The sequence below is a fragment of the Streptomyces sp. NPDC002851 genome, from assembly GCF_053591935.1.
In genome coordinates this window covers 1-55,847 of sequence record NZ_JBSFUT010000039.1, presented here as the reverse complement: position 1 = coordinate 55,847, position 55,847 = coordinate 1, and the positions used below count along the sequence as shown (strand labels likewise).

Genomic DNA, 55,847 nt, shown 5'->3' with positions numbered 1-55,847 from the left:
TTCTCCCACGGCTTCGGGAAGCTGGAGGGCAACAGAGACTTGGTTGCCTGGATGCGCGCCTATAACGAGGGCCGCCCCGCCGAAGAGCGGCTCGCCTTTCACGGCTTCGACGGTGCGATGGAGAACATGAGCGCGCCCAGCCCGCGGCGCTATCTCGCATACGCCCGCGACTATCTGGAAGCCGAGCTCGACCTCGGACTCGACCTCGACCTCGACCTCGCCTTCGACCCCAACTTCGATCGCGTCGACCTCGTCGACCGCGTCGACCTCGTCGGTGAGGACGAACAGTGGAGCCGCACCGAGGCGATCCTGGACCCGGCCATGTCCATCGGCGCCACGGCCGAGGCCGAGAAGCTGCGCGCACTCGCCGACGACATGCTCACCGCGCTCTACGCGCGCGCCCCGGAGCTGATCGCGGCGACGTCGCGCGCCGAGTGGCACAAGGCCGAGACCCACCTCACCACCGGTCTTGGCCTGCTGCGCTATCACAGGCAGTCCGCACAGCCTCGCCTCGAGGAGAGCGCACGGATATCCCGTCTGCTTGCCACCCGGGACGCACTCATGGCCCAGAACCTCCTCGCCATCCGGGGCATCGAGGCCCGACGGGGCCCGACCCTGGTGTTCGCCAACAACCTCCACCTCCAGCGGAATCCGAGCACCATGCGGATGCGGGAGATGGACCTCAACTGGTTCGGTGCCGGCGCCATCGTGGGGTCCCTGTGGGACGAGGACGAGCAATGCGTCGAGCGGTACGGCGAGCAGTACGGCCAGTGGTGCGACGGGCGGTACGACGGGCGGTGCGACGGGCGGTACGTCTTCGTCGCCGGGAGCCTGGGGCGTAGTGAAGCCATCGGGCTGCGCGAGGCCGCGCCGGGTACGTTCGAGGGCCTCCTCCAGCGACGTATCGCCACCTGGGGTCTGACCACGCCCGCCGCCGCAGCGGCGGCCGACCCGGGCGCGCCCGCCCGCACGCGCGCCGACACCACCCCGGAGCAGGGCTACTTCCCTCTCGATGAGGCGACCCTCGACGGGGCCGACGCCGTCCTGCACATCAGCACCGGTACGACCATGACCGACAGTCCGTCAGTTCCCTGACCAACCCCAACCAGCCCTGACACCAGCACCGACCAGCACCGACCAGCCCTGACCAGCCCCGGCGAGGCCGCCGCGAACTTTTCGGCCCGTGTGTTCGTCCTTCACGGGTGGGAGGTTCGTCCTGCACGGGTGGGAGAATGGCTCGGGGTCCAGGGCGGATGGCCGACGGCGGATGGCGGATGACAGTGCGGGAGTGGATGTGACGGCGACACCATCGCGGCAGACGGACCGCCCACTGCCGCGGCAGACGGACCGCCCACTGCGCGATGTTCTCAGCGTTCGCGACGTTCTCGGTCTGGTACTGCTCCCGCTGCCGTTGCTCGCCGCCGTGCTGCCCGCGGCCTTCGCCGGGGGCGGCACCCGGCGCTGGTTCGGGCGCGGTGAGGGGCAACGGGCCGACGCGCAGGCCGCGAAGGACGAGGCGGCCGCCGCGTTCTACGAACTCGACACCGCCCAGCGCGATCTGCGGATCTCGATCGAGACCATCACCGCCGTGGACAGCGCGCCGCCCGCCCGCCGGGCCGCCGCCGACTTCGAGGCGCTCGGGCAGCGCATCGACGAGGTCAGCCACCGGTACATCACCGCGGTCGACGCCCAGGATCTCGACCGCGAGGACCTGGACGCCGCCACGGCCGCCCGCGCCAAGGCCGAGCTGACCCGGGCCCGGGACGAGTTGACCCGGGTCAAGCAGGACCTCGACCGGTTCGCCCAGTCCCTCGGGCCGCTGCTCGACAAGGCCGAGACCCAGCTCGCCCGGCTCGCCCCGGCCGTGGAGCGGGCCCGCCAGGCCCTGCGGGCCGCGAGCGGCGCCCTGGACGCGGTACGCGCCTCCGGGCTGCGGGCCGACGAGCTCGCGGCCCGGTTCGCCGCCCTCGGCCCCGAGCTGACCCGGCTCAACGAAGGGGCGGGACGGCACGGCGTACAAGAAACGCTGCACCGCGCCGACCGGGTCCTCAGGGACGCCGAAGCCGTACGCGCCGAGGCCGAGCGGCTGCCGGAGCGGGCCGCCGAGACCGACCGGCGCCTGGTCTCGCTGCGCACCCGCGCACAGGCCCTGACCACGCGAGCCGCGCAGGTCGAGCCGGTCCTCAGCGAGCTGCGCCGCCGGTTCACGGTGGCCTGCTGGCAGGACCTGCAACGGGTGCCCGAGCAGGCCGCGGACGCGGTACGGCAGGCCGAGGAGAAGCTCGCCGAGGCCCGTACGGCGCGCGCGGAGCAGCGCTGGGCGGACACCACGGCGCTCCTCGGCACCGTACGGGCGCTCCTGAACACCACGGACGAGGCGGTCTCCGCGGCCAGTGACCGGCTGCAGCGGCTGAACGCCGTGGCCAAGGACCCGAGCCAGGAGGTGGAGCGGACCCGGTTCGCGATCCGGGACGCCCAGCGGCTCGCCATGGCCGGGCGGCACACCCCCGACCCGCGGCACGCCCGCCCGCTCGACGACGCCGTGGCCCGCCTGGACCGGGCCGTCGCCACGCTGGAGGGGCGGCACCCCGACTACTGGCACTTCCTCACCGAGACGGCGGCGGTACGGGAGACCGCGCAGCGGGTCGTGGCGGAAATTCGGGCGGAGCGAGGGGCCGGGGGCTGAGCCGGGGCCTAGGGGGCGTCTCCCCTAGGCCCTGTCTTCTAGGTCCTGTCTTCACACTCGCGTCGGGGCCTGGCCTCGTTTCCGCTGGTCACGGCCACCAGGTGACAGAAGGACCCTCCTGGGCCGATCCTGGAAGAACGCAGTCAGTACGCCCGCGTCAGCCAGTGCGCCCGCGTCAGCCGGTACGCACCCCGCGTACCCCCTCCGCGAGCGTTGAGGGAGGCGGACATGGCCACGCCAGTGCTCCACACCGTAACCAAGCGGCGGCACATCAGGCTCGACGAGCACCTGCCCGTCGACCACCACCTGAGCCAGGTCTACCGGGTCGGTGCCGGGCTGACCGGACTCGTACTCCTGGCCTTCGGCATCCTCGGCCTGATCGACCAGATCGGGTTCTTCGACACCCGCGGGGACACCGTCGCCGGGCTCAACACCAACGGCGCGCTCAGCGTCCTGTCGATCTGTGTCGGCCTGCTGCTCTTCGTCGGCATGGTGATCGGCGGGAACTTCGCGTCCACGCTCAACATGGTCCTGGGCCTCGCCTTCATCCTCAGCGGCTTCGTGAATCTCGCGCTGCTCGAGACGGGCCTCAACTTCCTCGCCTTCCGCATCCAGAACGTGCTGTTCAGCTTTGTTGTGGGCGTGATGCTGATGTGGTTCGGGATGTACGGCAGGGTGGGCAGCGCCCTACCGCACGACAACCCGTACTGGAAGGCCCGCCACCCCGAGCAGGCGGCGCGGGAGCAGCGGGCCCGCGAACGGCGGGAACGGCGGGGGCGGACCGCCTGAAACACTGACCCGCACCCTCTGAACGACGGTTCCGCCGACTCCAGCGGAACCGTCGTTCAGGCTGCACCCCGAAAAGCCCCCAGCAGCCCCGCACCCCCGGAAGGACCGGCCCTCATGATGAAGATCACCCGCATCGAGACCTTCCTCGCCCCGCCGCGCTGGATGTTCGTGCGCGTGGAGACCGACGAGGGCCTCGTCGGCTGGGGTGAGCCCGTGGTCGAGGGGCGGGCCGAGCCGGTGCGGGCCGCGGTCGAGGTGCTCGCGGAGTATCTGCTCGGGCAGGACCCGCTGCGGATCGAGGACCACTGGCAGGTGATGACCAAGGGCGGCTTCTACCGCGGCGGACCGGTCCTGTCCTCCGCGATCGCCGGGCTCGACCAGGCGCTGTGGGACATCAAGGGCAAGGCGTACGAGCAGCCGGTGCACCAGCTGCTCGGCGGCCCGGTCCGGTCGAAGATCCGGGCGTACGCCTGGGTGGGCGGGGACGAGCCGAGCGAGATCCGCGACGCGGTGACCGAGCAGATCGAGGCCGGATTCACCGCCGTCAAGATGAACGGCTCCGGCCGGATGACCCCGCTCGCCACCCGCGCCGAGATCCGCGACTGTCTGCGCCGCGCCGAGACCGCCCGTGAAGTCCTCGGTGACGAGCGGGACTTCGGGCTCGACTTCCACGGCCGGGTCTCCCCCGCCAACGCCCGCCGACTCCTTCCGCAGCTCGCCGAGTACGCCCCGATGTTCGTCGAGGAGCCGGTGCTCTCCGACTACATGCACGCCGTGCCGGACCTGGTGAACGCCTCCACCATCCCGATCGCACTCGGTGAACGGCTGTACTCCCGGCGGGAGTTCCTCGCTCCGCTACAGGCCGGGGTGGCGATTGTGCAGCCGGACATCTCGCACGCGGGCGGCATCTCGGAGCTGCGCCGGATCGCCTCGCTCGCCGAGGTGTACGGGGCCCAGGTCGCCCCGCACTGCCCGCTCGGCCCGGTCGCGCTCGCCGCGAGCCTCCAAGTGGCGTTCACCACGCCGAACTTCCTGATCCAGGAGCAGTCCATCGGCATCCACTACAACCAGGGCGCCGAGCTCCTCGACTACGTCGTCGATCCCGAGCCGTTCCGCTTCCACTCCGGCGAGCTGATCCGGTCCCAGCGGCCCGGCCTCGGCATCGAGGTGGACGAGCAGGCGGTACGCGCGGCCGACCGGACGGGGCACGCCTGGCGCAACCCGGTCTGGCGGTACGAGGACTGCTCGTTCGCGGAGTGGTGAACACGGAGACCAGAACTGCCTTGAGTACTGCGACGAGCTGCTGCGTACTGCAATGAAGCCGCTGGAGCCGCTGGAGCTGTGGAGCTGTGGAGCTGCTGGACTGCTGAGTACTGCGATGAGAGGGAACGGCACGAACATGGACTTCAGTACCGCCCTGCGCACCGAGCGACTGGTCGCCATCGTCCGCGGCCACGACCAGGAGGCGGCCTTCCGCAGCGTGATGGCCCTGGTCGAATCCGGCATCCCGCTGGTCGAGGTGTCCCTGAGCAGCGTGGACGCCCTGACCGTGATCGAGCGCGCCCGCGCGGAACTCGGCGACTCCGCCTGGCTCGGCGCCGGCACCGTGGTCACGGCGGAGGACGCCCAGCGCGCCGCCGCGGCCGGGGCCAACCTCGTCGTCACGCCGGGTCTCGGCCCCGGCTTCCGCGCCGCGGTGCGGCAGGGGCTTCCGGTGCTCGCGGGGGTTCTGACCCCGACCGAGGTGTGCGAGGCCGCGGCCGCCGTGGACCTCGGCTCGGCCGCGCTGAAGCTCTTCCCGGCGGGCGCCGTCGGCGGGCCCGGCTATCTCAAGGCGCTGCGCGCGCCCTTCCCCGACCTGCCGTTCGTGCCGGTCGGCGGTGTGGGCGTGACGGAGGCCGCCGCGTATCTCGAACTCGGCGCGGTCGCGGTCGGCGTGGGCTCGCCGCTGGTCGGGGACGCGGCGGACGGCGGGGATCTGGCGGGGTTGCGGGCCCGGGCCAAGGAGTTCAAGGCGGTGTGCGGGTGAGCGGGGACGCTACGGGCGGGACCGAGGTCCTCACCTTCGGCGAGACGATGGTGGCGCTGCGCGGCAGTGGGCCGCTGCGCCTTGGCGGCTCGATGGACGTGTCCGTCGCGGGCGCCGAGTCGAATGTGGCGATCGGGCTCGCGCGGCTCGGCCATGCGGTCCGCTGGGCCGGGGCGGTCGGGGACGACGAGGCCGGGGAGCTGGTGCTCCGTACCCTGCGCGCCGAGGGCGTGGACGTGTCGGGGGCCTGTCGGGAGGGCGAGGCGCCGACCGGGCTTGTGCTCTTCGAGCCGCGGCTGCCCGAGGTGACGCGGGTGCACTACTACCGTGCCGGGTCCGCCGGTTCGCGGCTCCGCGCCCGCGCGGTCGAGGAGGCGTTCACGGCCGCGCCGCCGCGGATCCTTCACCTGACCGGGATCACCCCGGCGCTCGGCCCGGCCGCGCTGTGCGCCGCCCGGCGCGCGCTGCGGCTGGCCCGTGAGCACGCGACGCTCGTCTGCCTGGACGTCAACTTCCGCTCGCGGCTGTGGAGTTACGAGGACGCGTCGACGGTGCTGCGGGACTGGACACCGTACGTCGATGTCCTCATCGCCTCCGATGACGAGCTGCCGCTCTGCCTGCCGTACGACGGGCCGGGCGCGGCCCCTTCCGCTTCGGCGGAGCAGGCGGGGGTGCTGCTCGCGGCCGGCGTCGGCGAGGTCGTCGTGAAGCTCGGCGCGGACGGGGCCGAGGTGCACACGGCGGAGGGCTCACTGCGGACCCCGGCCCGGCAGGTGCGGGCGGTGGACGCGGTCGGGGCCGGGGACGCGTTCGTGGCCGGGTACCTGTCCGCGCTACTCGACGGGGAGGAGGCGGCCGGGCGCCTTGATCGTGCGGTCACCACGGGGGCGTTCGCGGTGGCTTCGCGGGGGGATTGGGAGGGGGCGCCGACTCGGGCGGAGTTGGGCCTTCTGGGTGCGGATTCGGGGACGGTGGTCCGCTGAGCCGGTGGCGGGGGCGCGGTTACCCTGGGGCCATGCCCCGTTATGAGTTCCGCTGCCGCAGCTGCGGCGAGACGTTCGAGGTCAGTCGGCCGATGTCCGAGTCCGGTGCGCCCGCGGTGTGCCCTGACGGGCACGAGGACACGGTGAAGTTGCTGTCGACCGTGGCGGTGGGCGGGTCCGCCTCCGCCTCCGGTGGTCCTGCCCCGGCGGCCGGTGCTGGTGGTGGGGGGTGCTGCGGGGGCGGATGCTGCGGGTGATCGTCTTCTTTCCCCGGTCCCGCCCCGCCCCGGATTCAAGCCCCTGAGGGGCTTGAAACGCGCCGCGCCAGCGTCAGCCCGTCCGCCACCGGCAGCATCACGCTGTCCACGCGGTCGTCCTCCTGGACCCGGTCGTTGAAGTCGCGCATCGCGCCCGCCGCGCCACCCGCCTCCGGGTCCGTCACACCGCCGCCCATGAAGACGTTGTCCACGACGAGCAGGCCGCCCGGGCGCATGCGGGGGACCAATTCCTCCCAGTAGCCGAGGTAGTTCTCCTTGTCGGCGTCGACGAACGCCATGTCGATGTGGGGCGTCTTCGGCAGCGCGGCGAGCGTTTCCAGGGCCGGGGCGATGCGGAGGTCGATGCGTTCGGCGACCCCCGCCTCCGCCCACGCCTCCCGCGCCCGCGCCGTCCACTCCTCCGAGATGTCGCAGGTCAGCAGCGTGCCGTCGGCGGAGAGTGCCTCCGCCATGGAGAGCGTGGAGAGCCCCGTGAAGGTGCCGACCTCCACGATGTGCCGGGCCCCGGTCAGCCGTACCAGAAAGGCGAGCAGCGGCCCCTGCTCCGGGGCCACCTGCATGCGGGCGAACTGCGGGAACTCGGTGTGCGTGATCTCGACGAGCATCCGCTGCACCGGGTCGAGCGGCGGGTTGTGCCCGAGCATGTACGCGTACAGCTCTTCCGTCAGCGGCGTCTTTCCCTTGTCCATGCCGTCACTGTGCCACCCCGCCCCGTGACCGTGGCGTTATTCGGCCGCCGCCGTGGCCAGGAATCCGCGCAGGATTTCCTCCCCCGCGAGCACCCCCCGGCCCGCCGTCACCGTCAGGCCGGGCGTCGCAAAGCCCGTGTCGGCCAGCTCGCCGTGGTCCGGGCGCCAGGCGCGGTCCGCCGCGAGGAGCAGGTCGGCGTCGAGGAGCGAGTCACCGGCGGCGAGGGTCAGCGGGGCGTCGGTGCGGCGGGCGACCTCGCGCATGGCCGCGCTCTTGGTCAGCGGCTTCGGCACGGCGTAGATCTTCCGGCCCTGCAACGACACCGTCCAGCCACGGCCCTCCGCCCACTCGCCGAGCTCCTTCACCCAGCCGTCGGGCAGCAGCGTCCGCTCCACCACCAGATACGCGAACAGATCCTCCGCCACCCGCTCCTTGAGCAGCCAGGACGCGTCGGCCGTACGCAGCAGATGCGCGCGCACCTCGTCGAGCGGGGCGCACTCGGCGGCCAGGCGGGCGGCCACCTGCCGCTGCCAGTCGCGGTCCGACTCCCCGTCGACCAGGAGATGGCCGCCGTTGGCACAGATCGCGAACCGGGAGGCGGGGCCCGGGAGATGGATGCGACCGTACTGTTCCCGGGTGCGGGTCGTCGTCGGCACGAACACGGCCGCGCCCGCGAGTTCCGTGAGCAGCCCCGCCGCCGTCTCCGTCAGATACGACAGCGGCTTGCCCTCGTACACCTCGACGCAGAGCAGCCGGGGCGCCTCCGCGTCGGGCATCGGCAGCTGGAGCGCGGCCGCCGAGTAGATGAGGGTTCGGTCCAGGTCGCTGGCGACCAGGACGCGAGGTGCGCGCGAGGTGGTCACTTGGCCGCCACCGCCTTGCCGTCCGCGCCCGTCGCGCCGCGCGTGTACTGCGGGTGGATCAACCCCACGCAGCTGTACGGCAGTTCCGCGACCTCCTCGACCGGGACGCCGCGCTGCTCCGCGAGCAGCCGTACGTGATCGAGGTCGGCCCCGGCGCCGCGGCGGGCGAGGATCTTCCAGGGGACCCGGCGGAGCAGCACCCGGGTGGTCTCGCCGACGCCCGGCTTGACCAGGTTCACATTGTGGATGCCGTACTCCTCGCTGATCCGCTCGACCGCGGCCCAGCCCTCCCAGCTCGGCTCCCGGCCCTCGGGCCCGGCCGCGAGGACCTCCTTGACCTGCCTGTCCACCGCATCCGTCACCTCGTCGAAGCGGTCCGCGACCGTGTCGAGGAAGTGCCCGGACAGGTCGCCGTCGGCGAGCTCGCGGTAGAACTTCGCGCCGTGGAAGTCGTCCGGTCCGACCAGGTCGGCGCGGAGCACCGTACGCGATATCAGGCCGGAGACCGTGGAGTTGAGGCAGGCGGACGGGATCAGGAAGTCCTCGCGGGTGCCGTAGGTGCGCACACAGGAGCCGGGGTCCGCGAGCACCGCGATCTCCGGGTCGAAGCCCTTCGCCCTACCGGCGGCCTGCTGGTCCTCGAATTCCCGGATCGCCTGGGCGAGTTCGCGGGTGATGGCGCCCTTGCCGGTCCAGCCGTCGACGAAGACCACATCGGTCGGGTCGTGGTGGGCGGCGAGCCAGCGCAGCGCGTTCGCGTCGATGCCACGGCCACGCACGATCGACACGGCGTAGTGCGGCAGCTCAAGACCGTGCCGGTACTGCGCCCAGCGCCGCATCAGGACGCCGACCGGGGTGCCCGCGCGGGCCAGGGAGACGAGCACCGGCCGCGGTGAACGCTCGGCGAGCACGGTCTCGGTGACCGTGCCGACGGCCTGCGCGATCCGCGCGGCGGAGGCGTCGAGCGCGGCGTGGAACAGGGCCTGGTACTGCTCGCTCGGCTGGTACTCGACCGGCAGCGACTCCGCGTAGTGCGCGCCGCCGCTCTGCACGGCCTCCTCGCGCTCCTCGGTGGGCGCTTCGAGGCGTACGTCCGAGAGGTCCTGAAGCAGCCAGCCGACCTCGTCCGGTGCGTACGAGGAGAAGGCGGGGCCGCGGAGGGGCTCGGGGAGCATGGTGCGCTCTTCCTGTGGTTCGGGGACGTACGAGGGGACGTACGAAGGCACGACGACGAGCAGGACGTGCCCGCACTGTTCCGCCAGACGGGCCAGCAGCCCGTCGGGGGCGTGCAGTTCGGGGGTGTCGGCGGCCGAGTCGACGACCGCCACGACGGTGTCGAAGCCGCCGCCCGCCACGTTGTACGCATAGCGCGGACCGGGTCCGTCGGACGGGTCGTCGTGCGCGGGGAAGGAAAGCCGACTGCGGATGGCGTAGCCGGGGTCGTCCACGGCGAGGACCGGTGAACGGGTCGTCGTCGAGTACCGCACCTCGGCCCCGGGCACCCGCTTCTCCAGGGCGACGGCGAGCCGCAGCGGCGCGTACATCAGCTCTTCGCAGCCGAGCACGAGCACCCGGCCGCCGCGCCGGGCCGCTTCGGGCAGGGCGGCCGCAAGGCGGTCCCCCATCGCGGGCAGGGCCGCGTCGAGCAGCCTCCGGTGCTGGGGCGTGAAGCCGTGCCGCCCGCCGTCCGGCAGACCTGCGGGCCAGCCGAGGTCGATCCGCGTGACGGAGTCTGAGCCGCCGCTTTCCCGGCGCGGCGCGGGCACCGGGGCGCCCTGCGTCGCGTACTCCTCATACTCCTCGACCAGCGCCTGTCCGCTCTCCAGAACGCCCTCCGGCAGCCGGACCGTGCCGCGCGCGGTCGCCACGAGGTCGACGCGGGCGCCGATCTCGCGGGCGAACTCCTCGATACGGGCACGGTCCTCGGCGGAGCGCATATCGACCAGGGCGACGATGACGTAGTGCTCGCGCGGAAAGCGCTCGTGCAGGGCGCGGATGGTGTTGAGGACCGTGTTGCCGGTGGAGAACTCGTCGTCGACCAGGACCAACGGGCCGTCCCCGGCGAGCAGTTCCGGGTCCTCGGGCAGCAGCAGATGCGAGGTCGCGTGCGAGTGGGACTCCTCGAAGCCGCCCGCCTGAGCGACGCCCGGGACCTTCCGGCGCGTGGAGTGCAGATACGGCGCCGCGCCGAGGCCGTCCGCGACCGAGTGGCCGAGGCCCGTGGCGGTCTCCGCGTAGCCGAGGACGACGGCGCGTGCGGCGTCAGCGTCGTTGTCCGAACCCAGCAGTTCGTACACCCGCCGTCCGAGGTCGTGCCCGCTCGCGTACACGGTCGAGGGGAGCTGCGGCACATGCTTGCCGAGGACGTTCGACACGAGCAGATGTGCTCGCTTGGGGTTGCGCCGCAGCGCGAGCCCGAGCAGTTCGCTCAGCTTGTCGTCGCCGGTGAGCTCGACCCCAAGGCGTTCACGGACCCAATTCCCGGACCACACCACGTCGTTCACAGTTCCTTACGTTCAGCCGGACAGACCGGCGGTGAGCAGCTCCACGAAGCCCGCGTCCTCGTTGGCCACGCCGAAGACACGGGCCCGCTGCAGGGTGCGCTCGGCCCAGGCGCGGTGCGGCTTCACCTCGTTCATCTTGTTCGTGTACGCGGACCGCAGCACTCCGCCGCCGTCCCGCTCGGGCCGCAGAATGTCCCGGGCGTCGCAGTACTCCTCGAGGCTGACCACCGACAGGGCGTGCACGGGCAGGACGTGCGAGGGGTGGATGCAGGTCTTGCCGAGCAGGCCGTTGGCCCGGTCCAGCTCGATCTCGCGGAGCAGCCCGTCCATGTCGTGCTCGATCAGCGCGGTGCGCAGCTCCTCGGCCCGGCCGAGGAAGGGGCTGGACCGCAGCTGCGGCTTGAACATCCGCTCGTGGACGCGGAAGTACTCCCACACCGGACCGGTCACGGTGAAGCCGGTGCCGTCGGCGCGGCCGAGCAGATTGACCACGTCCGCGATCACGGAGGCCACGATCTGTACGTCGTACGCCGTCATCGCGGGCCCGCGGCGCAGCCCGTACGCGGAGCAGAAGTCGGTGACGCCGAGGCGGAGCGCGAGCACCCGGTCGCGGTACTTGTCGACGGTGCGGGCGATACCGGCGAGGGTCTCGGCCCGGGTCTCCAGGTGGAGCAGCTCGGGGGACTCCAGGACCGGCATGGCGAAGAGCCGCCGCCCGCTCGCGGACTCGGCGGTGGTGACCGCCTCCAGGAACGCCACGCCCCGCTCCTCGGTGAACTTCGGCAGGACGAAGCCGGAGAGCAGCGCGGCGGCGGGGCCGAGGCGGCGCACCAGGTCGGGGATCTGCTCGGGGCGGCGCACGCGGACGAAGAGCAGCGGCAGGTCGGCGGGGGCGGCCCGCTCGGCGAGGGCGGTGAACTGGGCGACGAGGTTGGCCTCGGCGCCGCCCACGTCCGCGTCGTCGATGGAGTCCTCCAGGCAGACCACCATGGACACCACGCCGCGCCCGGCCTGCTTCACGATGTCCTCGGCGAGCCGGGGCCGGGTCGCCGGGCTGTAGAGGGTCGCTCCGAGGGCGACCGAGAGCAGGTCGGTCTCGGAGTCGGGGGTGAACTCCACAGGCTCGGTGTGGAACAAGCGGTTCCGTATCTCAGGCGCTAGGTGCCCGAAATGACGCATGAAACTCCCCCGAACAACAACTAAGACAACAAGGCGACCGGTTTCGAGGCATCTTGGGGCCTCTTGGGACCTCTCGAGACCTCTGGCTTGAGACCTACCGGAGACCGACTGGACGTGGCCGGTAATAGTACGCGCGGAACCCTGTCAAGAGTTCCCTGTGCCCATGAAATCCAGGTAACCCGGCGATGACCTCCACTCCCGCTCCTCGCTCGCTCCGCACCCGGTCCACGCTTGCGCGCCGGACCCGCGTTGTCCGGTAAGCGGCCGGGAAGGCAGGATGAGCCGCATGACGCACGCGATGCTGAAGGGGTCGAACGTCCCGCTGGAAGCGACGGCCGTACGGGCCGTACTGCACTGGACCCCGGGGCCGGCCGGCTCGGGGACCCCGGACATCGACGCGTCGGCACTGCTGCTCTCCGCCGAGGGCCGGGTCCGCTCGGACGCGGACTTCGTCTTCTACAACCAGCCCCGGCACCCCTCGGGAACGGTCTGGCGGCTCGGCAAGAAGCAGCTCGCGGACGGCCTGACCGACAGCGTCCAGACGGATCTCGCGGGCATGGACCGTGCGGTGCACCGGATCCTGATCGTCGCCTCGGCGGACGAGGTGCCGTTCGAGCGCGTACCCGCCCTCCGCATCTCGCTGTACGACGCGGCCGCGCCGGACGGCGATCCGTACGCGTACTTCGACGTGAAGCCGGAGACGGGCGCGGAGACCGCGCTCATCTGTGGCGAGCTGTACCGGCGCGGGGACACCTGGAAGTTCCGGGCCCTGGGTGAGGGGTACGTCAACGGGCTCGTGGGGCTTGCCACGGACTTCGGGATCTCCGTGGAGGAGGGCGCGGGCGAGGACGGGGCCGACGAGCAGCCCGCGGAGGACGTGGGCGCGCCCTCCGCCGTGTCCTCCGCCGTGCCGCCCGCCAGTTCCACGGCGGAGACCGTGCCGCATCAGCCTTTGGTCGCTCCGCCTCCGCCGTCGGCTCCGCCCGCGTACGGCTATCCGCAGCAGCCTCCGGCGGCACAGCCCGCGTACGGGTATCCGCAGCCGGTGTCTCCGGCGCCCGCGCCCTCGCCCGATCCGAACTTTCGACTGCCGCCGCAGGGGCCTCAGTTCATCGGGCGCTGACCCCGCACGGGCTCAATCGTTCGGTCACCGGCCGACGTTCGTCTTGTACCCCCTGCCCCACTGGAGCCCCCACCCGTACAACCGGTCCAGCTCTGCCTGGAAGCCGTAGACGAACTTCACCTCGCGGCGGACCGTGAGTTCGCCCTTGATGTTCTCGATGGAGATCACCGCGCACGAGCGGGCCTGTGGCGCCCGTTCGTCCAGGTCGATCTCGATCCTCGGGCCGCTGCTCGGATAGAGCGTCACCTTGGCGTGCGTGCGGTCGAAGGCCGGGGTCTGGTCGTAGATGTAGACGAAGACCAGGAGCCGTTTGATGGACTCGCGCTGGTCCAGGTTGATGTAGATCGTCTCGCCGGAGCCCGAGCCGAACCGGTCGTCGCCGCTGAGCTTCACATACGGCGGTGCGTTGAGGTCACCGAAGAAGCTGCCGAGCGGCTGGACGACCCCCTTCGCCCCGTCCGTCAGCTCATACAGGCAGCCCAGGTCCAGGTCGACGTTGACCACGCCCTGGGTGTGCGCCTGCACCACATCGGGCTGGAGCATCTTGAAGGGGTTGCGCAGCAGGCCGCCGCCCGGCTTGGAGCGGCCCTCGATGTCGGAGGTCCGCATCCGCCAGGAGAGGTTGACGCGCAGATTCCCGGTCACCGCCCCTTGCTTGGTGAGCGACACCGAAGGGTGCCGCTTGGTCAGCTCGATCGCGTTGCTCGCCGCGCTCCCCGAGTCGAACTGCGCGGCCCGCCCGCCCCCGAGCAGCGTGCCCTCGAACAGCCTGCCCCAGAAGGACATCCCGCCCCCCACTCTCGTCAGAACACCGTTCTCGTATCTCGTCTTCTGAAGGAAACAACCAGCGGGGCGGCCCGAGGCTTCCGCCTCCTGGCCGCCCCGCTCAGAGCGTTCCCGCAACCGACGCCGGGTCACACCCCGGACGTGACCTCAGTCTTCTCGCCGGGGCTCGGGCCGTTTCCGTTTCCCTCTTCCTCCGCCGCGAGCTTCTTGTTGCGGAGGACCGAGGAGAAGAAGGATCCGGCGATCAGGAGGACGCCGACGCCACCGGTGATGAGCTCGCTGATCTCGTACTGGATGGTGACGAGCAGGATCACGGCGAGGGCGCCGATCGCGTAGTGCGCGCCGTGCTCCAGGTAGACGTACTCGTCGAGGGTGCCCTGGCGGACCAGGTAGACGGTGAGCGACCGGACGTACATCGCGCCGACGCCGAGGCCCAGGGCCATCAGGACGATGTCGTTGGTGATGGCGAAGGCACCGATGACACCGTCGAAGGAGAAGGACGCGTCCAGGACCTCCAGGTAGAGGAACATGAAGAACGCGGCCTTACCCGCGAGGGCCACGGCCGAGACCGGCTTGCCCTTCTTCTTGGCCTCTTCCTCCAACTCGTGCTCGCGCTCCTCCTCTTCCTCCAGCTTGTCCTCGAAGTAGCCGGAGAGTCCGCCGACGATCAGATACGTGATGAGACCGGCGACGCCGGAGATCAGGACCGTTTCCGCCTTGTCGACGTGCAGGCCGCCGTGCTGGTGGGCGTTGGCGGCGAAGGTCATCGCGCTGACGAGCAGAACGATGAGCGCGATGCAGACCGACAGCATGTCGATCTTGCCGAGCTTGGCCAGGGGGCGCTCCAGCCAGCCGAGCCACTTGATGTCCCGGTCCTCGAAAATGAAGTCGAGGAAGATCATCAGCAGGAACATGCCACCGAAGGCGGCGATCGACGGGTGGGCGTCGGTCACCAGCTCCTGGTAGCGGTCCTTGTCGGACACGGCCAGGTCGACGGCCTCGATCGGGCCGAGACCGGCGCTGACGGCGACGATGACGACGGGGAAGACCAGCCGCATACCGAAGACGGCGATGAGCACACCGATCGTGAGGAAGATCTTCTGCCAGAAGGCATTCATCTTCTTCAGGATTCCGGCGTTGACGACCGCGTTGTCGAAGGACAGCGAGATCTCGAGGATGGACAGGATCGCTACGATCCCGAACGCCTTCCACCCCCCGATGAATACGGCTGCGACCAGTCCGAGCGCGGTGACCGCGAACGACCAGCCGAAGGTTTTCAGTACCACTGGCTACCCAATCGTTATGTACGGGGCTCCCCCGCGCCGCCGAGTACGGGTCTCCCCCGAGCCGCGCGCGGCTTTACGAAACATTGACTCCGAAGTCTAGAGCGATGCCTCGGAGACCCGACGCGTACCCCTGTCCTACGGCCCGGAACTTCCATTCGTCGTTATAGCGGTAGACCTCGCCGAAGATCATCGCCGTCTCGGTCGAGGCGTCCTCGGAGAGGTCGTACCGCGCCAGCTCCTGGCCGTCGGCCTGGTTGACCACGCGGATGAACGCGTTGCTGACCTGGCCGAAGGTCTGGCCGCGGTTGTCGGCCTCGTGGATGGAGACCGGGAAGACGATCTTGTCGACGTTGGCCGGGACCTTGGACAGGTCGACCAGAATCGACTCGTCGTCACCCTCGCCCTCACCGGTGAGGTTGTCACCGGTGTGCTCCACCGAACCGTCCGGGCTCGTGAGCTGGTTGTAGAAGATGAACCACTCGTCCCCGAGCACCCGCCCGGAGTTGCAGAGCAGGGCGCTGGCGTCCAGGTCGAAGGGGGCTCCGGTGGTGGAGCGGGCATCCCAGCCGAGCCCGACCATCACCTGTGCGAGGTTGGGTGCGGCTTTGGAGAGGGAGACATTGCCTCCCTTGGCGAGCGTGACGCCCATGTTCGTGGTCCTCCCCGAGGCGTGCGTGAACGTAAGAGGTGCTGCAAGGCGTCCGGCGCCGCACCAGTCAGTGCGGCGCCGGACGGTACGGTCCTGCGGCAGGAACTGCGGCAGGGCCTGCGGCCGGGTTCAGCGTCAGACGTTGACGCCGAAGTCCTGGGCGATGCCGCGCAGGCCGGAGGCGTACCCCTGGCCGATGGCGCGGAACTTCCACTCCTCGCCGTGCCGGTAGAGCTCGCCGAAGACCATCGCGGTCTCGGTCGAGGCGTCCTCGGAGAGGTCGTACCGGGCGATCTCCTGGCCGCCCGCCTGGTTCACGACGCGGATGAACGCGTTGCGCACCTGGCCGAACGACTGCTGGCGGTTCTCGGCGTCGTAGATCGACACCGGGAACACGATCTTGGCGACCTCGGCCGGGACGCCGGCGAGGTTCACCTTGATCTGCTCGTCGTCGCCCTCGCCCTCACCGGTGAGGTTGTCACCGGTGTGCTCCACCGAGCCGTCGGCGCTCTTCAGGTTGTTGAAGAAGACGAAGTTGGCGTCCGAGCTGACCTTGCCGTCCTCCTTCGTCAGGATGGCGCTGGCGTCGAGGTCGAAGTCCGTACCGGTGGTGGTACGGATGTCCCAGCCGAGCCCGACCGTTACCGCGGTCAGGCCGGGGGCCTCCTTCGTCAGCGAGACGTTGCCGCCCTTGCTGAGGCTGACTCCCACGAGTCCTCCAATGGTCTCCAGGGGCAGCGCCCCCGTCGTGCGTTGGTATCGGATCAACGACTGGATCCTAGTGACGGGTTCCCGGGTCAAACAGGCTTTTCGCCGCTGGCTCCCGGGTGTTTCCGTCCCGTCCGTTCAGCGCGCCCGAAGCGTCAGAGCGACTCGAGCGCCCTGACGTACTCGTTCAGGTCGCGCGCGTCCGGCAGCGCGTTGACGACGGTCCAGCGGACCACGCCGTCCTTGTCGATGATGAAGGTGCCGCGCACCGCGCAGCCCTTCTCCTCGTCGAAGACGCCGTACGCGCGCGACGCCTCGCCGTGCGGCCAGAAGTCCGAGAGCAGCGGGTACTCCAGGCCCTCCTGCTCGGCGAACACCCGCAGCGTGAACGGCGAGTCATTCGATACGGCGAGCAGCTGCACGTCGTCGTTGACGAACTTCGGCAGCTCGTCGCGGAGCGCGCAGAGCTCGCCGGTGCAGACCCCGGTGAAGGCGAACGGGTAGAAGAGCAGCACGACGTTCTTCTTGCCGCGGAAGTCCGAGAGCCGCACGGTCTCGCCGTGCTGGTTCTTCAGCTCGAAGTCCGGGGCCTTGGTGCCGGTCACGATGCCGTCGAGCGCCATGAGTGCGCATCCCTCCGTAGGGCTGTTCAGGTGCGGCACAGCCTACGAGAAGCAGTTGAGCCCCCGCCGACCAGTGTCGGAAGGGGCTCAAAAGGCTGCATGAAGGGGCTCAGCGCAAGGGGCTCAGCGCTTGGCGGACTTCGCCGCCTTCGGCGTGGCCAGGCGGCTGGCCGACCAGTCCTTGCCCGCGCTGACGCTCTTGCTCGCGGTCAGGCCGGCGGTAGAGGCGGCGTCGCTGATCTCGCTCGGCTCGACGTAGCCGTCACGCCCGGTCTTCGGGGTCAGCAGCAGGATCGGGCCGCCTTCCTCGATGTACGCGATGGCATCCACCAGCGCATCCGTCAGGTCCCCGTCGTCCTCGCGGAACCAGAGCACCACAGCATCGGCCACATCGTCGTAATCCTCGTCGACGAGCTCGCCATCGGTGCCGATGACCTCCTCGATGGCCTCGCGGAGCTCCATGTCGACGTCATCGTCGTAGCCGATCTCCTGGACCACCTGCCCGGGCTGGAAGCCCAGCCTTTCGGCCAGGCTCTTCTCCGCGTGGTCCGCGGTCGCGCTCACGGATTGCCTCCTGATCATGTCTTGGACGTTGTCTTCGGCCACGCGCGTACGCGAGGCACTGGCCGTAGTCCACACGTGCGGGGCGGATCGCGCAAGTACCCGGCCGTCGAGACCGCCGAAACGGTGACGTTCCTGGGTGTTTCCCGACCGGTCCAGCGGTACGCGGCTCGCCCCCGGGACGGAGACGGCGCCCGTTTTGCCGTCGATCGGTGATTCATCCCACACCCGGCGCGCGGCGTTCTGCCGCTTATGCCGGGGCGGCTCCGGGGGGCGCACGCAAGGATCCAGCCGCACGTCGGGGGCGTATCGTTGGTTTTTGCCCGAACTTCACGCCAGGCGCCCGCTGGAGGACTTGTCGTAGCGCCTCGGTTACCCCCCGGTACGGATGACGTTTCCCTGCGCGCGGTGGACCATTGGGACGACGGCGCAGGACTCCCGACAGCGAAGGAACAGCGTGGCTCCCGGATCCGATCGCAACCCGATCATCATTGGCGGCCTTCCCAGTCAGGTCCCGGACTTCGATCCCGATGAGACTCAGGAGTGGCTCGACTCCCTGGACGCGGCGGTCGACGAGCGCGGCCGCGAGCGCGCCCGCTACCTGATGCTCCGGCTGATCGAGCGAGCCCGCGAGAAGCGCGTCGCCGTGCCCGAGATGCGCAGCACGGACTACGTGAACACCATCGCGACCAGGGACGAGCCGTTCTTCCCGGGCAACGAGGAGATCGAGCGCAAGATCCTCAACGCGACCCGGTGGAACGCGGCGGTCATGGTCTCCCGGGCGCAGCGCCCCGGCATCGGCGTGGGCGGCCACATCGCGACCTTCGCCTCCTCGGCGTCCCTGTACGACGTGGGCTTCAACCACTTCTTCCGGGGCAAGGACGAGGGCGACGGCGGCGACCAGATCTTCTTCCAGGGGCACGCCTCGCCGGGCATCTACGCCCGCGCGTACCTTCTGGACCGCCTGAACGAGACGCAGTTGGACGGCTTCCGGCAGGAGAAGTCCAAGGCGCCCAACGGGCTTTCGTCCTATCCGCACCCACGGCTCATGCCGGACTTCTGGGAGTTCCCGACCGTCTCCATGGGCCTCGGCCCGCTCGGCGCGATCTACCAGGCCCGGATGAACCGGTACATGGAGGCGCGCGGCATCGCCGACACCTCCAAGTCGCACGTGTGGGCCTACCTCGGCGACGGCGAGATGGACGAGCCCGAGTCGCTCGGCCAGCTGTCCATCGCCGCCCGCGAGAGCCTGGACAACCTGACCTTCGTGGTCAACTGCAACCTCCAACGGCTCGACGGCCCGGTGCGCGGCAACGGCAAGATCATCCAGGAGCTGGAGTCGCAGTTCCGCGGCGCCGGCTGGAACGTCATCAAGCTGGTCTGGGACCGCTCCTGGGACCCGCTGCTCGCCCAGGACCGGGACGGCATCCTGGTCAACAAGCTGAACACCACGCCCGACGGCCAGTTCCAGACGTACGCCACCGAGACCGGCGCGTACATCCGCGACCACTTCTTCGGCGACGACCACCGGCTGCGCGCCATGGTCGAGAACATGACCGACGACCAGCTCCTGCACCTGGGGCGCGGCGGTCACGACCACAAGAAGATCTACGCGGCGTACGCGGCGGCCAAGGCGCACAAGGGCCAGCCGACGGTGATCCTCGCGCAGACCGTCAAGGGCTGGACGCTCGGCCCCAACTTCGAGGGCCGTAACGCGACCCACCAGATGAAGAAGCTGACGGTCGACGACCTCAAGCGCTTCCGCGACCGGCTGCACCTGCCGATCCCGGACAAGGAGCTGGAGGACGGGCTTCCGCCGTACTACCACCCCGGGCGGAACTCCGAGGAGATCCAGTACATGCACGACCGGCGCAAGGGCCTGGGCGGCTACACGCCGACCCGGGTGGTGCGCGCCAAGCCGCTACAGCTGCCGGACGACAAGGCGTACGCGGCCGTGCGCAAGGGTTCGGGGCAGCAGTCGATCGCCACGACGATGGCGTTCGTCCGGCTCCTGAAGGAGCTGATGCGGGACAAGGAGATCGGCAAGCGCTTCGTCCTGATCGCGCCGGACGAGTACCGCACCTTCGGTATGGACTCGTTCTTCCCGAGCGCCAAGATCTACAACCCGCTGGGCCAGCAGTACGAGTCGGTGGACCGTGAACTCCTGCTCGCCTACAAGGAGTCGCCGACCGGTCAGCTGCTGCACGACGGCATCACCGAGGCGGGCTGCACGGCCTCACTGATCGCCGCGGGTTCGGCATACGCCACGCACGGCGAGCCGCTCATCCCGGTCTACGTCTTCTACTCGATGTTCGGCTTCCAGCGCACCGGCGACCAGTTCTGGCAGATGGCCGACCAGTTGGCGCGCGGCTTCGTACTGGGTGCGACCGCCGGGCGTACGACCCTGACGGGTGAGGGTCTGCAGCACGCGGACGGCCACTCGCAGCTGCTCGCCTCGACCAACCCGGCCTGCATCGCGTACGACCCGGCCTTCGGCTTCGAGATCTCGCACATCGTCAAGGACGGCCTGCGCCGGATGTACGGCCCGACCGCCGACGGCAAGCCCGGCGAGGACGTCTTCTACTACCTCACGGTCTACAACGAGCCGGTCCAGCACCCGGCCGAGCCCGCCGATGTGGACGTGGAGGGCATCCTCAAGGGCATCCACCGGTTCAAGGCCGGCGAGGCGGGCACGATCCCGGCGCAGATCATGGCGTCCGGCGTGGCGGTGCCGTGGGCCCTGGAGGCGCAGAAGATCCTCGCCGACGAGTGGAACGTCAAGGCGGACGTCTGGTCGGCAACCTCCTGGAACGAACTGCGCCGCGAGGCGGTCGAGGTCGAGCGGCACAATCTGCTGCACCCCGAGGAGGAGCAGCAGGTCCCGTACGTCACACAGAAGTTGAGCGGCGCCGAGGGCCCGTTCGTGGCCGTCTCCGACTGGATGCGCTCGGTCCCGGACCAGATCTCGCGCTGGGTGCCGGGGCGGTACCAGTCGCTCGGCGCGGACGGCTTCGGCTTCGCAGACACGCGAGGCGCGGCCCGCCGCTTCTTCCACATCGACGCCCAGTCGATCGTGCTGGCCGTCCTGACGGAACTGGCTCAGGAGGGCAGGGTGGACCGGTCGGTGCTGAAGCAGGCGGTGGATCGGTATCAGCTGCTTGATGTGAGCGCGGCTGATCCGGGGGCTGCGGGGGGCGACGCGTAGGGCGGGGCCCGTGGAGGGGGCGCCCCCGCCCCCTCCCTCCCCGTCCCCCTCCCCGTTATTCGCGCCGCACGCCGCCCTTGGCTTTACCGGATGCATACGATCTTTATGCGATGCATACGATGCTGGCCATGTCCCACAAGCCCGAACAGCCTGAGTCCGCGCTCGCCCACTGGGAGCGCCGGACGCAGTCCTCCCTTCTGTCTCTGGCGATCGTCTTCGCCGTCGCGTATGCCGTGCCGATCGTGCAGCCGAAGGCGTCGGACCTCGTGACGTCCGTGTGCCATGTCATCAACTGGGTCGTGTGGGGCTGCTTCGCGCTGGACTATCTGATCCGCCTGGGCCTCGCGGAGCGGCGGATCAAGTTCGTGCGCGAGAACCCGCTGGCGCTGCTCGCGGTGGCGCTGCCGCTGGTGCAGCCGCTGCGGCTGCTCAAGCTGGTCTCGATGCTGCTGCTCGCGGGGCAGCGGGCCCGGATGGCGACGCAGGTACGGATCACGACGTATGTCGCCGGTTCGTGCCTCGGGTTGCTGATCTTCGGTGCCCTTGCGGTCCTCGAGGTGGAGCGCGACCACCCGGAGGCCACGATCCGCTCGCTCGAGGACGCGATCTGGTGGGCATTCACGACGATGACGACGGTCGGGTATGGGGACATGGCCCCGACCACGGGCTTGGGGCGGGTCCTCGCCATCGGTCTGATGCTGTCGGGTATCGCCCTCCTCGGTGTGGTGACGGCGAATATCGCGGCCTGGTTCATCGCGCGGTTCGAGAAGGACGACGCGGAGGAACGGCGGCAGACAGCGGCGATCGAGGCCCTGACGGAGGAAGTGCGATCCCTCAGGGCCCAGGTCGCCGCGCTGACCAGCGGGCCCGGGGCTTCCGAAGCTGCGGCTACGGAGGCTGCGGCTTCCGTGCCTGCGGCTTCGGCGGAGCCCGCTGGTTCTCCCAGGGATCCCGCTACCGCTCCCAGATCTTGAAGGCTCGAACGCGGTACGGCGAGCGCGGCAGCCACGTTCCGGAGCCGGGGTATGTGTCGAACTCGGCGGTCTCGGCGCACTCCGCGGACTGGTAGGTCGTGACGGGGCGGCCGGTGCGGTTGGCGAGGGCCTGCGCGCTGCTCCCCGCCGGCAGCGCGTGACAGCTCTCGATGTCGACGGACGTCAGGTCGTACGTGGTCCGGTCGCCTTTGTGGTCGGCGCGCTCCCAGAGGCAGAGTTCGCCGGGGTCACATCCGGCCCGGCCCGGTGGTGCCGCCGCGGCGGGTGTGGGCGTCAGGAATGCCGCGGTCAGGGCGGCGAGTGCGGCCAGGGTGGTCGCGGTGACGGGTGCGGGCACGGCGTTGAGCGTGTTCATAGCAACCTCCTTGTGGTGGCGGCCAGTTGGTGGCCTGTCGTGGAACAACTCTCACCTGCCGTTCGGGCGTATCGGAAGGGGATTCGGTCCGGGCCACCCTGATAGGGGAAATCTCCCGGAGATTGCCCAGGGGAATCCCCCAGGGGAATCCCCAGCGGAATGCCCAGGGAGCCCTAAGGGTTGCGTTGCCGCCGCGTCCTCCACACCCACCCAACCCACGCAAAAGGCGCCGATCCCAATGAGACCGGCACCTTTCGGAGTTACCGCGGGCTTCAGATGTGGGCTGCTCCCGCGCCCGCTTCCGCGTTGTCGCCGCGTTTGGTGAGCACCGCGACCAGCGAGGCGACCACCGCGACGGCACCGGCGGTGAGGAAGGCGACGTGCATGCCCGACATGAAGGTGTCGTGCACGACGCCGCCGATCCGCTCGATCACGGCGGGCTCGACCTGCTGCGCGGCGAGTTCCTTGGCCGGTACGGTGCCGACCTCCGCGGCCTGTTCGAGGCCCGGGGGCGGCGCACCGGGCAGCCCGGAGTCCTTCCAGTTGCCCGCGAGGTCGGAGTTGACCGTGCTGGACATGACGGCGCCGAGGACCGCGGTGCCGAGCGCGCCGCCGACCTGCATGCCCGCCTGCTGGAGGCCACCGGCGACGCCGGAGAGCTCCATCGGGGCGTTGCCGACGATGACTTCGGTGGCGCCGACCATGACCGGGGCGAGGCCGAGGCCGAGCAGCGCGAACCACAGGGACATCGGCAGCGTCGCGGTGTCCGTGGTGAGCGTGGTCATCCCGAACATCGCGGCGGCCGTGCACACCATGCCGCCGACCAGCGGGATCCGCGGCCCGAACTTGGTGATCAGGGCGCCCGCGAGCGGCGAGGAGACGATCATCATGGCCGTCAGCGGCAGCAGGTGCAGTCCGCTCTCGATCGGGCTCATGCGGTGCACGCCCTGCAGATAGAACGTCACGAAGAACAGCCCGCCCATGAAGGCGAAGGCCATCAGGACCATCAGGACGACGCCTGCGGAGAGCGGCACGGAGCGGAACATCCTGAGCGGTATCAGGGGCTCCTTGACCCGGGTCTCCCAGAAGGCGAAGACGGCGAAGGAGAGCAGCGCGGCGCCGAGGAAGATCCAGGTGTTCCGGCCGCCCCAGCCCCAGGAGTCACCGGCCTTGATGATCGCCCATATCAGGAAGAACATCGCGCCGGAGAGCAGCACGATGCCGGGGATGTCGAAGGACCGCGGCGCGTTCTCGGCGCGGTGGTCGCGCAGGATCGTGAGGCCCAGGACGAGCGCGAGGACACCCACCGGCACGTTGATGAAGAACACCGACTGCCAGCTGACGTGTTCGACGAGCACACCGCCGAGGATCGGGCCGCCCGCGGTGGAGGCGCCGATGACCATGCCCCAGATGCCGATCGCCATGTTGAGCTTCTCGGCCGGGAAGGTGGCGCGCAGCAGGCCGAGCGCGGCCGGCATGAGCAGGGCGCCGCAGAGGCCCTGAAGGACCCGGAAGACGATCAGGAACTCGACGGAGTCGGAGAGTCCGATGGCGCCGGAGGCGGCGCCGAAGCCGACGACGCCTATGAGGAACGTCTGGCGGTGGCCGAAGCGGTCACCGAGCTTGCCCGCGGTGATCAGCGCGACGGCGAGGGCGAGCAGATACGCGTTGGTTATCCACTGCACCTGCGCGAGCGTGGCGTTGAGATCGGTGCGGATGACCGGGTTGGCGACGGCCACGATGGTGCCGTCGAGGGCCACCATCATGACGCCGATCGCGACGGTGAAGAGCGTCAGCCAGGGGTGGCCGCGGAGCCCCCTGGCCGGTGCCGCTGCGGACGGGGCCGAGGGCCGGTCCGGGGCCTGGTCCGCCTGGTCGACGGTGGTCTGGGTAGTCATACGAAGGAGGCTAATGACAGCCGCTGACACTTGACAAACAGATTCACTAGTCGGTAACTGTCACGTCGCTCACAGGTAGGGTGAGCCGCTCGAACGGCAGCAAGACGACAGAGGAGGCCGCGGTGTCGCTGCGCGAGCGCAAGAAGCGGCGCACCCGTGACGCCCTGCTGCGCGCGGCGCTCGAGCTCTTCACCACGCAGGGGTACGAGCAGACGACCGTGGACGAGATCGTCGATGCCGTCGACGTCTCGCAGCGCACCTTCTTCCGCTACTTCGCGGGCAAGGAGGAGACCGCTTTCGCGGTCCAGGACATGGTGGAGGCGCGGTTCGTCGAAACCCTCCGCGCGCGCCCCCGCGAGGAGGGTCCCTTCGAGGCGCTGCGCCGCGGCGTCCTGGAGTCCTGGGACACCATCGGGGAGGCCATCCAGGAGGTCATCCCGCTCGAACTGCACATGCGGGCCTACCAGATGATCGAGTCCACGCCCGCGCTGGTCGCCGTCCATCTGCGCCGCACCATCGAGAGGGAGGAGGAGGTCGCGCGGATCATCGCGGAGCGCGAGGGGCTCGATATCGACGCCGACCCGCGGCCCCGGATCGCCGTCGCCGCCTTCGGTGGGGTGATGCGCCTGACCGGACGGCTCTGGGGTGCGGGCGACGACTTCTCCGTGGACGCGATGCGCCGCCTGACCGAGACGTATCTGGACCACCTGGGGCCCTCGCTCGTGGCGGACTGGCGCGCGACCGGACGGCCCGAGATCGACCGGTCAGGCACGGAGAGCGACAACTCCGCACCATAGGTGAGGGTTTTGTACTGGTTTCTTCCCGGGGAACGTGATCTCCCCCACCCTCCGCACTGAGGCGACGGCCGGTCTCCTAGGGTGGTCGGCAGTGAATTCCTTCGACTCCACCCCCACACTCAACGTCTGGCGCGCGCTCCTCGCCCTCGCCGTCGTGTTCGTGATGCTGACAGCAACCGGATGGACCGCGCTGCGCCACCACAAGGGCGAGTCGTCCCCGATCGAGGCGGCCGTTACGGCCTGGAAGCACGCGAGCCTGGACGGCCACGCGCTTCCGGACCCGGAGGCGTCGTCATCCGGGCGCATCGCCCGGTTCTTCGCCGCCCTGAAGCCGCACCAGCAGGAAGACCTTGCCCGCCGCCATCCGCTCGTCGTCGGCAACCTGGCCGGGGCGCCGCTCGCGCTGCGCTACACCGCCAACAAGTACGCCCTCGCCGAGGCCCGCAAGGTGGAGGAGCAGCGGGTACGCGACAAGGGGCTCACCGACGAGGGGCACCGCGAGGCCGTCCGGCGCATGCACCGCTTCGGCGTCCTGATGGATCCCGAGCGGCAGGTGCTCGCCTTCGATCCGACCGGCCACGGCCGGGTGGCCGAGGTCTTCGGTGATCTTCAGCGCGCCCAGCGGGTCTCGATCGTGGTCCCCGGAGTCGACACCAACCTGCTGACGTACCAGAAGACTTTCGGCAAGTACACGGCCCCGCGCGGCATGGCCCTGGCGCTCTACAACGAGCAGCGCAAGCAGCAGCCGGGCGCCCATGACGCCGTGATCGCGTGGGCCGACTACACCACGCCCTCCGGAGTCGGCATGGACGCGGCCACCGCCAAGCGCGCCATCGACGGCGCCGAGCGGCTCAACACCCTGGTCCGCTCGCTGCCCGGCCGCTCCGAGGTGGCGCTCAACTGCCACAGCTACGGCTCGGTGGTGTGCGGCGTCGCCGCCCGCGAACTCCCGTCCCGCGTCACGGACATCGCGGTCGCGGGCAGCCCCGGCATGCGCGCCGAGACGGTGCAGGGCCTCGGCACCCACGCCCGGGTCTGGGCCATGCGGGACGCCGATGACTGGATCGGGGACATCCCGCACCTGGAGGTCGGCGGGCTCGGACACGGCGCCGACCCGGTGTCGCCGTCCTTCGGGGCCCGCGTGATGTCGGCCAAGCGCGCCGACGGCCACGGCGGGTACTTCCACCCCGGCACCGAGAGCCTGCGCAACTTCGCGCGCATCGGCGTCGGCGCGTACACCGAGGTGAGCTGCGCGGACGGGGCCACGAGCTGCCGGACCTGACCGGAATCCAGCGACCGCGGCAGCACCGCGGACCCGGCCCGGAGCCACGGCTTCCGGTGGCCGAAACCATACGGCGACCAGGACGCGCGTAGAAGTCCGGCCTGTCCGGGAAACCACAGGGATTGCATCGAGGGGGGACTTACGCGCGCGTGCCGCATACGATGAGCCGCATGGGTGACGTACTGGCCGGATTTCATGCCGCCTGGGAGTTCGACTCGGACTCCGTGCTCATCCGCTTCGAACGGGGGATCAGGACACCGAAGCTCTTCCAGGCGCTCGGTGAACGCCGCATCCCCCACGAGGCGTTGGCGGCTTTGACTCTGACTCCCGGAAAACGCGGGACGGTGGTGCTGCATGCCGTCCCGAGACCCGGCGCCGACCCGCTGATGGAGGCGGCGGCCGGACAACTGAAGGACGGCGCCGACCCGTACCGCCTGGTGCTGCCCGCCGAGCGCGAGACCCTCGCCGAGTACTACGCGGACGAGCTCACGGCACGCCTCGGCCCCGCCTCCCAGGCGGACGACTTCCTGGTGGCGGCGCCCGAGGGTCCGCTCCAGTTCAAGGCGTACGACGCGAAGGCGACGTTCGACGGCACATCGGTGTCGTACCGCTGGTTCTGGACCGGCGCGTCCTCCGCCAAGTGGAAGGCCGGTGACCAGACTTTCCCGGTCGCGGACCTGGAAGGCATCGAGTGGCGCTCCCCCGAGGTGTTCGACGGCTATCTGCGCCTGCTTCGCCGCGGTACGGGGTGCGGGGAGCCGCAGCCCGCGCAGGCCGACCAGGACCCGGCTGCCGTCGTGTTCGGGCTCGGGTACGGGCCGGTGCACGAGTCGCTGCCGTTCGCGGCGGCGGTGCTTGCGGCGGTGCGGCGGGCCGGTCCCGCGCGGGAGCTTGTGGTCCGGTCAGGGGGGCGGCGGGACCCGGCCGACATCGCGGATCGGATCCGGCACTTGGGGGAACTGCATCAGGCGGGGTTGCTGACGGACGAGGAGTTCACGTCCAAGAAGTCGGAGCTGCTGGCGGAGTTGTGAGCGCCGGGGGTCTATCTCCCCGGTCCCGCACCTTCCGGTAACCGGGGGCCTGCGGCCCCCAGGCCCGCCCCGCCTTTACCGCGCTGAAGGCGCTCGTCCTCGAACGCCGGAGGGGCTTGAGACAAGCACCGGACGGGCTTCGGCAGTCATACCCAGGTATCAGCCCACACTGCCCACCCCGGTATGACGGCGACCACCGGATGCTCTGCCTACGCTGGCCAGGTCATGAAATCCACGCCCGCGCCGCCCGACGGCGACACCCCCCGGGAGCACCCCGCCCGCAGGCTGCTGCGCCGTGCGGGCGCCGTGCGCCTGCCCCCGCTCCCGCGTGAAGAGCTGCGGGAGCTCGGGCTTGCGCTCACCACGCCCGCCGGACCCCGCGAAGTGCCGCTCGCCCATGCCCGGAGGGCGTGGGTGCGGTATCTGCCGTACGTCGTCGTGTTCGGGTGCGTCGCCTCGCTGCTGCCCGTCACCGTGACCGTGCTCGCGCAGGACTACCGCGTCGGCGGCGCCATCGCCGGAGCGCTCGCCACCGCGCAGACCGCGCCGCTGCTGCTCGCCCTGACCCGGCCGCTGTACGCCTGGTGGATCATCTTCGCCGCGGACGTGCTCGGCGGTTTCGCGCTGCTCGGCGCGGACACGGCGGGGCGACCATGGCCGTGGCCGCCCATGGTCGTCGTCGGGTACCTGATCCTCATGGTGCTGCTCGCGGTGCGTGAGTCACGGCGCACGCTCATCGCCGTGTGGCTCACCACCGGGTTCGCGGGTGCCGTCTTCGGGATGATGCCGGGGGGCCGCAGCGACGGCGTGCAGGTGCTGCTCTTCGTGCTGAGCGGCATCGTGCTCGTTCTCACGTACGCGCTGCGGGCCCGCGGCGATGCGCAGCGGCGGCTGATCGAGCAGGAGACCATCAGTGAGGCCGAGCGCGCCCACCGTACGCTCCTGGAGGAACGCACCCGGATCGCCCGTGAGTTGCACGATGTCGTCGCGCACCACATGTCCGTGATCACGGTGCAGGCGGACTCCGCCCCGTACCGCATCGAGGGCCTGCCCGAGCAGGCGCGCGAGGAGTTCGGGAGCATCGCGGCCAGTGCCCGCGAGTCGCTCACCGAGATGCGCCGCCTCCTTTCGGTGCTGCGCAGCGAGGACGCACAGGGCGAACGGGCACCGCAGCCCGGCCTTGACAAGATCCAGCAGCTCGTGGAGGCGACCATACGGGCCGGGGTTCCTGCCCAACTCGCCCTCGACCCCGTGCTCGTCGACGAGGACGACAGTTCGGGCTACGGCATCCGCGTGCCACAGGCCGTAAGCCTGTCCGCGTACCGGATCGTGCAGGAGGCCCTGGCCAATGTCGTGCGGCACGCGCCCGGGGCGCCCACCGAGGTGTCCGTAAGCGCCATGGACGAGGGCACCGACCTGACGGTGCTCGTCATCAACGGCCCACCCGCCGAGCCTCCGGCGCCTCTGGAGACCGGGGGCACCGGGCACGGCCTCGTCGGCATGCGCGAGCGCGTACGGTTGACCGGCGGCTACCTCGATGTCGGGCCGCTGCCCGATGGCGGCTTCCGGGTCGTGGCGCGACTGCCGCTGCGCCCCGAGGACATCCCGTGACCCGTACGAACCGTACGGCCCGTGCACGCCGTACGACCTGCCCGAAAGGCGCCTCGTGACCATCCGTGTGCTCATCGTCGACGACCAGGCCATGGTGCGGGCGGGCTTCGCGGCGCTGCTCTCCGCGCAGAGCGATATCGACGTGGTCGGCGAGGCCCCCGACGGCAAGCAGGGCGTCGAAGTCAGCCGGAACACCCACCCCGACGTGGTCCTCATGGACGTCCGCATGCCCGAGATGGACGGGCTCGCCGCGGCCCGCGCGCTGCTCGACCCGCCGGTCGGCGTGGTGCACCGGCCGAAGGTCCTGATGCTGACCACGTTCGACGTCGACGACTATGTGTACGAGGCGCTGCGGGCCGGGGCCTCCGGGTTTCTGCTCAAGGACGCGCCGCCCGCGGACCTCATCGCGGCCGTGCGCGTGGTCGCCTCCGGAGAGGCACTGCTCGCGCCGTCGGTGACCCGGCGCCTGATCGCGGACTTCGCGAAGCAGCGGCCCGCGCCACGGCGCAAGGACCGCTCGGTGCGGCTCAACGGGCTGACGCCGCGCGAGACCGAGGTCCTCGAGCTGATCGCCCGCGGCCTGTCCAACCAGGAGATCGCCGAGCGGCTCGTGCTCGCCGAGCAGACCGTGAAGACCCATATCGGGCGGGTGCTCGCCAAGTTGAACCTGCGGGACCGGGCACAGGCGGTGGTCTTCGCATACGAGTCGGGACTCGTATCGCCCGGGGACGCGGGCTGACAGGCGAGGTAGGGACAGCCCTACCCCGGACCGGTGGGTGGCCGGTCGTCCACCCCCTACCCCGGTATCACTCCGTACTTGGCTCCTCGGTGTGACGTTCGGTCACCCACCGTCTTCCTACCTTCTCGCCGTCAACGCAACTGGCGGAGAGAAGGAGTCGGGCCATGGGCATGCGCCTTAAGGCTTGGAGGACGCGCGGCCGGAGGTCGCTCGTCGCGGCGGTGCTCACCGGGACCGTGGTCGCCGGTACGGCGGGCTGGGCCGTGGGCAACGAGCAGCAGCCGGTCACCGGACCCGTGCCGGGCGTGAGTTCGTGGCGGGCCGACCGAGGCCTGGACCGCGAGCTGCCCGACCCGGCGTCCGCCTCGCCCACCCAAGTGACCTCGTTCTTCGGCTCGTTGGACCCCACTGAGCAGCGGGAACTGGCCGAGCGGCACCCGCTGGTCGTCGGCAACCTGGACGGCGCGCCGGTCGCACTGCGGTACACCGCCAACCGGCAGGCCCTCACCGAGGAGCGGGCCAAGCAGCGGACCAGGGCCGCGGATCCGACGCTGCCCGCACCGGACCGCAAGGCCGCCGAGGAACGCGCCCACCGATACGACACATTGCTGGCGGGCGGCAGGCAGATACTCGCCTTCGACCCGCGCGAGCGCGGCCAAGTGGCCGAGGTGTACGGCGACTTGGCGAAGGCCCGGCACGTGTCCGTGATCGTTCCCGGCTCGGACATCGACCTCGGCAACTTCGACCGTACGAAGAACCGGTACGGCACCCCGACCGGCATGGCCCGCTCCCTGTACGACGCCACGGACCACCGCACCGCGGTGATCGCCTGGGTCGGCTACACCACGCCGGTCGGGCTCGGCCCGGACGCCGCCACCGGGCGGCTCGCGGAGGCGGGTGCCCCGCGTCTGGCCCGCTTCGTACAGGGCCTTCGGGCGGCGGGCGGCCCGGCCCCGGCGCTCTTCTGCCACAGCTACGGCTCGGTGGTCTGCGGCCTGGCCGCGCCCGAACTGCCCGCGAGCGACCTGGTGGTGTCCGGGTCGCCCGGGATGCACGCGGACGACGTCACGGAGCTGCACACCTCGGCGCGGGTGTGGGCGGCACGCGACGCCGGGGACTGGATCGACTCCATACCGAACGTGGAGCTGTTCGGCCTCGGCCACGGCACCGACCCCACGGACCCGTCCTTCGGCGCCCGGCGCGTCCCGGCCACGCGGGCGGACGGCCACACCGGGTACTTCGTACCGGGAACGGATTCGCTGCACGTGTTCGCCCGGATCGCTACGGGGGAGGCGGCATGAGCACCAACACCGCCTCGGCTGCGGGTCGTTCGCGGCCTGCCGTCGGGTCGGACACGGGAGGCGCGCTGCGTGCGGCCGCCACCACCGCCTCGGGTACGGCAGGTGCGCTCCGTAAGACCGCCGCCGCCATCGACGCCCGCACCCCCGCCCATCGGGACCGCGCCATCGACGGGCTGCGGGCCCTGGCCCTGCTCGCCGTGCCGCTCGGGCACTGGATGCTCGGCGGGTTCACGCTCGACGGGCAGGGCGGGCTGCACAATGCCAGCCCGCTGTCCGCGTTCGGGTTCCTCGCCCCGCTGAGCTGGGTGCTTCAGATGCTCGGGATCTTCTTCCTGGTAGGCGGGTACGCGTCGGTCCTCTCCTACCGCCGCGCGCTCGGTCGGGGCGAGTCGGCGGGGGCGTGGCTGCGCGGGCGTGTGGTGCGGCTCGGGCGGCCGGTGCTCGGAGTGACGGCCGTGTGGGCCGCGCTGATACCGGTGCTTTCCGCGCTCGGGGTGCCGGAGGCGACGCTGCGGACCGGGGCCACCCTGGTCATCCAGCCATTGTGGTTCGTGGGGGTCTACACCCTGATCACCGCCCTCACGCCGTACTGCGTGCGCGCGGCGGAGCGGCTCGGGGCGTGGGCCGCGGCACCGCTGCTCGGCACGGTCACCGTCGTCGACTTCCTGCGCTACGGGCCGTACGCGGACGCCATACCGTCCTGGATCAGCGTGCTCGCCATCCTGCCGGGCTGGATGTTCGCGTACCAACTGGGCGTCTGCTGGGGCGAGAAGAGGCTGGGGCGGCGCGCCGCATGGCTGCTTCTGACCGGCGGGGCCGTCCTCTTCGCCGTGCTCCTGGTTGTCTTCCACTACCCGGCGTCGATGGTCGGGGTGCCCGGTCAGGCCCGTACCAACTCGCATCCGCCGTCGCTGCTGGTGCTCGCCCTCGCGGCGGCGCAGAGCGGCGCGGCGATGCTGTTGCGGGAGCGGCTGGGGCGGCTGCTTCGCCGCCCGGTCCTGTGGGCGCCGGTCGTGGTGGTCAACCTGTGCGCGATGACGATTCTGTGCTGGCACCAGACGGCGATGTTCGCCACGGCGACGGTGGGTGCGGTGGCGGGTGGGGCGGGTACGGTGCCGGGGCTCACCGCGGCGCCGGACACGCTGGGGTGGATCGGGGTGCGGGTGCTGTGGCTGCCGGTGTTCGCGGTGCTGTTGGTGGGGATCGGGCGGTATGCGCGGGGGTTCGACGGTCCGTGGCGGCTCGGCGGGCGGGCGTCGGGGGTGTGGCGGGCCGCCGCCGGGGTGCTCGCGGCGGCCTTCGCCGTGTTCGCGCTCAGGCTTGCTTGAGGGCGGGGCGCGGGGCCGAGGAGTTCCCTCCCCAGCCCCGGCCTTGGGCTACTCCCGCCCCGCCGAAGCGAACCTCATGTCGGCATACCGGTCTCCGGCCACCTGCCCGGCGATCGGCTCCAGGAGGGCCAACTCCTGCTCGGTCAGGGTCAGTCGGGTCGCCGCCGTGTTCTCCTCCACGCGGGTGCGCTTGCGCGTACCGGGGATCGGGACCACGGGGAGGTCGTGCACCTCGGCCTGCTGGTGCACCCAGGCGAGCGCGATCTGGCCGAGGCTCACGCCGCGGTCCGTGGCCACCTTGCGCATCGGCTCCAGGAGCGCGGCGTTCGCGGCGGCGTTGTCGCCGTTGAAGCGCGGCATGGTGCGGCGGTTGTCGCTCTCGCTCAGTTCGCTGGTGGCGTTGGTGAATGCGCCGGTCAGGAAGCCGCGGCCGAGCGGCGAGTACGGCACGAACGTGACGCCGAGCTCCTTGACCGCGGGCACCACACCCGCCTCCACGTCCCGGCTGAAGACCGACCATTCCGACTGCACGGCGGCGATCGGGTGCACGGCGTGCGCGGCGCGCAGCTCGGGCCCGGTGACCTCGCTCAGGCCCAGCTGCTTGACCTTGCCCTCGGCGACGAGCTCGGCCATGACGCCGACGGTCTCCTCGATGGGGACGTTCACGTCGCGCCGGTGCATGTAGTAGAGGTCGATCACGTCGACGCCGAGGCGGCTCAGGCTGCCCTCGATGCACTGACGGATGTACGCGGGGTCGTTGCTGATGCCGCGCTTGGCCGGGTCGTCGGGGTCGAGGACGATGCCGAACTTGGTGGCGAGGACGATCTCGTCGCGGTGCGCCCGCACGAAGGGCGCGATGAACTTCTCGTTCTCGCCCATCCCGTACATGTCCGCGGTGTCATAGAGCGTGACGCCCAGTTCGAGCGCCCGCTCCAGGGTGGCGCGCGCCTCGTCGCCGTCCGTGGGCCCGTACGCGAAGCTCATCCCCATGCAGCCGAGGCCCTGCACACCGACCTCGGGCCCGCCGGTTCCCAGGGAGGTCTTCGCGATCTGTTGCGTGTTCGTGGTCGTGCTCATCAGGCTCAAGCCCTCTCCGACGCCCGCTGGGCGCCCCCATAAATATCGATCTTGTAGTCGAGTACGGCGAGGGTGCCCTGGAGTTCCGCGATCCGCGCGAGGACGTCGCCGCGCGTCCGCTCCAGAAGCTCCCGCCGCTGCTCGAAGGTGTGCGCGCCCTGCCGTACGAGCTCGGCGTAGCGGACCATGTCCGCGACCGGCATGCCGGTCAGGCGCAGCTTGCCGACGAGGGAGAGCCAGTCCAGGTCCCGGTTGCTGAACCGCCGTTGGCCCGTGTGCGACCGGTCCACGTGCGGCATCAGGCCGATCCGCTCGTACCAGCGCAGGGTGTGCGCCGAGAGCCCGGTGAACTCCGCGACTTCGCTGATGGTGTACCGGTCCTGCCCGTCGGGCCGCGGGTGCGGCCGCGGCTCGTCGCCGCACGCCTCGGGCTTCTCGGTCCCCGCCATGCGCGGTTCCACCTGCACAGGAGTGCTCTCCGTCACCGTCATGCCCCCCACGCTAGGACCTTGGAGCGCACTCCAAGCAAGCGAATACCCGAACCTTCTCCGGCACCCCGGGGCGACACAGGCCGAGGCCGTGCCCGGCGGATCTCGTCGCCTGCGGGACCCTTTTCGCCTGCCCGCTCCTTCCCACAACTGGGGCTCCGCCCCAGACCCTTGGGATCCAGGGGCGAAACCCTCGTGGGGGGCTGGGGCCGCAGGCTCCCGACGGCCGGATCCCGCGATGCGGCTCACGTTCCAGGACAGAAGCAGGGTCCTTTAGGGTCGTACGCATGCAGAGCCTCGCGTTGATCGAGAACTGGCCCGTGGGCACCGCGGCCGCCGCCGTCGTCCGTGCGGACGGCAGTATCGCCGGGACGTACGGCCCCACCGGGCACCGTTTCCCGCTCGCCTCCGTGACGAAGCCGCTCGCGGCGTACGCCGCCCTGGTCGCGTACGAGGAAGGTGCGGTCGATCTGGACGAGCCGGCCGGGCCCGAGGGCGCCACGGTGCGGCATCTGCTCGCCCACACCAGCGGGCTCGCCTTCGACGAGCACAAGGTGATGGCCCCGCCCGGCACCCGCCGCCTCTACTCGAACGCGGGCTTCGAGGTGCTTGGCGACCACATCGCGAAGGCCACGGACATTCCGTTCCCGGAGTATCTGCGCCAGGCCGTCTTCGAGCCGCTCGGGATGACGGATTCGGTCCTTGACGGGTCGCCCGCGAAGGACGGCGTCTCGACCGTCGCCGATCTCGCGAAGTTCGCGGCCGAGGTGCAGGCGCCGCGGCTGCTCGACGCGCGCACCGTGCTCGCCGCGATGACGGTCACGTACCGCGGCGCCTCCGGGATCCTGCCGGGCTACGGGCACCAGAAGAACAACGACTGGGGGCTCGGATTCGAGATCCGGGACCACAAGGCGCCGCACTGGACCGGCAGTTCGTCCTCGCCCCGGACCTTTGGGCATTTCGGGCAGAGTGGGACGTTTCTCTGGGTCGACCCGGATGCGGGTGCGGCCTGCGTCGCGCTCGCCGATCGGGCCTTCGGGCCGTGGGCGATCGACGCCTGGCCGGTCTTCACGGATGCGGTGCTGGCCGAGCTCAAGGGCTAGACCGGGCCAGATCGGGCCGGACAGAGCTGGACGGGGCTAGAGCGGCGGGGTCCAGGGCTCCGGCAGCTCCCAGATCAGGGCCTCCGTGTCCGTGCGCGCCGCCAGCTCGAGGCCCTGCTCGCGGGTGATGCGGGCCGCGTCTCCGGCGCCCAACTCCTCGCCGTCCAGGCCCACTTCACCGCGTACGACATGGACGTACGCGAACGCCGCGTCCGGCACCGCCGTCCGCTCCCCCGCCGCCAGGCGGCGCACGTGCAGCATCGCACCGGCCTCCGCGACCTCGTACGGCGTGGAGTCGGCGATGCCGTGCACCACCTCGTAGGCCGGGTCGCCGCCCGGGGTGAGCGGGGCCAGCCACATCTGCACGAAGATCAGCGGGGCCGTGCCGTCGTTGCGTTCCACGTGCCGGACCCCGCCGCCCGCGCTCAGGCGCTGGACGTCGCCGGGGCGGACCAGGGTCTCGCGGCCGGTGGAGTCGCGGTGGGTGAGCTCGCCCTCGACGACCCACGTGACGATCTCGGTGTGGCTGTGCGGGTGCTCGTCGAAGCCCGCGCCGGGGCCGAGCCGCTCCTCGTTGACCGCGAGCACCGGGCCGAAGCGGAGGTTGTCGGGGTCGTAGTGCGGGCCGAAGGAGAAGGAGTGCAGGGACTCGATGCCGGCCGCGGGCTCTCCGCCGCGGAATCGCTCCGCGGAACGCCGTACGTCAATCACGTCCCTACGGTAGGGCCTTCCTCCGCATCACGTGTCCGTACCGTCGGCTCGGCGGCCGCACCTGGGGGCCGCCCCCACACCCCCTCTTTTCGCACTGAACGCGCTCGTCCCCAATCGCCGGACAGGCTCACATGGTGACCCGCCGCCCCGCCGCACCGTCCCGATAAGGCAGTCTTGTCCACGTGCCCGAACCCGAATCCACGCAGCCGTCACGTCCCGAACCCCACCACCCCGCCCGTCCCGCGCACCCGCACTCGGCGACCCTGAAGCGCCTGGAGCAGTCGTCCGGCAGTCTGGCCGCGCAGGCCATCGCGCGGATGGACGAGACGCTGCCCTGGTACCGGGCGATGCCCCCGGAGAACCGCTCCTGGATCGGCCTGGTCGCGCAGGCCGGTATCGCCGCGTTCACCGAATGGTTCCGGCACCCCGAGACCCCGCAGGCCATCTCCACGGACGTCTTCGGCACCGCGCCGCGCGAGCTGACCCGGGCGATCACGCTGCGGCAGACCGTCGAAATGGTGCGTACCACGATCGAGGTCATGGAGTCCGCGATCGAGGAGGTCGCGGCGCCGGGCGACGAGTCCGTGCTGCGCGAGGCGCTCCTCGTCTACGCGCGGGAGATCGCCTTCGCCACCGCCCAGGTGTACGCGCAGGCCGCCGAGGCCCGGGGCGCCTGGGACGCCCGGCTCGAGTCGCTGGTCGTGAACGCCGTGCTCTCCGGTGAGGCCGACGAAGGGGCCGTGTCGCGGGCTGCCGCGCTCGGCTGGAACTCGCCCGAACATGTCTGCGTCGTCCTCGGCACCGCCCCGGACGGCGACAGCGAGTTGACCGTCGAGGCCATCCGGCGGGCGTCACGGCACGCCAAACTCCAGGTGCTGACCGGGGTCCTCGGCAGTCGGCTCGTCGTCATCGCGGGCGGCAGCGACAATCCGCTGGCCGTCGCCAAGGCGCTGATCGGGCCGTTCGCGCCCGGTCCTGTGGTCGCCGGGCCCGTGGTGCCCGATCTGCTCGCCGCCACCCGGTCCGCGCAGGCCGCGGCCGCCGGGCTCAAGGCGTGCGCGGCCTGGCAGGACGCCCCGCGCCCGGTACTCGCGGACGATCTTCTTCCGGAACGCGCCATCGCCGCCGACCCGGCGGCCCGCGAGCAGCTGGTGGAGGAGATCTACAGACCACTGGAAGAGGCCGGGTCCGCACTCCTGGAGACGTTGAGCGTCTATCTGGAACAGGCGAGCAGCCTCGAAGGGGCGGCACGGATGCTGTTCGTTCACCCCAACACCGTGCGCTACCGGCTCCGACGTGTGACGGACGTCACCGGATGGTCGCCTTCCGATGTACGCTCCGCGTTCACACTGCGCATCGCTTTGATTCTGGGGCGTCTGGCCGACGGAGAAACGCAGACCTAGACTTTTGTCCGGGGTCCACAATTCCCCTGACTGTTCTTCGTCCCTGTCCCCACGGGCGGTGCGTACCGCCCACAAGAGAGAGTGTGAGAGTGCTCGTACTCGTCGCTCCCGGCCAGGGCGCCCAGACGCCCGGCTTCCTGACCCCCTGGCTCGAACTGCCTGGTGCCGCCGACCGCCTCGCGGCCTGGTCGGACGCCATCGCGCTCGACCTCGCCCACTTCGGCACCCAGGCCGACGCGGACGCGATCCGTGACACGGCCGTGGCGCAGCCGCTGCTCGTCGCCGCCGGGCTGCTTTCGGCGTCCGCGCTCGAAGCCGACGCCGGCGCCAACTCCGGCGCGGGCAAGGGCACTCGGCCCGGCGCGGTCGCCGGGCACAGCGTCGGTGAGTTCACCGCCGCGGCGCTCGCGGGCGTGCTCGACGACACCTCGGCGCTCCGCCTGGTCCGCAAGCGCGGACTGGCCATGGCCGACGCCGCCAACATCACCAAGACCGGGATGTCGGCGCTGCTCGGCGGCGAGCCCGAGGTCGTCATTCCGCACCTGGAGAAGCTCGGCCTGACCCCGGCGAACGTCAACGGCGCCGGGCAGATCGTGGCCGCGGGCACCCTGCCGCAACTGGCCGCCCTGGCCGAGGACAAGCCCGAGGGCACCCGGCGCGTGGTGCCGCTGCAGGTCGCGGGCGCGTTCCACACGGAGCACATGGTCACGGCGGTCGCCGCCCTCCAGGAGGCCGCGCAGCAGTTCACGCCCGCCGAGCCCACCGTGACGTACGTGTCGAACAAGGACGGCAAGACCGTGGCCTCCGGCACCGAGGTGATCTCCCGCCTGGTCGGCCAGGTGGCCAACCCGGTGCGCTGGGACCTGTGCATGGAGACCTTCAAGGAGCTCGGCGTCACCGCGCTCATCGAGGTGTGCCCCGGCGGTACCCTCACCGGCCTCGCCAAGCGCGCCCTGCCCGGCGTCAAGACCCTGGCCCTGAAGACACCCGACGACCTCGACGCGGCCCGCACGCTCGTCGCCGAGCACGCAGCCTGAGAAGGAGCTCACGAGCGCATGTCGAAGATCAAGGCCAGTAAGGGTGCGCCGTACGCCCGCATCCTGGGTGTGGGCGGCTACCGGCCGACCCGGGTGGTGCCGAACGAGGTCATCCTGGAGACGATCGACTCCTCCGACGAATGGATTCGCTCCCGCTCCGGCATCGCCACCCGGCACTGGGCGTCCGAGGACGAGACCGTCGCCGCGATGTCGGTCGAGGCGTCCGGCAAGGCGATCGCCGACGCGGGGATCACCGCGGACCGGATCGGCGCCGTGGTCGTCTCCACCGTCTCGCACTTCAAGCAGACCCCGGCGGTCGCCACGGAGATCGCCGACAAGCTGGGCACCGACAAGGCCGCGGCCTTCGACATCTCCGCGGGCTGCGCCGGTTTCGGCTACGGCCTGACGCTCGCCAAGGGCATGGTGACCGAGGGCTCCGCGGAGTACGTCCTGGTCATCGGCGTGGAGCGGCTGAGCGACCTGACCGACCTGGAGGACCGGGCGACGGCCTTCCTGTTCGGTGACGGCGCCGGAGCGGTCGTCATCGGCCCGGCCACGGAACCGGCCATCGGCCCGACCATCTGGGGCTCGGAGGGCGACAAGTCCGAGACCATCAAGCAGACCGTGCCGTGGACCGACTACCGGTCCGGCGAGGTCGAGAAGTTCCCTGCGATCACGCAGGAGGGCCAAGCGGTGTTCCGCTGGGCCGTGTTCGAGATGGCGAAGGTCGCTCAGCAGGCGCTGGACGCGGCCGGGATCACCGCGGACGACCTGGACGTCTTCATTCCGCACCAGGCCAATATGCGGATCATCGATTCGATGGTGAAGACTTTGAAGCTGCCGGAGCACGTCACGGTCGCCCGTGACGTGGAGACCACCGGCAACACCTCGGCCGCCTCGATTCCGCTCGCGATGGAGCGGCTCCTGGCGACGGGCGAGGCAAAGAGCGGCGACACCGCGCTGGTCATCGGCTTCGGGGCGGGTCTCGTGTACGCCGCGACGGTCGTTACCCTCCCTTAGGCACCGTCCGGTTTTTCCGGCCGAAGCCGTCAAAACCCTGTAAACACATGAAGGAGCGCCACATGGCCGCCACTCAGGAAGAGATCGTTGCCGGTCTCGCCGAGATCGTGAACGAGATCGCCGGGATCCCCACCGAGGACGTCCAGCTGGACAAGTCCTTCACCGACGACCTGGACGTCGACTCGCTGTCCATGGTCGAGGTCGTCGTCGCCGCCGAAGAGCGCTTCGACGTGAAGATCCCGGACGACGACGTCAAGAACCTCAAGACCGTCGGCGACGCCGTCAAGTACATCCTGGAGCACCAGGGCTGAGCCACTCGGCTCCCGCCCTCGCGTAACGCCACCCGGCGGTGGCCGTACCGGACGCTCGTGGTCCGGACCCACCGTCCCATCTCGACACGTGGAGAAAGAATTCCAGTGAGCTCGACCAATCGCACCGTGGTCGTCACCGGTATCGGCGCAACCACACCGCTGGGTGGCGACGCGGGTTCCTTCTGGGAGGGCCTCGCCGCGGGCCGCTCCGGCGTCCGCCCGCTCGAGGGCGAGCGCTTCGCCGACCTGCCCGTCCGGATCGCCGCCACCGCGGCGGTCGAGCCGACCGAGGTGCTGCCCCGGCCGCTGGCCCGCAAGCTGGACCGCTCGGCGCAGTTCGCGCTGATCGCGGCACAGGAGGCGTGGCGCGACGCGGGTTACACCGGCAAGGCGGGCGAGGACGGCAACGACATCGCCCCGGACCGGCTCGGCTCCGTCATCGCCTCCGGCATCGGCGGCGTCACCACCCTGCTCGACCAGTACGACGTGCTGAAGGAGAAGGGCTCCCGCCGGGTCTCCCCGCACACCGTGCCGATGCTGATGCCCAACAGCCCCTCCGCCAACGTGGGTCTGGAGGTGAACGCCCAGGCCGGCGTGCACACCCCGGTCTCCGCGTGCGCGTCGGGCGCCGAGGCCATCGGCTACGCGTACGAAATGATCCGCTCGGGCCGTGCCGACATCGTCGTCGCCGGTGGCACCGAGGCGGCCGTGCACCCGCTGCCGGTCGCGGCGTTCGCCAACATGATGGCGATGTCCAAGAACAACGACGAGCCCGAGAAGGCCTCGCGCCCCTATGACACCGCCCGGGACGGCTTCGTCCTCGGCGAGGGTGCGGGCGTGGTCATCCTCGAGTCGGCCGAGCACGCCGCCAAGCGCGGTGCCCGGGTCTACTGCGAGGTGCTCGGGCAGGGCCTGTCCGCGGACAGCCACCACATCGCGCAGCCCGAGCCGACCGGCCGCGGCATCGCCGCCGCGCTGCAGAACCTCCTCGACACCACCGACCTGAAGCCCGCCGAGGTCGTGCACGTCAACGCGCACGCCACCTCGACGCCGCAGGGCGACGTGGCCGAGATCAAGGCGCTGCGCAAGACCTTCGGCGACGAGCTCGACCATGTCGCGATCTCCAGCACCAAGTCGATGACCGGTCACCTCCTGGGTGGCGCGGGCGGCATCGAGACCGTCGCGACGGTCCTCGCGCTGCACCACCGCACGGCCCCGCCGACCATCAACATCGACGAGCTCGACCCCGAGGTGGACGCGGATGTCGTCCGCGGCGAGCCCCGGGAGTTGCCGTCCGGCACGATCGCGGCGATCAACAACTCGTTCGGCTTCGGTGGCCATAACGTGGTTCTGGCGTTCCGTACGGTCTGACGCTGAGCGCTTTTCCCGTACCTGCGCATGACGAAGGCTCACCCGGTTTCGGGTGAGCCTTCGTCATGCATGGGTACGGATCAGACGACTTGGTGCAGCCAGCGCACCGGCGCGCCCTCCCCCGCGTACCGGAACGGCTCCAACTCGTCGTCCCAGGGCTTACCGAGGAGTCTGGACACCTCGGCCTCCAGGTCGCTCTCGCCGCCCTTGGAACGGGCGAGGGCGGCGCGCAGCCGGTCCTCGGGGATCAGGATGTCGCCGTGCATTCCGGTGACGGCGTGGAAGATGCCCAGGTCGGGCGTGGCGCTGTAGCGCTCGCCCTCCGCGTTGGGGCAGGGCTCGGAGGTCACCTCGAAGCGCAGCATCTGCCAGCCGCGCAGTGCGGAGGCGAGTTGGGAGGCGGTGCCGGGTTCGCCCTGCCAGGAGAACTCGGCTCTCCAGGTGCCGGGCGCGGCGGGCTGCCGGATCCAGTCGAGGTTGACGCGTACGCCGAGCACGCCCGCGACGGCCCATTCGATGTGCGGGCACAGCGCGCGCGGAGCTGAGTGCACGTACAGGACTCCACGTGTCGTCACCGGGACCTCCAGGGTGGGTCGAGGATCGCCTTCCCCAGCGCCTCGCCCGTGTGCCGTGCAATACCGACGTAAATGCTGACCAATACCGACGCAAGGCCGACTAACGCCAACTAACTCGGACAGATCTGACGTGATGTAATTTACCGGAACCGAGACAGCGACGTGTCTCTGGGTCGACTGGGGCCAAAGCTATCGTGCGGCGGCGACCCGAGGGTGACGTACCGTCGGTCCCAAGGCCCGGAAACAGTAAGCATTCACCCGGCAGGACGCCAGACTCGTCGCAGAGGGGACGCCACCATGCGGGACACCGGTCGAGGCCGCGCACGTGCCGCCGCCACGGTCGCCGTCGCAGCGCTGCTCGCGGGCGCGCTGGTCGCGTGTGACGCCACCGGCGGGGCGGCGCCCGCGCCACCGGGCACGGCGGCGGCCAAGAAGTCGCCGTCGCCGAAGCCGGAACCGGTCTGGAACACCCGCCCCGCATCGGTCGCGGCGGTCGGCGACTCCATCACGCGCGGCTTCGACGCCTGTACGGTGCTCTCCGACTGCCCGGAGGCGTCCTGGTCGACGGGGTCGGACCGGGCGGTGCGCAGCCTCGCGGTGCGGCTGCTCGGCGCGTCGGCGGCGGCCACGCGCAGCTGGAACTTCGCGCAGACCGGTGCCCGGATGGCTGACCTGCCGGAGCAGATGGAGCAGGCGGCCGAGAAGTCACCGGAGTTGGTGACGGTTCTGATGGGCGCCAATGACGCGTGCCGGGGCGGGCTGTCGGCGATGACACCGGTCGACTCGTTCCGCCGGGACTTCGAGGAGGCGCTGCGGACGCTGCGCCGCGAGGCGCCGAAGGCGCAGGTGTACGTCGCCAGCGTGCCGGATCTGAAGCGGCTCTGGTCCACGGGGCGGGGCGACACGGTGGCCAAGCAGGTGTGGAAGCTGGGCATCTGCCCGACGGCGCTGAGCGATCCGGACGCGGTGGACGCGAAGGCGTCGCGGCGCCGGGACTCGGTGCGGGGCCGGGTGGAGGCGTACAACGAGGTCCTCGGAGCGGTCTGCCGCAAGGACCGCTTCTGCCGCTACGACGGCGGGGCGGTGTACAACTACCGCTTCGACCCGGGCCAGTTGAGCCACTGGGACTGGTTCCACCCGAGCAAGGACGGCCAGTCCCGCCTCGCGAAGCTGGCGTTCGAGACGGTGACGGCGGAGCGGTTGCCGTCTTAAGGCGGGGGTCTGGGCGGGGCCTTGGCCGGGGGTCTGGGGCGAGGGTCTGGGCCGAGGGTCTGGGCCGGGGGTCTGGAGCGCCCAGGGTGTGTCCGGTGGACCGTGGCGCCTGCGGCGAGTTTGCTCCCCTGCCCCGCCCCTTCCCGAAACTGGGGGCCTACGGCCCCCAGCCCCCCACCGGGGGCTTCACCCCCAGACCTTCAACCTACCGGGGGCTTCGCCCCCAGACCCCGCCCGGGCTTCGCCCCCTAACCCCACCCGGGGCTTCGCCCCCTGACCCCCAGGGGTCTGGGGCGGAGCCCCAGTTGTGGGAAGGGGCGGGTAGGGGAAAAAGCCCGCCGCAGGCGTCGTCAAGATGCGCTGGTCACGCCCTGGCGGCTTCGCCACGGGCCCCGGGTGACGGCACCCGGGCCTACGGCACGGCGGGTCAGGATCCGGCGCGGCGGATGTGGGGGACGGCGTGGGCGATGTCCTCGTGGGTCAGGGCCGGGTCGGCGGCCGCCGCCTCGAAGTGGGCCAACACGGCCTCCATGGCGGGTAGTCGGGCGGTGCGTGTGGCCAGGGCGATGTCCTTGACAGCGAGGTCGTTGCCGAAGTGCACGGTGGTCGCGAAGGCGCGGGTGGCGGCGCCGGACAGGGGGCTCCGGTCGAGCGCGTCCCTCGCGGTGGTCTCGTCGAGGCCGAGCGCGTCGGCGAGCCGCATCGCCTCCGCGACCAGGACGACGCCGCCCATCACCGCGGTGTTGACGACGAGTTTGAGCGCGGCGCCGGAACCCAGGGGCCCGATGCGGGTGACGGTGCCGAGCCGGGACAGGACGCCCTCGACCGCCGTCACGTCCGCTTCCGTACCCCCCGCGAGAATGCCGAGCCCACCGGCCGCGGCCTTGTCCGTGGAGCCCATGACCGGGGCATCGACCAGGCCGATGCCGTGCGGCAGCCGCTCCGCGAGGTCTCGTACGGCGTCCGGGCCGACGGTGGACATCTCCGCCCAGTGCGTGCCGGGCCGCAGCACGTCCGGGCCGGTGAGCTGTTCGGCCACGGCGTTCAGGGCCTCGGGACCGGCCAGCATGGTGAGGACGACATCGGCTCCGCGTACCGCCTCGGCCGGGGTCGCGGCCTGCCGCGCGCCCGCGGCGACGAGCGGCGCGGCCTTGTCGGGGGTGCGGTTCCAGACGGTCAGCGGATAGCCGGCGCGGAGCAGCCGACCGGCCATGGGGGCGCCCATGTGCCCGAGCCCGAGAAAGGCGATCTGTTCCATGGCGTCGACGCTAGGCCGGGGCGCGTGATGCGACAAGCGAATGTCTAGCATGACACCCATGCGTAAGCGGAATGGCTCATCTGCATCCGGCCCGGCCCGCCCCGACCTGTCCACGGCCTGGCTGCGGGTCTTTCTGACGGTCGCCGAGCAGGGCTCGTTCACGGGTGCCGCGGCGTCCCTCGGCTACACCCAGTCCGCGATCTCCCGTCAGATCTCCGCCCTGGAGTCCGCCCTCGGCGGCGCGCTCCTCTTCGACCGGCTGCCCCGCGGCGTACACCTCACCGAGCACGGCCACGCCCTGCGCCCGCACGCCGAGGCGATGACGGCCCAACTCGCCCGCGCGCGCACCGACTTGACGGATCTGCACCGGCTGAACAGCGGACGGCTGAGAGTCGGGGCGTTCCCCACGGCGGACGCGGCGCTGCTGCCGCACGCGATCGCGGCGTTCCGGTCCCGGCACCCCGCGGTGACCCTCACCCGCCAAGAGGGCCTGACGGCCGCGCACTTGGCGGGCCTGGACGCCGGGGAGCTGGACCTGGCGGTGGTCGCCACGACGGCGGGCGGCGCCGCCCTGGAACCGTACGAGCTGCGTCATCTGCTCGACGAGCGCATGTACATCGCCGTACCGGCGGGCCACCGGCTCGCGGCCCGGCGCCGCGTCCGCCTCGCCGAACTGGCCGATGAGGACTGGATCTCCGGCAGCCCGCGGATCGAGCACAGCCTGCTCGGCCCGGCCGCGGCGACCGGCTTCCGCCCCCGAATCACGGTCGTGGCGGCGGAGTGGATCGCGAAGCAGGGCTACGTGGCCGCGGGTCTCGGAGTGACCCTGATCCCGGCCCTGGCCGCGGACTCGGTACGCCCGGACATCGCGCTGGTGGCCCTGCACAAGACGGACGCCCCGGCGCGGGCGGTGTACGCGGCGACGGCGCGGGGGCGGTCGCTGTCACCGGCGGCAGCAGCGTTCCTCGAGGAACTGGCCGACGCGGCGGCGCGATTCGCTCCCGACTGACGGGCGTACGACGGACGAACGAGGCGTGGAGAGGGCAGGTGTGCCGGTAGGCCGGTACGGGCGGGCGGGGGCTGACAGCGGCTCAGCGGCGGAGGCCGATGGTCTTGTCGGCCGGAGGGGCCTTGACCTTAACCGACTTGTCGAAGTCGGAGAACTCCGCGGCGATGGTGGCGTTCTCGGCCTTGGACCTGCCGGTGATCCTGAGCGGATACGGCTTGCCCTCGGTCGCGATGAACGCCTCGGCCTCGACGGTGTCGGTGCGGGCCGAGATCTGGATGACAGGCTTGCCCTCGACCTTGGTCGTCGACCCCTTGGTGAGGCGCGCCTCGGCGGCCTTCTCGGACTGCTGGCTCAGCCGACGCTCGATCCCGTCCAGATCGCAGAGCGGGGCGATCTCGGCCCCCTGCGGGCTCTTCACGGTCGTCGCGATGTACGCGCCGTCGCGCAGCCTCGACTTGGCCCGGTCCGTCAGGCCGGGCAGCCGGGCATCGATCCACCGCTCGTCCGGCTGGATCCACAGCTTGTCGCCCTGCCGGATCAACTCGAAGCTCCCGGCGTACTGTTCGACGGTGCCGGTGCAGTTGGCGTCGCGGTCCATGGACAGGTCGAGCTCTCTGACCGACGTCACGGAGCGCGCCTGTACGTCTGCCTCGACGTGCACGGAGGACAACCCCTTGACGGCCTTGCGCGCCTCCCGCGCGATTTCCTCTGCGCTCAGATCCGCGACCCCGTTGTCATCGCCCGCGGCAACCACGGGTGACGCCAACGCACCCACCAGGGCGGTCGTACAGACGGTGACGCCCACAGTTCTCAGCGTCGTCTTACGGCTCCGGGTCCGGGTCCGTGGCCTCCGCATGGGACTACCTCCCGTCGGGGATGCTCCACCTCAAACCGTAGGACGTGGACCGTTCGGGTGCATGTCGGCCCGTCGTACGCGGGTCACACCCCGGTCCGCCCGTCAATGCGCTCACGCAGCAGATCGGCGTGCCCGCAGTGACGGGCGTACTCGGCGATCATGTGGGTGAAGATCCAGCGCAGCGTGACCTCGCCACCCATGAACGGGCTGGTGTCGTCGAGGGCGCGGGAAGCGCAGTTGTCCCGAGCATGGGCGATCTCGTCCCGCCAGGTCTTTACGGCCTGCCCGAAGGCGACGTCGGGGGCCAGCTCGAAGCCCCCGTCCACGCCGTCCGGATCGGCCTCGGGATCATAGATCGGCGGAACCTGCTCCCCGGCGAGCACCCGCCGGAACCAGTTCCGCTCCACCTCCGCCATGTGTTGCACCAGGCCCTGCAGCGTCAGGCCGGAGGGCGCCACGGATGCCTGGCCCAGCTGTTCCTCGCTCAGCCCCTCGCACTTGAGCGCCAACGTGTCCCGGTAGAAGTCCAACCACCCGACGAGGGTGTCCCGTTCGTCCGCCTTCATCGGCGGCATGCCTCGCTCGGACTGTACGGCGGCGGTGGTGTTCTCTTCCGTACTCACGGACGCATCGTCTCACCTCGCTGTGGGCGGCTGCTCAGGACTTCGGCCCACCCGGCACATCTCGACAGGCGGGTGCTGTGACGGCCTCCTGGCCGTGCTCGCCAAGTTGATAGCAGAGCCCAGCGTGTAATTGTTCGGCCTCGTGCGGGGACAGCGCCAACTCGATGTCGCCCACATGCTCTCCGTCCTTGACGAGCCAAAGAGGGAACGCAATCAACCCGTCCTCGGTGGGGTGGGGGCGCTTGGTAGCCAGGAGCTCGACGCGCCAACCCTCCTCATGGTTCCTGCGTGTCATGCCCGCTCCTTGATCCACTCTGCGAGTCGTGCGACGAGATCGGCTGAGGCTCCCCCGAGGTGGACGTGTGCCCGGTCTTCTACGCTCGGGACGTCACCCCGCAGCGAGGGAAGCGCGAAGCCTGCCAGGGCGAGTGCGTCCCTGAGTCGGTCGGCCGCCTCGTGGCCCGCGAGTAACGCGTCCTCGGCGGCTGGTAGTCGTCGGTCCATCAGCATCCCGTTCTCGGTGGGCAGTTGGGTGTTCAGCTCACAGACTCTCGCCGAGTGATCAACGTCACTAGTGGCATGTGTAGTGGCAGTGCCGCCCGAGCGCGCCTGTAGTCGGGATCCGTGACGGTTCCGGGCGCATCATGGAGCCATGGCCATTGGGGACTTGGTGCGGGATCTGCGTGCGGCGCGCGGCTGGTCCCAGGGACGGCTGGCGGAAGAACTCACGAAGAGCGCCGGTTGCAACATCACACGGGAGTACATCTCTCGGCGCTGGGAGAGCGGCAGGTTCGAGCCGAGCGCGTTCTGGCTGCGACACCTGTCCGCCGTCCTTGACGTACCGCTGGCAGTACTGGAGCACGAGTCTGTGAAGCGAAGGACGTTCATCACCGACGTGGCCGCGACGGCGATCGCCCCCATCGTCGCCTCCGACCTGATTGCCGAAGGCTTCTCCGCGCGGTTGGCGGGGGCGGGCCCGGCGGCTGACGAGTGGGAGGCCAAGCTGGCCGCGTATGGGCACGACTACATGTCCATGGGGGCGGCGGACATCCAGCGGCGGTTGGCCGGAGAACTGGTCGTATTGCAACAGCAGTTGGACGAGCCACGGTTGTGGACGGTCGCGGCGCGGCTGATGACGCTGTACGCCAAGACGTTCCCGGGCTCGGACGGTGCGAAGGCCGTCGGTTGGTACCGGATGGCCGCTCAGGCGGCGGACCGCTCGGGGGACGAGCGCACCCGCGTGTGGGTACGGGGCCGGGCAGCCATCGCGCTCGGATACGAGGGAGCCTCGCTCGGCGTTGCGGACATGTTCGGCGACCAGGCCATCGGCATCTCGGACAGGCCAAGCCTGGGCCGCTTGAACGCGATCATGGGCAAGGCGCATGCCTCGGCCCTACGGGGTGACACCGAGACCGCTCGAAGTCTGGTCGAGGAAGGGAAGCGGACCTTCGACGCTGCGGGGTCTCACGAGCAGACCTCGGATTACGGAGTTCCGTACTGGCGCATGAACGTCTTCCTCAGCCTCCTGCTCGCCAGGCTCGGGGACGAGAAGCACGCGGTTGAGGCGCAGGACGCCGCCTTCTCCGAACTTCCGGAGTCATTGCCCCGGTTCGCCACCCATCTGGAGATACACCGGGGTCTCATGCTCGCGAGGGCGGGGGATCGCGACGGCGGCCGGGCGTACGCACAGAAAGCGCTCGACAAGCTGCCCCCTGAAAAGCACAGCCTCACCCTGCGGATGCTCATGGACGAGATCAAGCGCTGACCACGTGCCCATACTCCACCCCCACCGCCTGGGGGCACTTCACGAAGGAGCTCCGTGGTGAGCAGGGACCCCGAACCGTTCGACGTCGACGAATTCCTCGCCCGGTCCCTCACCGCACGTCTCGCGACCAGGGGGCCCAACGGTCCTACCGTGCGGCCCGTTTGGTACCTGTGGGAGGACCGGGCCTTCTGGGTCATCACCGGGCCCTGGGCCAGGCTGCCCGAACAGGTACGGAAAGACCCACGGGTTGCGCTCGTCGTCGACGAGTGCGACCTCGGCGCCGGGCTGGTCCGGCAAGTCACCGCCCGCGGCCGCGCCGAGCTCCTGCCGTTCGACGCCGAGCGCGGATGGCGCAAGCTCTCCCGGTATCTCGGGACGGACGAGTCACGGTGGGATCCGCGGTTCGTGCGGTATCTGCGGGCGGATCCGGAGGAGTTGGGGACCCGTTGGCTTCGGCTTGTGCCCGAGGCGCTGAACGCCAAGGACCTCAGTTACCTCGTCGAGGCGTAAGCCTCAGTTGGACGGGGCGAAGGCCAGGCTCACGCCCAGGCCCGCCAGGACCGAGCCGATGGCCTTGTTCAGGACCTTCTGGGCGCGGAGCATCCGCTCGCGCAGGCGGGTCCGCGAGAAGAACAGCGCCACCACCGCGAACCAGCCCAGGTGGGCCGCCGACATGAAGAGGCCGTACCCCGCCTGGCGGGCCAGGCCCGTGTCCGGGTTCACGACCTGCGTGAAGGTCGAGACCACGAAGAGTGTTGTCTTGGGGTTCAGGACGTTCGTCAGGAAGCCCGCGCGCAGGGAGGCCCAGGGGGTGAGTTCCGGTTTCGACTCCAGGTCGATCTCCGTCGCTCCCCGCGAGCGGAAGGTTTTCACGCCCACCCAGATCAAGTACGCCGCGCCTGCCAGTTTGATGATCGTGAACAGGGTTGTTGACGAGGCGATCAGGAGGCCCACGCCCAGCATCGTGTACGTGACGTGGACCAGGACTCCGGCCGCTACCCCTGTCGCCGCCAACAGGCCCGTCGTACGGCCGTACAGATAGCTGTTGCGGACGATCATCGCGAAGTCCGCGCCGGGGCTGATGACGGCCAGGATCGTTATCGCGGCTACGGCCAACAGTTCGGTCATGGGGTGATCTTGCGGTGGTCGTCCGCCGTCTGCAAGGCCCCGCCCCCGTCGTTCTCGTCGCTCTCGTCGTTCTCGTGCCTCAAGTCCCGCACCATCAGCGTCGCCCCCGCCACCGCGCCCGGCATGAGGAACACCGCCACGAACGGGATCAGGAAGCAGAGGCCGAGCGGGACGCCGAAGCCCCACGTCACCATGCGGTTCCCGCGCAGCAACGCCAGCTGTGCGCGGGCGGCTTCGCCCCGGCGCTGCAGTGGCACCGACACCAGTTCCTGTGCCAGGAAGAAGCCCGTCACGAAGAAGCCGATGACCGGGACCACCGTCTGACCCAGGACGGGGATGAAGCCGAGGGCGAAGAGCAGCAGTGCCCAGCCCAACGCCCGTACCAGGATGCGGAGGCTGTCCCGCGCCGAGATCCACAGGTCCCGCCACAGCGGCAGGTCCGTCGACGGGGCCGTGCCGTCCGGGGACTGGTCCTTGTCCACCCGTTCCGACAACGCCTCGTAGAAGGGCTGGCCCACGAGGAGCGTCACCGCCGTGAACGTCAGGACCGCCAGGAGCAGGCCGAGGGCGATGACCAAGGCCGTCAAGAAGCCCCGGAACAGGCCCAGCCACGGGGACGACCAGCCGTCCGCGAACGGCGTCGCCCAGTCCACGAAGTCGTTCGCCCCCAGCGCCAGCGCCGTCAGCGCCGCCGCGTACCCGACGAGCGTGATGAGCCCGGGGAGCAGGCCCAGGCCGAAGCTCCGGCCGTGCTTGCCCACCCAGCGCTGGCCCTTGAGGAGATAGCCGAGTCCGGCTCCGAAGTCGCGCATCGCTTGCATGGAGGTCAGCCTAAGCGGGATGGCAAAAGGCTCTTGTTGCGGGTGAGTTGATCCGGTAGACCTCGCGTACCGATCTCTTGGAGGTACGTGTGGGCATACCGAGACCTCTCCTCGTGGCAGGCGCCGTCGTGCTCGGTGGGGCGCTGCTCGCGCCGACGTCCCCCGCCGTCGCCGGCCCCGAACCCGGGCCCGTGCGCGAGCGGGAGAGCGTGCGCGACGCCGCCACCACACCCGCCGGGCCCGCCACCCGGGCGCTGAAGGAGCAGACACCCGACCTCGCCTCGCGCACCGGCGGCTACCCGCGCGAGCAAGTGCTCGACCCGCCGCCCGAAAACCCCGACGACAAGTCGGTCAAGCTGGGTCTCACCCCGTACCACGCCATCGCCCCCAAGCTGAACGAGCTTCAGGAGCTCGGCGAGCGGGTCAGCGTCGAGATCGCCGGGGAGTCGGCCGAGGGGAATCCGCTCTATCTCGTCACCGTCACCTCGCCCGAGTCCGCGAGCGAGGCGAGCGCGCAGGACCGGATGCGGCAACTCATCGAGGACGCGCCCGCCGAGGCCGCCAAGGATGAGGAGATCAAGGACACGTACAAGACGCCCGTTTTCGTCAATAACAACATTCATGGGAACGAGTGGGAGGGGACCGACGCCGCGCTCGAACTCATCGAGGAGCTCGCCACCTCCGACAGCAAGCGGACCCGCGAACTGCTCGACCGGTCCCGGATCTACTTCAACGTCACCGCCAACCCCGACGGGCGCATCGCCGGTACCCGCGCCAACGGCAACGGCTTCGACCTGAACCGGGACTTCGTGACCGCCTCGCAGCCCGAGACCCGGGCCATGCGGCAGATCGCCATCGACAAGCAGCCCGCCGTGATGATCGATCTGCATGGCTATGTGAACGGGACCTTGATCGAGCCCACCACTCCGCCCCACGGCGAGAATTACGAGTACGACCTCTTCCTGAAGAATACGTACGCCAACGCCCTCGGCATGGAGGCCGCCGTCAACGGGCTCGGGTACACGGAAGAGAAGGACGGCGTGGAGCCCGCCGTCATTCCCTTCCGGGACCAGGAGGAGGGCTGGGACGACTGGCCGCCGATCTTCACGCCCCAGTACATGCCGTTCCACGGCGCCGTCGCCGCGCACACCATCGAGTTCCCGATGGCCGTGAACAACGACGAGTACGACGAGCTGCCGGTCCGCGAACTGCGGCGGCGGTCCGCCATCAACGTCGACATCGCGGGCGCCGCCATGCGGGCCACGCTCAAGTGGCAGTTGCAGAACCGCACTTCGGTCGTCGGCGATCAGATCGAGACCTTCCGGCGGGCCGAGGCCGGGGAGAAGCAGGTTCCGGTCTCCGCGGAGACCGTGCCCGGGGTGCCCGGGATCGGGCCCGAGGACGTCTACACCACCGACTTCCCGCGCGCGTACGTGATTCCGGTCGGCGACGGACAGCGGTCCGATGCCGATGCCGAGCGGCTCGTGCGGCATCTGCTCGACAACGATGTGCGGGTGGCGCGGGCCACTCGGGACTTCCGGATCGCCGGACGCTCGTACTCCCGTGGCTCGTACGTCGTCGATATGCACCAGGCCAAGCGGGCCATGGCCAATGTGCTGCTCGCGGACGGGCGGGACATCAGCGACAAGGTCGGCACCATGTACGACATCTCCGGGTGGTCGCTCGGGCTGCTCTGGGGGGCCACCGTCGAGGACGTGCCCGAGGGCGAGCGCGGGGGCGAGCGCGGCGACGCTGGGCTGCCCGCCGGGCTGCGTCCGGTGCGTGATGTAAGCGGTGGGACCGGTGGGAGCGGTGGGAGCGGCGAGTTGGGGCTCGATACGGACGGTGCCCGGGTTGCCGTGGCCGCCGCGCCCGGTGAGCTGTTCGCGCTGCGCGAGATGGGCTTCGAGGCGGAGCCCGTGTCGACGGCCGTCCTCAATGAAGGGTTCGACTGGTCGGGCGTGGCTGCCTTGTACGTCTCCGGGGGCCTGGATCACCGCAAGTTGGGCAAGAAGGCGCGGGCCGCGCTCGACGCGTTCCTCGCGGACGGTGGCCGGGTCGTCGCGCGCGGCGCGAGCGGGGCCGCCTTCAACACCGAGGCCGGGCTCCTCGCCGCGAAGGCCGTCGCCGGGAACGGGGACGCCAACGGGGTCGTACGGGTGCGCAATGCGGAGGACAGCGCGGTGACCGGGGGCGCCCCGGCGCACAGCTTCACGTACGGGCCGATGTGGTTCACCGACCTCGGGGCCGGGGTGCGCGTCGACCAGGCGTACGCCGCCGGGAACCCGCTCGTGTCCGGGCACTGGCGGCCCGCGGCGGACGGTTCCGGGGGTCCGGGCGACGCGGCCGGGCAGGCCGCCGTGGTCAGCGGGCGCGCGGACAACGGTGCGCACGTGGTGCTCTTCGGCACCGAGCCGATGTTCCGGGACCACCCGAAGGGGATGTTCCCGCAGGTCGCGCGGGCGCTGCTGGCGGAGTGACGGGCCATTGAACGCCAAGGGGCGGGCTTGGGGTTTCTTTCCCCAGTCCCGCCCCTTCCCGTAACTGGGGGCTACGCCCCCAGACCCCCGTATCGCGCTGAACGCGCTCGTCCTCAATCGCCGGACAGGCTCAAACGTGGTCAGGCCACGGCGAGGCTGACCTCGATGTTGCCGCGGGTGGCCTTGGAGTACGGGCAGACCTGGTGGGCCTTCTCCAGGAGCTCCTTGGCCTTGGCGGCGTCCACCGTGGGTATGGAGCCCTTGATGGCGACGATGATGCCGAAGCCCTCGTCGTTGGAGCCGATACCGACCTCGGCGGTCACGAGGGAGCCGGTGATGTCCACCTTCTCGTTGCGGGCGACGACGCCGAGGGCGCCCTGGAAGCACGCCGCGTAACCGGCGGCGAAGAGCTGCTCGGGGTTGGTGCCCTCGCCGGAGCCGCCCAGCTGCTTCGGCGGGTTGACGACGACGTCGAGCTGGCCGTCGTCGGCGGCGACGCGACCGTCACGGCCGCCCTCCGCGGTGGCGATAGCGGTGTACTTCACGTCGGTCTGCTGAATGGCCATTTGAGCGATTCCTCCATAGTTGTGCCGCCCGAGCTCGCGCCCACGACCCGGGGGCTCCTGCTCAGACTAATGGGTGGGGTTCCGGTTCACGGAAGCGTGGTTCCGCGAACCAGAAAAGGATCAGTGGCGGGGGGAAACGACCATCTTTCCGGTGTTCTCGCCGCGGAGCATGCCGAGGAAGGCGTCCACGCCGTGCTCGATGCCCTCGACGAAGGTCTCGTCGTACTTGAGCTCGCCGCTCGCGATCCACGAGGCGACGTCCTGCACGAACTGCGGCTGCAGGTCGGCGTGGTCGTTGACGAGCATGCCCTGAAGGCGGAGCCGCTTGCCGATGATCATCATCATGTTGCGGGGGCCGGGCGTCGGCTCGGTGTCGTTGTAGCCCGCGATCATGCCGCAGACGGTGACGCGGCCGCCCACGTTGAGGCGGCTGATCGCGGCCTCCAGGTGGTCGCCGCCGACGTTGTCGAAGTAGACGTCGATGCCCTCGGGCGCGGCCTCCTTGAGCTGCTCGGCGACCGGGCCCTTCTTGTAGTTGAAGGCCGCGTCGAAGCCGTACTCCTCGACCAGCTTCTTGACCTTGTCGTCCGAACCGGCCGAGCCGATGACGCGCGAGGCGCCCTTGATCCGGGCCAGCTGGCCGACCTGGCTGCCGACGGCACCGGCCGCGCCGGAGACGAAGACGGCGTCGCCCTCCTTGAAGGACGCGACCTCGAACAGGCCCGCGTAGGCGGTCAGGCCCGGCATGCCGAGGACGCCGAGGTAGGCGGAGAGCGGGGCGAGCGAGCCGTCGACCTTCTTGGCGTGCTCGGCCGGCAGGTCGGCGTAGTCCCGCCAGCCCAGGCCGTGCAGCACGTGGTCGCCGACCTGAAAGCCCTCGGCGTTCGAGGCGATGACCTCGCCGACCGCGCCGCCGTCCATGGCCTTGTCCAGCTGGAAGGGCGCGACGTACGACTTCACGTCGTTCATCCGGCCGCGCATGTACGGGTCCACGGAGAAGTGCAGATTGCGGACGAGGATGCGGCCCTCGGCCGGGGCGCCGAGCTCCACCTCGCGCAGGGCGAAGTCCTCGGCCTTGGGCCAGCCCTGCGGGCGGGCGACGAGGTGCCACTCGCGGCTGGTGACGGGGAGCGCGGGGGTGGTCATGGCTGCGGCCTCCTGACTCAGGTGATGCATGATTACTTCATGACGTGAAACAACCATGCGCCTAGATATTTCATGTTGTCAAGTAAATGGGTAACCTGGTGACCATGGCCCCCGAACGCACCCCCCGCACCGACCCGCTGACCCTCGAGGTCGTCGAGCTGATCGGCACCGTCGTATCGCGCTACTACGACGAGTACGACCGGGCGGCCACCAAGCACTCCCTCACCGGCGCCCAGGCACGGGTCCTGGCACTGCTCGCCCTGGAGCCCATGCCGATGCGCCGGATCGCCCAGAAGCTGAAGTGCGAGCCGTCGAACGTGACCGGCATCGTGGACCGCCTGGAGGCCCGCGGCTACGTGGCCCGGCGGCCCGACCCGGCCGACCGGCGGGTCAAGCTGGCGGCGCCGACGGAGGAGGGGGCACGCACCGCCCGGGCACTCCGCGAGGGCCTCGACGACTTCGCCCGCGAACCGCTCGGCGAGCTGTCCCGGGAGGAGCGGGTGGCGCTGCGGGATCTGCTGCGGCGAATGCTGGGGGACGACACCGCCTGACCTGGGCCCGGCGGTCTGGGCCCGGCGGTCTGCCCCTCGCCGAGCTGTTTGGCGAGAATCCCTTACGTGCACCACCACAAGAACCGTGTGCACGTCTCCGTCTCCGACGGGGTCGGCTTCGGGTCCGAGGTCTCGGGCGGGGTCGGCCGCGGGGGCCGGGACGACGGGCGCTGGGTGGTGGGGCGGGAGGTCGGCGTGGACGACTCGTCCGGCTCCGAGGATTCCTTCGGCTTCTTCGGCTTCTTGGTTGTCTCGTCCGGGCTTACGGAGTCCGTGGGCGTCGCCGAGTCCGCGGGCGAGGTGCGCGACGGGGAAGTGCGGTCGGCCCGGTCCGGGGTGGACGTCTCCGTCTCCGACGGGGTCGCGCCCGTGGCGTCGTCGGGGGTCCCGTCCGGGGACGTGGAGCCCGCGGCCCGGTCGTCCGTCGGGGCCTGCGCGCCCAACTCGGTCACGGCGACCGCGCCCGCGGTCAGGACGAGGCCCGCGCCGAGCAGGAAGACCCGGTTCCGGCGGCGGCGGTGCCGGCGCAGCATGGTGCGGCGCTCGGCGCGGGTGCGCTCGCCGCGGAGCCGGGAGCGTCGACGTCCGGCGGTCCGCGTCTCCTCGCCGTCCCCCGCTCCGGCCTCCGCCAGCGCCTCGGCCGCGGCCGCCTCCTCGGCGTACCGGCGGCAGGCCTCGGCAGAGGTGCCGCAGCCCGGGCACGCCAGGGCGCCGTTGAGATGGCGACGGCATGGGTGGCAGTAGTCCATAGGTTCGAGAGGCTAGGGCGGGATGCGTAACGGCTGAGGCAGGAGGTGTGAAAGTTGTGTGCCGAAAGTGGCTGCTCAGGATTGAGCTCGCGAGGGCGTGTCCGGCGGAGCTTGGCGCCTGCGGCGACCCTATTTCCCCTACCCGCCCCTTCCCACAACTGGGGCTCCGCCCCAGACCCCTGGGGGTCCAGGGGTCGAAGCGCCCAGCGGGGTTAGGGCGTTTCTCTTGGATCATCGTGCGGCCCAGAGGAAGATGCCTGCGATGAGTAGTCCGGCCTGGTAGATGGCGGCGGTTTTGTCGAAGCGGG

General features: G+C 70.6%; 54 protein-coding genes (1 of these 54 running past the window's edge). 29 read left to right on the top strand and 25 right to left on the bottom strand.

The genetic code is table 11. From position 1 onward, the window contains the following. The 7 genes from ACWD10_RS31405 to ACWD10_RS31375 all read left to right on the top strand — a co-directional run. On the top strand, positions 1-1,095 hold the 3' portion of the coding sequence (locus ACWD10_RS31405) for an erythromycin esterase family protein (RefSeq protein WP_451097051.1). The gene continues 231 nt to the left of window position 1, outside the view; 1,095 of the gene's 1,326 nt are visible here — the last part of the coding sequence; its start codon lies off the left edge, out of view; its stop codon occupies positions 1,093-1,095. A gap of 199 nt (positions 1,096-1,294) precedes the next feature. Continuing rightward, complete coding sequence (locus ACWD10_RS31400; RefSeq protein WP_451097050.1) at positions 1,295-2,686, top strand: hypothetical protein; 1,392 nt, start codon at positions 1,295-1,297, stop codon at positions 2,684-2,686. A gap of 228 nt (positions 2,687-2,914) precedes the next feature. Then, positions 2,915-3,475: a DUF4383 domain-containing protein gene (locus ACWD10_RS31395; protein ID WP_451097049.1), complete on the top strand. Its 561-nt coding sequence runs from the start codon at positions 2,915-2,917 to the stop codon at positions 3,473-3,475. 117 nt (positions 3,476-3,592) lie between these two features. Next, positions 3,593-4,738, top strand: coding sequence for a galactonate dehydratase (gene dgoD / locus ACWD10_RS31390; RefSeq protein WP_451097079.1), 1,146 nt, complete (start codon positions 3,593-3,595; stop codon positions 4,736-4,738). 136 nt (positions 4,739-4,874) lie between these two features. After that, on the top strand, positions 4,875-5,504 hold the full coding sequence (locus ACWD10_RS31385) for a bifunctional 4-hydroxy-2-oxoglutarate aldolase/2-dehydro-3-deoxy-phosphogluconate aldolase (RefSeq protein ID WP_451097048.1): 630 nt from the start codon (positions 4,875-4,877) through the stop codon (positions 5,502-5,504). After that, positions 5,501-6,487 (top strand): sugar kinase, encoded by a 987-nt coding sequence (locus ACWD10_RS31380; protein ID WP_451097047.1) that lies wholly within the window; start codon positions 5,501-5,503, stop codon positions 6,485-6,487. The genes ACWD10_RS31385 and ACWD10_RS31380 overlap by 4 nt, the downstream gene beginning before the upstream one ends. 32 nt (positions 6,488-6,519) lie before the next feature. Continuing rightward, complete coding sequence (locus ACWD10_RS31375) at positions 6,520-6,744, top strand: FmdB family zinc ribbon protein (RefSeq protein ID WP_451097046.1); 225 nt, start codon at positions 6,520-6,522, stop codon at positions 6,742-6,744. A 35-nt stretch (positions 6,745-6,779) separates the two neighbouring features. Here the strand turns inward: ACWD10_RS31375 and ACWD10_RS31370 are convergent, their stop codons facing one another. The 4 genes from ACWD10_RS31370 to ACWD10_RS31355 form a co-directional block, all read right to left on the bottom strand. Then, complete coding sequence (locus ACWD10_RS31370) at positions 6,780-7,454, bottom strand: O-methyltransferase (RefSeq protein WP_451097045.1); 675 nt, start codon at positions 7,452-7,454, stop codon at positions 6,780-6,782. 36 nt (positions 7,455-7,490) lie between these two features. Further along, positions 7,491-8,231 carry an HAD family hydrolase gene (locus tag ACWD10_RS31365; RefSeq protein WP_451097078.1) on the bottom strand — a complete coding sequence of 247 codons (741 nt, stop codon included), beginning with the start codon at positions 8,229-8,231 and terminating at the stop codon, positions 7,491-7,493. Positions 8,232-8,314: 83 nt separating this feature from the next. Beyond that, positions 8,315-10,822 carry a phosphoribosyltransferase gene (locus ACWD10_RS31360; RefSeq protein ID WP_451097044.1) on the bottom strand — a complete coding sequence of 836 codons (2,508 nt, stop codon included), beginning with the start codon at positions 10,820-10,822 and terminating at the stop codon, positions 8,315-8,317. Positions 10,823-10,834: 12 nt separating this feature from the next. After that, positions 10,835-12,001, bottom strand: a complete 1,167-nt coding sequence (locus ACWD10_RS31355; protein ID WP_451097043.1) for an HpcH/HpaI aldolase/citrate lyase family protein — start codon at positions 11,999-12,001, stop codon at positions 10,835-10,837. A gap of 286 nt (positions 12,002-12,287) precedes the next feature. On the opposite strand from ACWD10_RS31355, the gene ACWD10_RS31350 reads away from it, so the two are divergent. Continuing rightward, positions 12,288-13,124, top strand: coding sequence for a TerD family protein (locus tag ACWD10_RS31350; protein ID WP_451097042.1), 837 nt, complete (start codon positions 12,288-12,290; stop codon positions 13,122-13,124). A gap of 24 nt (positions 13,125-13,148) precedes the next feature. Here the strand turns inward: ACWD10_RS31350 and ACWD10_RS31345 are convergent, their stop codons facing one another. From ACWD10_RS31345 to ACWD10_RS31320, 6 genes are all read right to left on the bottom strand, one after another. Continuing rightward, positions 13,149-13,910: a TerD family protein gene (locus ACWD10_RS31345; protein WP_451097041.1), complete on the bottom strand. Its 762-nt coding sequence runs from the start codon at positions 13,908-13,910 to the stop codon at positions 13,149-13,151. A gap of 128 nt (positions 13,911-14,038) precedes the next feature. After that, complete coding sequence (locus tag ACWD10_RS31340) at positions 14,039-15,196, bottom strand: DUF475 domain-containing protein (protein ID WP_451097040.1); 1,158 nt, start codon at positions 15,194-15,196, stop codon at positions 14,039-14,041. A 73-nt stretch (positions 15,197-15,269) separates the two neighbouring features. Then, positions 15,270-15,845 carry a TerD family protein gene (locus ACWD10_RS31335; protein ID WP_451097039.1) on the bottom strand — a complete coding sequence of 192 codons (576 nt, stop codon included), beginning with the start codon at positions 15,843-15,845 and terminating at the stop codon, positions 15,270-15,272. A 135-nt stretch (positions 15,846-15,980) separates the two neighbouring features. Beyond that, positions 15,981-16,556: a TerD family protein gene (locus tag ACWD10_RS31330; RefSeq protein WP_451097077.1), complete on the bottom strand. Its 576-nt coding sequence runs from the start codon at positions 16,554-16,556 to the stop codon at positions 15,981-15,983. A gap of 152 nt (positions 16,557-16,708) precedes the next feature. After that, complete coding sequence (locus ACWD10_RS31325) at positions 16,709-17,176, bottom strand: peroxiredoxin (protein WP_451097038.1); 468 nt, start codon at positions 17,174-17,176, stop codon at positions 16,709-16,711. 123 nt (positions 17,177-17,299) lie between these two features. Further along, positions 17,300-17,740 carry a DUF3052 domain-containing protein gene (locus ACWD10_RS31320; protein WP_451097037.1) on the bottom strand — a complete coding sequence of 147 codons (441 nt, stop codon included), beginning with the start codon at positions 17,738-17,740 and terminating at the stop codon, positions 17,300-17,302. Positions 17,741-18,194: 454 nt separating this feature from the next. Between ACWD10_RS31320 and aceE the strand changes: the two genes are divergently transcribed. Together aceE and ACWD10_RS31310 are read left to right on the top strand one after the other, a co-directional pair. After that, the gene (aceE, locus tag ACWD10_RS31315) at positions 18,195-20,942 is read left to right on the top strand and encodes a pyruvate dehydrogenase (acetyl-transferring), homodimeric type (protein ID WP_451097036.1); all 2,748 of its coding nucleotides are present in this window, start codon (positions 18,195-18,197) and stop codon (positions 20,940-20,942) included. A 128-nt stretch (positions 20,943-21,070) separates the two neighbouring features. Further along, positions 21,071-21,916 (top strand): potassium channel family protein, encoded by an 846-nt coding sequence (locus ACWD10_RS31310; RefSeq protein ID WP_451097035.1) that lies wholly within the window; start codon positions 21,071-21,073, stop codon positions 21,914-21,916. Here the strand turns inward: ACWD10_RS31310 and ACWD10_RS31305 are convergent. Both ACWD10_RS31305 and ACWD10_RS31300 read right to left on the bottom strand, forming a co-directional pair. Next, complete coding sequence (locus ACWD10_RS31305; RefSeq protein WP_451097034.1) at positions 21,897-22,292, bottom strand: peptidase inhibitor family I36 protein; 396 nt, start codon at positions 22,290-22,292, stop codon at positions 21,897-21,899. The genes ACWD10_RS31310 and ACWD10_RS31305 overlap by 20 nt on opposite strands. Positions 22,293-22,564: 272 nt before the next feature. Continuing rightward, on the bottom strand, positions 22,565-24,190 hold the full coding sequence (locus ACWD10_RS31300) for an MFS transporter (RefSeq protein WP_451097033.1): 1,626 nt from the start codon (positions 24,188-24,190) through the stop codon (positions 22,565-22,567). A gap of 80 nt (positions 24,191-24,270) precedes the next feature. On the opposite strand from ACWD10_RS31300, the gene ACWD10_RS31295 reads away from it, so the two are divergent. From ACWD10_RS31295 to ACWD10_RS31265, 7 genes are all read left to right on the top strand, one after another. Further along, positions 24,271-24,987 carry a TetR/AcrR family transcriptional regulator gene (locus tag ACWD10_RS31295; RefSeq protein WP_451097032.1) on the top strand — a complete coding sequence of 239 codons (717 nt, stop codon included), beginning with the start codon at positions 24,271-24,273 and terminating at the stop codon, positions 24,985-24,987. A gap of 91 nt (positions 24,988-25,078) precedes the next feature. Then, positions 25,079-26,269, top strand: coding sequence for an alpha/beta hydrolase (locus ACWD10_RS31290; protein WP_451097031.1), 1,191 nt, complete (start codon positions 25,079-25,081; stop codon positions 26,267-26,269). 170 nt (positions 26,270-26,439) lie between these two features. Beyond that, the gene (locus ACWD10_RS31285; RefSeq protein ID WP_451097030.1) at positions 26,440-27,300 is read left to right on the top strand and encodes a DUF4429 domain-containing protein; all 861 of its coding nucleotides are present in this window, start codon (positions 26,440-26,442) and stop codon (positions 27,298-27,300) included. Positions 27,301-27,525: 225 nt separating this feature from the next. Continuing rightward, positions 27,526-28,911: a sensor histidine kinase gene (locus ACWD10_RS31280; RefSeq protein WP_451097029.1), complete on the top strand. Its 1,386-nt coding sequence runs from the start codon at positions 27,526-27,528 to the stop codon at positions 28,909-28,911. Positions 28,912-28,966: 55 nt separating this feature from the next. Next, entirely contained in the window at positions 28,967-29,650 is a 684-nt protein-coding gene (locus ACWD10_RS31275; protein WP_451097028.1) for a response regulator, read from the top strand. A gap of 170 nt (positions 29,651-29,820) precedes the next feature. Then, positions 29,821-30,951: an alpha/beta hydrolase gene (locus ACWD10_RS31270; RefSeq protein ID WP_451097076.1), complete on the top strand. Its 1,131-nt coding sequence runs from the start codon at positions 29,821-29,823 to the stop codon at positions 30,949-30,951. Further along, on the top strand, positions 30,948-32,279 hold the full coding sequence (locus tag ACWD10_RS31265; protein WP_451097027.1) for an acyltransferase family protein: 1,332 nt from the start codon (positions 30,948-30,950) through the stop codon (positions 32,277-32,279). Before ACWD10_RS31270 ends, ACWD10_RS31265 begins: the two co-directional genes overlap by 4 nt. 48 nt (positions 32,280-32,327) lie before the next feature. On the opposite strand, the gene ACWD10_RS31260 is transcribed toward ACWD10_RS31265, so the two are convergent. Together ACWD10_RS31260 and ACWD10_RS31255 are read right to left on the bottom strand one after the other, a co-directional pair. Further along, positions 32,328-33,356, bottom strand: coding sequence for an aldo/keto reductase (locus tag ACWD10_RS31260; RefSeq protein WP_451097026.1), 1,029 nt, complete (start codon positions 33,354-33,356; stop codon positions 32,328-32,330). A gap of 5 nt (positions 33,357-33,361) precedes the next feature. After that, positions 33,362-33,847 (bottom strand): MerR family transcriptional regulator, encoded by a 486-nt coding sequence (locus ACWD10_RS31255; RefSeq protein ID WP_451097025.1) that lies wholly within the window; start codon positions 33,845-33,847, stop codon positions 33,362-33,364. A gap of 284 nt (positions 33,848-34,131) precedes the next feature. On the opposite strand from ACWD10_RS31255, the gene ACWD10_RS31250 reads away from it, so the two are divergent. Continuing rightward, on the top strand, positions 34,132-34,947 hold the full coding sequence (locus tag ACWD10_RS31250) for a serine hydrolase domain-containing protein (RefSeq protein ID WP_451097024.1): 816 nt from the start codon (positions 34,132-34,134) through the stop codon (positions 34,945-34,947). Positions 34,948-34,983: 36 nt separating this feature from the next. Here ACWD10_RS31250 and ACWD10_RS31245 read toward each other — a convergent pair whose 3' ends face one another. Next, positions 34,984-35,658, bottom strand: a complete 675-nt coding sequence (locus tag ACWD10_RS31245) for a pirin family protein (protein WP_451097023.1) — start codon at positions 35,656-35,658, stop codon at positions 34,984-34,986. A gap of 182 nt (positions 35,659-35,840) precedes the next feature. On the opposite strand from ACWD10_RS31245, the gene ACWD10_RS31240 reads away from it, so the two are divergent. The 5 genes from ACWD10_RS31240 to fabF all read left to right on the top strand — a co-directional run bounded on the left by ACWD10_RS31240 (position 35,841) and on the right by fabF (position 40,800). Further along, positions 35,841-37,061 carry a PucR family transcriptional regulator gene (locus tag ACWD10_RS31240; protein ID WP_451097022.1) on the top strand — a complete coding sequence of 407 codons (1,221 nt, stop codon included), beginning with the start codon at positions 35,841-35,843 and terminating at the stop codon, positions 37,059-37,061. A gap of 89 nt (positions 37,062-37,150) precedes the next feature. Continuing rightward, positions 37,151-38,098 (top strand): ACP S-malonyltransferase, encoded by a 948-nt coding sequence (locus ACWD10_RS31235; protein WP_451097021.1) that lies wholly within the window; start codon positions 37,151-37,153, stop codon positions 38,096-38,098. 18 nt (positions 38,099-38,116) lie between these two features. After that, positions 38,117-39,118, top strand: coding sequence for a beta-ketoacyl-ACP synthase 3 (locus ACWD10_RS31230; RefSeq protein ID WP_451097019.1), 1,002 nt, complete (start codon positions 38,117-38,119; stop codon positions 39,116-39,118). A 62-nt stretch (positions 39,119-39,180) separates the two neighbouring features. Next, a complete protein-coding gene (locus tag ACWD10_RS31225) occupies positions 39,181-39,429 on the top strand; it encodes an acyl carrier protein (RefSeq protein ID WP_451097017.1) in 249 nt (82 codons plus the stop codon). A gap of 105 nt (positions 39,430-39,534) precedes the next feature. Then, the gene (fabF, locus tag ACWD10_RS31220; protein WP_451097015.1) at positions 39,535-40,800 is read left to right on the top strand and encodes a beta-ketoacyl-ACP synthase II; all 1,266 of its coding nucleotides are present in this window, start codon (positions 39,535-39,537) and stop codon (positions 40,798-40,800) included. Positions 40,801-40,880: 80 nt separating this feature from the next. Here fabF and ACWD10_RS31215 read toward each other — a convergent pair whose 3' ends face one another. Further along, positions 40,881-41,375 carry a DUF3145 domain-containing protein gene (locus ACWD10_RS31215; protein WP_451097013.1) on the bottom strand — a complete coding sequence of 165 codons (495 nt, stop codon included), beginning with the start codon at positions 41,373-41,375 and terminating at the stop codon, positions 40,881-40,883. Positions 41,376-41,672: 297 nt separating this feature from the next. Here ACWD10_RS31215 and ACWD10_RS31210 point away from each other — a divergent pair, with 297 nt between their 5' ends. Next, positions 41,673-42,587, top strand: a complete 915-nt coding sequence (locus tag ACWD10_RS31210; RefSeq protein WP_451097011.1) for an SGNH/GDSL hydrolase family protein — start codon at positions 41,673-41,675, stop codon at positions 42,585-42,587. A gap of 427 nt (positions 42,588-43,014) precedes the next feature. Here the strand turns inward: ACWD10_RS31210 and ACWD10_RS31205 are convergent, their stop codons facing one another. After that, entirely contained in the window at positions 43,015-43,845 is an 831-nt protein-coding gene (locus ACWD10_RS31205; RefSeq protein ID WP_451097009.1) for an NAD(P)-dependent oxidoreductase, read from the bottom strand. 49 nt (positions 43,846-43,894) lie between these two features. On the opposite strand from ACWD10_RS31205, the gene ACWD10_RS31200 reads away from it, so the two are divergent. Further along, a complete protein-coding gene (locus ACWD10_RS31200; RefSeq protein WP_451097007.1) occupies positions 43,895-44,854 on the top strand; it encodes a LysR family transcriptional regulator in 960 nt (319 codons plus the stop codon). An 82-nt stretch (positions 44,855-44,936) separates the two neighbouring features. Here ACWD10_RS31200 and ACWD10_RS31195 read toward each other — a convergent pair whose 3' ends face one another. The 3 genes from ACWD10_RS31195 to ACWD10_RS31185 form a co-directional block, all read right to left on the bottom strand. Then, the gene (locus ACWD10_RS31195) at positions 44,937-45,659 is read right to left on the bottom strand and encodes a hypothetical protein (protein WP_451097005.1); all 723 of its coding nucleotides are present in this window, start codon (positions 45,657-45,659) and stop codon (positions 44,937-44,939) included. A gap of 134 nt (positions 45,660-45,793) precedes the next feature. Next, positions 45,794-46,285, bottom strand: a complete 492-nt coding sequence (locus tag ACWD10_RS31190; protein ID WP_451097075.1) for a DinB family protein — start codon at positions 46,283-46,285, stop codon at positions 45,794-45,796. A gap of 82 nt (positions 46,286-46,367) precedes the next feature. Next, complete coding sequence (locus ACWD10_RS31185; RefSeq protein WP_451097003.1) at positions 46,368-46,628, bottom strand: hypothetical protein; 261 nt, start codon at positions 46,626-46,628, stop codon at positions 46,368-46,370. 357 nt (positions 46,629-46,985) lie between these two features. Here ACWD10_RS31185 and ACWD10_RS31180 point away from each other — a divergent pair, with 357 nt between their 5' ends. Both ACWD10_RS31180 and ACWD10_RS31175 read left to right on the top strand, forming a co-directional pair. Next, positions 46,986-48,098 (top strand): helix-turn-helix domain-containing protein, encoded by a 1,113-nt coding sequence (locus ACWD10_RS31180; protein ID WP_451097001.1) that lies wholly within the window; start codon positions 46,986-46,988, stop codon positions 48,096-48,098. Positions 48,099-48,155: 57 nt separating this feature from the next. Beyond that, positions 48,156-48,608: a pyridoxamine 5'-phosphate oxidase family protein gene (locus ACWD10_RS31175; RefSeq protein ID WP_451096999.1), complete on the top strand. Its 453-nt coding sequence runs from the start codon at positions 48,156-48,158 to the stop codon at positions 48,606-48,608. A 3-nt stretch (positions 48,609-48,611) separates the two neighbouring features. Here ACWD10_RS31175 and ACWD10_RS31170 read toward each other — a convergent pair whose 3' ends face one another. Together ACWD10_RS31170 and ACWD10_RS31165 are read right to left on the bottom strand one after the other, a co-directional pair. Further along, positions 48,612-49,226: a LysE family translocator gene (locus tag ACWD10_RS31170; protein ID WP_451096997.1), complete on the bottom strand. Its 615-nt coding sequence runs from the start codon at positions 49,224-49,226 to the stop codon at positions 48,612-48,614. Continuing rightward, on the bottom strand, positions 49,223-50,038 hold the full coding sequence (locus ACWD10_RS31165) for an EI24 domain-containing protein (protein ID WP_451097074.1): 816 nt from the start codon (positions 50,036-50,038) through the stop codon (positions 49,223-49,225). Before ACWD10_RS31165 ends, ACWD10_RS31170 begins: the two co-directional genes overlap by 4 nt. A 98-nt stretch (positions 50,039-50,136) precedes the next feature. Here ACWD10_RS31165 and ACWD10_RS31160 point away from each other — a divergent pair, with 98 nt between their 5' ends. Further along, the gene (locus tag ACWD10_RS31160) at positions 50,137-52,527 is read left to right on the top strand and encodes a M14 family zinc carboxypeptidase (RefSeq protein ID WP_451096995.1); all 2,391 of its coding nucleotides are present in this window, start codon (positions 50,137-50,139) and stop codon (positions 52,525-52,527) included. Positions 52,528-52,667: 140 nt separating this feature from the next. On the opposite strand, the gene ACWD10_RS31155 is transcribed toward ACWD10_RS31160, so the two are convergent. Together ACWD10_RS31155 and ACWD10_RS31150 are read right to left on the bottom strand one after the other, a co-directional pair. Further along, complete coding sequence (locus tag ACWD10_RS31155) at positions 52,668-53,093, bottom strand: organic hydroperoxide resistance protein (protein WP_451096993.1); 426 nt, start codon at positions 53,091-53,093, stop codon at positions 52,668-52,670. A 120-nt stretch (positions 53,094-53,213) separates the two neighbouring features. After that, on the bottom strand, positions 53,214-54,239 hold the full coding sequence (locus ACWD10_RS31150) for an NADP-dependent oxidoreductase (protein WP_451096991.1): 1,026 nt from the start codon (positions 54,237-54,239) through the stop codon (positions 53,214-53,216). A gap of 104 nt (positions 54,240-54,343) precedes the next feature. On the opposite strand from ACWD10_RS31150, the gene ACWD10_RS31145 reads away from it, so the two are divergent. Then, positions 54,344-54,790, top strand: coding sequence for a MarR family winged helix-turn-helix transcriptional regulator (locus ACWD10_RS31145; protein ID WP_451096989.1), 447 nt, complete (start codon positions 54,344-54,346; stop codon positions 54,788-54,790). Between the two features lie 62 nt (positions 54,791-54,852). Here ACWD10_RS31145 and ACWD10_RS31140 read toward each other — a convergent pair whose 3' ends face one another. After that, entirely contained in the window at positions 54,853-55,539 is a 687-nt protein-coding gene (locus ACWD10_RS31140; protein ID WP_451096988.1) for an SCO2400 family protein, read from the bottom strand. Positions 55,540-55,847 lie beyond the last annotated feature (308 nt).

Excerpts from the sequence above, each read along its gene's own strand:
- ACWD10_RS31395 (WP_451097049.1), top strand. The coding sequence starts at position 2,915 with ATGGCCACGCCAGTGCTCCACACCGTAACCAAGCGGCGGCACATCAGG.
- dgoD (WP_451097079.1), top strand. The coding sequence starts at position 3,593 with ATGAAGATCACCCGCATCGAGACCTTCCTCGCCCCGCCGCGCTGGATG.
- ACWD10_RS31385 (WP_451097048.1), top strand. The coding sequence starts at position 4,875 with ATGGACTTCAGTACCGCCCTGCGCACCGAGCGACTGGTCGCCATCGTC.
- ACWD10_RS31375 (WP_451097046.1), top strand. The coding sequence starts at position 6,520 with ATGCCCCGTTATGAGTTCCGCTGCCGCAGCTGCGGCGAGACGTTCGAG.
- ACWD10_RS31370 (WP_451097045.1), bottom strand. The coding sequence starts at position 7,454 with ATGGACAAGGGAAAGACGCCGCTGACGGAAGAGCTGTACGCGTACATG.
- ACWD10_RS31365 (WP_451097078.1), bottom strand. The coding sequence starts at position 8,231 with ATGCCCGACGCGGAGGCGCCCCGGCTGCTCTGCGTCGAGGTGTACGAG.
- ACWD10_RS31355 (WP_451097043.1), bottom strand. The coding sequence starts at position 12,001 with ATGCGTCATTTCGGGCACCTAGCGCCTGAGATACGGAACCGCTTGTTC.
- ACWD10_RS31350 (WP_451097042.1), top strand. The coding sequence starts at position 12,288 with ATGACGCACGCGATGCTGAAGGGGTCGAACGTCCCGCTGGAAGCGACG.
- ACWD10_RS31345 (WP_451097041.1), bottom strand. The coding sequence starts at position 13,910 with ATGTCCTTCTGGGGCAGGCTGTTCGAGGGCACGCTGCTCGGGGGCGGG.
- ACWD10_RS31335 (WP_451097039.1), bottom strand. The coding sequence starts at position 15,845 with ATGGGCGTCACGCTCGCCAAGGGAGGCAATGTCTCCCTCTCCAAAGCC.
- ACWD10_RS31325 (WP_451097038.1), bottom strand. The coding sequence starts at position 17,176 with ATGGCGCTCGACGGCATCGTGACCGGCACCAAGGCCCCGGACTTCGAG.
- ACWD10_RS31310 (WP_451097035.1), top strand. The coding sequence starts at position 21,071 with ATGTCCCACAAGCCCGAACAGCCTGAGTCCGCGCTCGCCCACTGGGAG.
- ACWD10_RS31305 (WP_451097034.1), bottom strand. The coding sequence starts at position 22,292 with ATGAACACGCTCAACGCCGTGCCCGCACCCGTCACCGCGACCACCCTG.
- ACWD10_RS31300 (WP_451097033.1), bottom strand. The coding sequence starts at position 24,190 with ATGACTACCCAGACCACCGTCGACCAGGCGGACCAGGCCCCGGACCGG.
- ACWD10_RS31285 (WP_451097030.1), top strand. The coding sequence starts at position 26,440 with ATGGGTGACGTACTGGCCGGATTTCATGCCGCCTGGGAGTTCGACTCG.
- ACWD10_RS31280 (WP_451097029.1), top strand. The coding sequence starts at position 27,526 with ATGAAATCCACGCCCGCGCCGCCCGACGGCGACACCCCCCGGGAGCAC.
- ACWD10_RS31270 (WP_451097076.1), top strand. The coding sequence starts at position 29,821 with ATGCGCCTTAAGGCTTGGAGGACGCGCGGCCGGAGGTCGCTCGTCGCG.
- ACWD10_RS31265 (WP_451097027.1), top strand. The coding sequence starts at position 30,948 with ATGAGCACCAACACCGCCTCGGCTGCGGGTCGTTCGCGGCCTGCCGTC.
- ACWD10_RS31260 (WP_451097026.1), bottom strand. The coding sequence starts at position 33,356 with ATGAGCACGACCACGAACACGCAACAGATCGCGAAGACCTCCCTGGGA.
- ACWD10_RS31255 (WP_451097025.1), bottom strand. The coding sequence starts at position 33,847 with ATGACGGTGACGGAGAGCACTCCTGTGCAGGTGGAACCGCGCATGGCG.
- ACWD10_RS31250 (WP_451097024.1), top strand. The coding sequence starts at position 34,132 with ATGCAGAGCCTCGCGTTGATCGAGAACTGGCCCGTGGGCACCGCGGCC.
- ACWD10_RS31230 (WP_451097019.1), top strand. The coding sequence starts at position 38,117 with ATGTCGAAGATCAAGGCCAGTAAGGGTGCGCCGTACGCCCGCATCCTG.
- ACWD10_RS31225 (WP_451097017.1), top strand. The coding sequence starts at position 39,181 with ATGGCCGCCACTCAGGAAGAGATCGTTGCCGGTCTCGCCGAGATCGTG.
- ACWD10_RS31210 (WP_451097011.1), top strand. The coding sequence starts at position 41,673 with ATGCGGGACACCGGTCGAGGCCGCGCACGTGCCGCCGCCACGGTCGCC.
- ACWD10_RS31205 (WP_451097009.1), bottom strand. The coding sequence starts at position 43,845 with ATGGAACAGATCGCCTTTCTCGGGCTCGGGCACATGGGCGCCCCCATG.
- ACWD10_RS31200 (WP_451097007.1), top strand. The coding sequence starts at position 43,895 with ATGACACCCATGCGTAAGCGGAATGGCTCATCTGCATCCGGCCCGGCC.
- ACWD10_RS31190 (WP_451097075.1), bottom strand. The coding sequence starts at position 46,285 with ATGCCGCCGATGAAGGCGGACGAACGGGACACCCTCGTCGGGTGGTTG.
- ACWD10_RS31185 (WP_451097003.1), bottom strand. The coding sequence starts at position 46,628 with ATGACACGCAGGAACCATGAGGAGGGTTGGCGCGTCGAGCTCCTGGCT.
- ACWD10_RS31180 (WP_451097001.1), top strand. The coding sequence starts at position 46,986 with ATGGCCATTGGGGACTTGGTGCGGGATCTGCGTGCGGCGCGCGGCTGG.
- ACWD10_RS31170 (WP_451096997.1), bottom strand. The coding sequence starts at position 49,226 with ATGACCGAACTGTTGGCCGTAGCCGCGATAACGATCCTGGCCGTCATC.
- ACWD10_RS31165 (WP_451097074.1), bottom strand. The coding sequence starts at position 50,038 with ATGCGCGACTTCGGAGCCGGACTCGGCTATCTCCTCAAGGGCCAGCGC.
- ACWD10_RS31155 (WP_451096993.1), bottom strand. The coding sequence starts at position 53,093 with ATGGCCATTCAGCAGACCGACGTGAAGTACACCGCTATCGCCACCGCG.
- ACWD10_RS31150 (WP_451096991.1), bottom strand. The coding sequence starts at position 54,239 with ATGACCACCCCCGCGCTCCCCGTCACCAGCCGCGAGTGGCACCTCGTC.
- ACWD10_RS31145 (WP_451096989.1), top strand. The coding sequence starts at position 54,344 with ATGGCCCCCGAACGCACCCCCCGCACCGACCCGCTGACCCTCGAGGTC.
- ACWD10_RS31140 (WP_451096988.1), bottom strand. The coding sequence starts at position 55,539 with ATGGACTACTGCCACCCATGCCGTCGCCATCTCAACGGCGCCCTGGCG.